Origin of the sequence: Nocardia yamanashiensis (assembly GCF_021183565.1) — a bacterium.
In the GTDB taxonomy this organism is placed as follows: domain Bacteria; phylum Actinomycetota; class Actinomycetes; order Mycobacteriales; family Mycobacteriaceae; genus Nocardia; species Nocardia yamanashiensis.
Map to the genome: position 1 here is coordinate 6223597 of NZ_CP089226.1, position 54995 is coordinate 6278591.

At 68.4% G+C, this 54995-nt stretch carries 57 protein-coding genes (2 of these 57 only partly in view); 24 read left to right on the forward strand and 33 right to left on the reverse strand.

The window, feature by feature from the left end; translation table 11 throughout:
• From LTV02_RS28725 to LTV02_RS28740, 4 genes are all read right to left on the reverse strand, one after another.
• Nucleotides 1-1078, reverse strand: the 5' portion of a protein-coding gene (locus LTV02_RS28725) for a hypothetical protein (protein ID WP_233034961.1). The gene continues 512 nt to the left of window position 1, outside the view; the window shows 1078 of its 1590 coding nt (coding positions 1-1078); it begins with the start codon at nucleotides 1076-1078; its stop codon lies off the left edge, out of view.
• 406 nt (nucleotides 1079-1484) lie between these two features.
• Nucleotides 1485-1946 carry a hypothetical protein gene (locus LTV02_RS28730; RefSeq protein WP_233034962.1) on the reverse strand — a complete coding sequence of 154 codons (462 nt, stop codon included), beginning with the start codon at nucleotides 1944-1946 and terminating at the stop codon, nucleotides 1485-1487.
• Between the two features lie 197 nt (nucleotides 1947-2143).
• Nucleotides 2144-3055 (reverse strand): SDR family oxidoreductase, encoded by a 912-nt coding sequence (locus LTV02_RS28735; RefSeq protein WP_233034963.1) that lies wholly within the window; start codon nucleotides 3053-3055, stop codon nucleotides 2144-2146.
• A gap of 320 nt (nucleotides 3056-3375) precedes the next feature.
• Entirely contained in the window at nucleotides 3376-4170 is a 795-nt protein-coding gene (locus LTV02_RS28740) for an SDR family oxidoreductase (RefSeq protein ID WP_408639268.1), read from the reverse strand.
• A 50-nt stretch (nucleotides 4171-4220) separates the two neighbouring features.
• On the opposite strand from LTV02_RS28740, the gene LTV02_RS28745 reads away from it, so the two are divergent.
• The 5 genes from LTV02_RS28745 (at nucleotide 4221) to LTV02_RS28765 (ending at nucleotide 8829) form a co-directional block, all read left to right on the forward strand.
• Nucleotides 4221-4985, forward strand: a complete 765-nt coding sequence (locus tag LTV02_RS28745; RefSeq protein WP_067718967.1) for an enoyl-CoA hydratase family protein — start codon at nucleotides 4221-4223, stop codon at nucleotides 4983-4985.
• Between the two features lie 5 nt (nucleotides 4986-4990).
• On the forward strand, nucleotides 4991-5866 hold the full coding sequence (locus LTV02_RS28750; RefSeq protein ID WP_233034964.1) for a CoA transferase subunit A: 876 nt from the start codon (nucleotides 4991-4993) through the stop codon (nucleotides 5864-5866).
• Nucleotides 5866-6624 carry a CoA-transferase subunit beta gene (locus tag LTV02_RS28755; RefSeq protein ID WP_233034965.1) on the forward strand — a complete coding sequence of 253 codons (759 nt, stop codon included), beginning with the start codon at nucleotides 5866-5868 and terminating at the stop codon, nucleotides 6622-6624. Before LTV02_RS28750 ends, LTV02_RS28755 begins: the two co-directional genes overlap by 1 nt.
• The gene (locus tag LTV02_RS28760; protein ID WP_233034966.1) at nucleotides 6621-7706 is read left to right on the forward strand and encodes an NAD(P)H-dependent flavin oxidoreductase; all 1086 of its coding nucleotides are present in this window, start codon (nucleotides 6621-6623) and stop codon (nucleotides 7704-7706) included. Before LTV02_RS28755 ends, LTV02_RS28760 begins: the two co-directional genes overlap by 4 nt.
• Before the next feature lie 256 nt (nucleotides 7707-7962).
• Nucleotides 7963-8829 (forward strand): metallophosphoesterase family protein, encoded by an 867-nt coding sequence (locus LTV02_RS28765; RefSeq protein ID WP_233034967.1) that lies wholly within the window; start codon nucleotides 7963-7965, stop codon nucleotides 8827-8829.
• 9 nt (nucleotides 8830-8838) lie between these two features.
• On the opposite strand, the gene LTV02_RS28770 is transcribed toward LTV02_RS28765, so the two are convergent.
• The 7 genes from LTV02_RS28770 to LTV02_RS28800 form a co-directional block, all read right to left on the reverse strand.
• A complete protein-coding gene (locus tag LTV02_RS28770; RefSeq protein ID WP_067718960.1) occupies nucleotides 8839-10227 on the reverse strand; it encodes a uracil-xanthine permease family protein in 1389 nt (462 codons plus the stop codon).
• A gap of 67 nt (nucleotides 10228-10294) precedes the next feature.
• Nucleotides 10295-12130: a multicopper oxidase family protein gene (locus LTV02_RS28775; protein WP_233034968.1), complete on the reverse strand. Its 1836-nt coding sequence runs from the start codon at nucleotides 12128-12130 to the stop codon at nucleotides 10295-10297.
• A gap of 104 nt (nucleotides 12131-12234) precedes the next feature.
• The gene (locus LTV02_RS28780; protein WP_067718953.1) at nucleotides 12235-13386 is read right to left on the reverse strand and encodes an acetyl-CoA C-acetyltransferase; all 1152 of its coding nucleotides are present in this window, start codon (nucleotides 13384-13386) and stop codon (nucleotides 12235-12237) included.
• A gap of 59 nt (nucleotides 13387-13445) precedes the next feature.
• On the reverse strand, nucleotides 13446-14054 hold the full coding sequence (locus tag LTV02_RS28785) for a TetR/AcrR family transcriptional regulator (protein WP_067718950.1): 609 nt from the start codon (nucleotides 14052-14054) through the stop codon (nucleotides 13446-13448).
• 48 nt (nucleotides 14055-14102) lie between these two features.
• Nucleotides 14103-14792: a hypothetical protein gene (locus LTV02_RS28790; RefSeq protein WP_233034969.1), complete on the reverse strand. Its 690-nt coding sequence runs from the start codon at nucleotides 14790-14792 to the stop codon at nucleotides 14103-14105.
• Between the two features lie 272 nt (nucleotides 14793-15064).
• Nucleotides 15065-15865 (reverse strand): SDR family oxidoreductase, encoded by an 801-nt coding sequence (locus tag LTV02_RS28795; RefSeq protein WP_233034970.1) that lies wholly within the window; start codon nucleotides 15863-15865, stop codon nucleotides 15065-15067.
• A 20-nt stretch (nucleotides 15866-15885) separates the two neighbouring features.
• Nucleotides 15886-17106: an acyl-CoA dehydrogenase family protein gene (locus LTV02_RS28800; RefSeq protein ID WP_233041736.1), complete on the reverse strand. Its 1221-nt coding sequence runs from the start codon at nucleotides 17104-17106 to the stop codon at nucleotides 15886-15888.
• A 70-nt stretch (nucleotides 17107-17176) separates the two neighbouring features.
• On the opposite strand from LTV02_RS28800, the gene LTV02_RS28805 reads away from it, so the two are divergent.
• The 7 genes from LTV02_RS28805 (at nucleotide 17177) to LTV02_RS28835 (ending at nucleotide 23828) form a co-directional block, all read left to right on the forward strand.
• Nucleotides 17177-18724, forward strand: coding sequence for a FadD3 family acyl-CoA ligase (locus LTV02_RS28805; protein ID WP_233034972.1), 1548 nt, complete (start codon nucleotides 17177-17179; stop codon nucleotides 18722-18724).
• Nucleotides 18721-19629 carry an enoyl-CoA hydratase gene (locus tag LTV02_RS28810; RefSeq protein WP_233034974.1) on the forward strand — a complete coding sequence of 303 codons (909 nt, stop codon included), beginning with the start codon at nucleotides 18721-18723 and terminating at the stop codon, nucleotides 19627-19629. The genes LTV02_RS28805 and LTV02_RS28810 overlap by 4 nt, the downstream gene beginning before the upstream one ends.
• Nucleotides 19630-20760: an acyl-CoA dehydrogenase family protein gene (locus LTV02_RS28815; protein ID WP_233034976.1), complete on the forward strand. Its 1131-nt coding sequence runs from the start codon at nucleotides 19630-19632 to the stop codon at nucleotides 20758-20760.
• A 10-nt stretch (nucleotides 20761-20770) separates the two neighbouring features.
• The gene (locus LTV02_RS28820; RefSeq protein WP_233034978.1) at nucleotides 20771-21820 is read left to right on the forward strand and encodes an acyl-CoA dehydrogenase family protein; all 1050 of its coding nucleotides are present in this window, start codon (nucleotides 20771-20773) and stop codon (nucleotides 21818-21820) included.
• A complete protein-coding gene (locus LTV02_RS28825; protein ID WP_233034980.1) occupies nucleotides 21817-22044 on the forward strand; it encodes a hypothetical protein in 228 nt (75 codons plus the stop codon). Before LTV02_RS28820 ends, LTV02_RS28825 begins: the two co-directional genes overlap by 4 nt.
• Complete coding sequence (locus LTV02_RS28830; protein WP_233034981.1) at nucleotides 22041-23084, forward strand: acyl-CoA dehydrogenase family protein; 1044 nt, start codon at nucleotides 22041-22043, stop codon at nucleotides 23082-23084. The genes LTV02_RS28825 and LTV02_RS28830 overlap by 4 nt, the downstream gene beginning before the upstream one ends.
• Nucleotides 23085-23198: 114 nt before the next feature.
• Nucleotides 23199-23828 carry a hypothetical protein gene (locus tag LTV02_RS28835; protein WP_233034982.1) on the forward strand — a complete coding sequence of 210 codons (630 nt, stop codon included), beginning with the start codon at nucleotides 23199-23201 and terminating at the stop codon, nucleotides 23826-23828.
• 1 nt (nucleotide 23829) lies between these two features.
• On the opposite strand, the gene LTV02_RS28840 is transcribed toward LTV02_RS28835, so the two are convergent.
• Nucleotides 23830-24732, reverse strand: coding sequence for a hypothetical protein (locus LTV02_RS28840; RefSeq protein ID WP_233034983.1), 903 nt, complete (start codon nucleotides 24730-24732; stop codon nucleotides 23830-23832).
• 10 nt (nucleotides 24733-24742) lie between these two features.
• On the reverse strand, nucleotides 24743-26140 hold the full coding sequence (locus tag LTV02_RS28845; RefSeq protein WP_233034984.1) for an amino acid permease: 1398 nt from the start codon (nucleotides 26138-26140) through the stop codon (nucleotides 24743-24745).
• Between the two features lie 163 nt (nucleotides 26141-26303).
• Here LTV02_RS28845 and LTV02_RS28850 point away from each other — a divergent pair, with 163 nt between their 5' ends.
• Nucleotides 26304-27059 (forward strand): DUF427 domain-containing protein, encoded by a 756-nt coding sequence (locus LTV02_RS28850; RefSeq protein WP_233034985.1) that lies wholly within the window; start codon nucleotides 26304-26306, stop codon nucleotides 27057-27059.
• 5 nt (nucleotides 27060-27064) lie between these two features.
• On the opposite strand, the gene LTV02_RS28855 is transcribed toward LTV02_RS28850, so the two are convergent.
• Both LTV02_RS28855 and LTV02_RS28860 read right to left on the reverse strand, forming a co-directional pair.
• Nucleotides 27065-27802 (reverse strand): SIR2 family NAD-dependent protein deacylase, encoded by a 738-nt coding sequence (locus tag LTV02_RS28855; RefSeq protein ID WP_233034986.1) that lies wholly within the window; start codon nucleotides 27800-27802, stop codon nucleotides 27065-27067.
• A 20-nt stretch (nucleotides 27803-27822) separates the two neighbouring features.
• Complete coding sequence (locus tag LTV02_RS28860) at nucleotides 27823-28737, reverse strand: AraC family transcriptional regulator (protein WP_233034987.1); 915 nt, start codon at nucleotides 28735-28737, stop codon at nucleotides 27823-27825.
• 133 nt (nucleotides 28738-28870) lie between these two features.
• Here LTV02_RS28860 and LTV02_RS28865 point away from each other — a divergent pair, with 133 nt between their 5' ends.
• Nucleotides 28871-29281, forward strand: a complete 411-nt coding sequence (locus LTV02_RS28865) for a cupin domain-containing protein (RefSeq protein ID WP_233034988.1) — start codon at nucleotides 28871-28873, stop codon at nucleotides 29279-29281.
• A gap of 13 nt (nucleotides 29282-29294) precedes the next feature.
• Here the strand turns inward: LTV02_RS28865 and LTV02_RS28870 are convergent, their stop codons facing one another.
• Both LTV02_RS28870 and LTV02_RS28875 read right to left on the reverse strand, forming a co-directional pair.
• Nucleotides 29295-29624: a hypothetical protein gene (locus tag LTV02_RS28870; protein ID WP_233034989.1), complete on the reverse strand. Its 330-nt coding sequence runs from the start codon at nucleotides 29622-29624 to the stop codon at nucleotides 29295-29297.
• Nucleotides 29624-30832 carry a Rieske 2Fe-2S domain-containing protein gene (locus LTV02_RS28875; RefSeq protein ID WP_067718908.1) on the reverse strand — a complete coding sequence of 403 codons (1209 nt, stop codon included), beginning with the start codon at nucleotides 30830-30832 and terminating at the stop codon, nucleotides 29624-29626. Before LTV02_RS28875 ends, LTV02_RS28870 begins: the two co-directional genes overlap by 1 nt.
• A 210-nt stretch (nucleotides 30833-31042) precedes the next feature.
• On the opposite strand from LTV02_RS28875, the gene hsaA reads away from it, so the two are divergent.
• The 5 genes from hsaA (at nucleotide 31043) to LTV02_RS28900 (ending at nucleotide 35320) form a co-directional block, all read left to right on the forward strand.
• Nucleotides 31043-32212, forward strand: coding sequence for a 3-hydroxy-9,10-secoandrosta-1,3,5(10)-triene-9,17-dione monooxygenase oxygenase subunit (gene hsaA / locus LTV02_RS28880; protein WP_233034990.1), 1170 nt, complete (start codon nucleotides 31043-31045; stop codon nucleotides 32210-32212).
• A 3-nt stretch (nucleotides 32213-32215) separates the two neighbouring features.
• Nucleotides 32216-33094, forward strand: coding sequence for a 4,5:9,10-diseco-3-hydroxy-5,9,17-trioxoandrosta-1(10),2-diene-4-oate hydrolase (gene hsaD / locus LTV02_RS28885; RefSeq protein ID WP_233034991.1), 879 nt, complete (start codon nucleotides 32216-32218; stop codon nucleotides 33092-33094).
• 2 nt (nucleotides 33095-33096) lie between these two features.
• Nucleotides 33097-33996 (forward strand): iron-dependent extradiol dioxygenase HsaC, encoded by a 900-nt coding sequence (hsaC, locus tag LTV02_RS28890; protein ID WP_067718901.1) that lies wholly within the window; start codon nucleotides 33097-33099, stop codon nucleotides 33994-33996.
• Nucleotides 33996-34601 carry a 3-hydroxy-9,10-secoandrosta-1,3,5(10)-triene-9,17-dione monooxygenase reductase subunit gene (gene hsaB, locus LTV02_RS28895; RefSeq protein ID WP_269821566.1) on the forward strand — a complete coding sequence of 202 codons (606 nt, stop codon included), beginning with the start codon at nucleotides 33996-33998 and terminating at the stop codon, nucleotides 34599-34601. The genes hsaC and hsaB overlap by 1 nt, the downstream gene beginning before the upstream one ends.
• A 251-nt stretch (nucleotides 34602-34852) precedes the next feature.
• Nucleotides 34853-35320 carry a hypothetical protein gene (locus LTV02_RS28900; protein WP_233034992.1) on the forward strand — a complete coding sequence of 156 codons (468 nt, stop codon included), beginning with the start codon at nucleotides 34853-34855 and terminating at the stop codon, nucleotides 35318-35320.
• A 179-nt stretch (nucleotides 35321-35499) separates the two neighbouring features.
• On the opposite strand, the gene LTV02_RS28905 is transcribed toward LTV02_RS28900, so the two are convergent.
• The 5 genes from LTV02_RS28905 to kstD form a co-directional block, all read right to left on the reverse strand.
• Nucleotides 35500-36432: an AraC family transcriptional regulator gene (locus LTV02_RS28905; RefSeq protein WP_233034993.1), complete on the reverse strand. Its 933-nt coding sequence runs from the start codon at nucleotides 36430-36432 to the stop codon at nucleotides 35500-35502.
• A 22-nt stretch (nucleotides 36433-36454) separates the two neighbouring features.
• Nucleotides 36455-37381 (reverse strand): NADP-dependent oxidoreductase, encoded by a 927-nt coding sequence (locus tag LTV02_RS28910; protein WP_233034994.1) that lies wholly within the window; start codon nucleotides 37379-37381, stop codon nucleotides 36455-36457.
• Nucleotides 37382-37521: 140 nt separating this feature from the next.
• Nucleotides 37522-37680, reverse strand: coding sequence for a hypothetical protein (locus LTV02_RS28915; protein WP_233034995.1), 159 nt, complete (start codon nucleotides 37678-37680; stop codon nucleotides 37522-37524).
• Between the two features lie 148 nt (nucleotides 37681-37828).
• Nucleotides 37829-38689 carry a MaoC/PaaZ C-terminal domain-containing protein gene (locus tag LTV02_RS28920; protein ID WP_233034996.1) on the reverse strand — a complete coding sequence of 287 codons (861 nt, stop codon included), beginning with the start codon at nucleotides 38687-38689 and terminating at the stop codon, nucleotides 37829-37831.
• A 326-nt stretch (nucleotides 38690-39015) separates the two neighbouring features.
• Entirely contained in the window at nucleotides 39016-40731 is a 1716-nt protein-coding gene (gene kstD, locus LTV02_RS28925; RefSeq protein WP_269821567.1) for a 3-oxosteroid 1-dehydrogenase, read from the reverse strand.
• A 143-nt stretch (nucleotides 40732-40874) separates the two neighbouring features.
• Here kstD and LTV02_RS28930 point away from each other — a divergent pair, with 143 nt between their 5' ends.
• Genes LTV02_RS28930 through dmpG form a run of 3 tightly spaced genes read left to right on the forward strand, consistent with a single transcriptional unit; the run spans nucleotide 40875 to nucleotide 43662 of the window.
• Entirely contained in the window at nucleotides 40875-41660 is a 786-nt protein-coding gene (locus LTV02_RS28930; RefSeq protein ID WP_233034998.1) for a 2-keto-4-pentenoate hydratase, read from the forward strand.
• Nucleotides 41661-41682: 22 nt separating this feature from the next.
• Nucleotides 41683-42591, forward strand: coding sequence for an acetaldehyde dehydrogenase (acetylating) (locus LTV02_RS28935; RefSeq protein ID WP_067718895.1), 909 nt, complete (start codon nucleotides 41683-41685; stop codon nucleotides 42589-42591).
• Between the two features lie 12 nt (nucleotides 42592-42603).
• Nucleotides 42604-43662 (forward strand): 4-hydroxy-2-oxovalerate aldolase, encoded by a 1059-nt coding sequence (gene dmpG, locus LTV02_RS28940; protein WP_067718898.1) that lies wholly within the window; start codon nucleotides 42604-42606, stop codon nucleotides 43660-43662.
• Between the two features lie 153 nt (nucleotides 43663-43815).
• Here the strand turns inward: dmpG and LTV02_RS28945 are convergent, their stop codons facing one another.
• Nucleotides 43816-44133 carry a DUF433 domain-containing protein gene (locus tag LTV02_RS28945; protein WP_233034999.1) on the reverse strand — a complete coding sequence of 106 codons (318 nt, stop codon included), beginning with the start codon at nucleotides 44131-44133 and terminating at the stop codon, nucleotides 43816-43818.
• Nucleotides 44134-44272: 139 nt separating this feature from the next.
• Between LTV02_RS28945 and LTV02_RS28950 the strand changes: the two genes are divergently transcribed.
• Entirely contained in the window at nucleotides 44273-44515 is a 243-nt protein-coding gene (locus LTV02_RS28950; RefSeq protein WP_067718872.1) for a glutaredoxin family protein, read from the forward strand.
• A 47-nt stretch (nucleotides 44516-44562) separates the two neighbouring features.
• Here the strand turns inward: LTV02_RS28950 and LTV02_RS28955 are convergent, their stop codons facing one another.
• Nucleotides 44563-45597 (reverse strand): AraC family transcriptional regulator, encoded by a 1035-nt coding sequence (locus LTV02_RS28955; RefSeq protein ID WP_233035000.1) that lies wholly within the window; start codon nucleotides 45595-45597, stop codon nucleotides 44563-44565.
• Between the two features lie 214 nt (nucleotides 45598-45811).
• Here LTV02_RS28955 and LTV02_RS28960 point away from each other — a divergent pair, with 214 nt between their 5' ends.
• Nucleotides 45812-46129: a hypothetical protein gene (locus LTV02_RS28960; RefSeq protein ID WP_157762486.1), complete on the forward strand. Its 318-nt coding sequence runs from the start codon at nucleotides 45812-45814 to the stop codon at nucleotides 46127-46129.
• A gap of 100 nt (nucleotides 46130-46229) precedes the next feature.
• Here LTV02_RS28960 and LTV02_RS28965 read toward each other — a convergent pair whose 3' ends face one another.
• From LTV02_RS28965 to zapE, 9 genes are all read right to left on the reverse strand, one after another.
• Nucleotides 46230-46775 (reverse strand): RNA 2'-phosphotransferase, encoded by a 546-nt coding sequence (locus LTV02_RS28965; RefSeq protein WP_233035001.1) that lies wholly within the window; start codon nucleotides 46773-46775, stop codon nucleotides 46230-46232.
• Between the two features lie 40 nt (nucleotides 46776-46815).
• Nucleotides 46816-47232 carry a hypothetical protein gene (locus tag LTV02_RS28970; RefSeq protein ID WP_233035002.1) on the reverse strand — a complete coding sequence of 139 codons (417 nt, stop codon included), beginning with the start codon at nucleotides 47230-47232 and terminating at the stop codon, nucleotides 46816-46818.
• Nucleotides 47229-48500: a DUF58 domain-containing protein gene (locus tag LTV02_RS28975; protein ID WP_233035003.1), complete on the reverse strand. Its 1272-nt coding sequence runs from the start codon at nucleotides 48498-48500 to the stop codon at nucleotides 47229-47231. Before LTV02_RS28975 ends, LTV02_RS28970 begins: the two co-directional genes overlap by 4 nt.
• Nucleotides 48501-48513: 13 nt before the next feature.
• Nucleotides 48514-49473: an AAA family ATPase gene (locus LTV02_RS28980; protein ID WP_067718855.1), complete on the reverse strand. Its 960-nt coding sequence runs from the start codon at nucleotides 49471-49473 to the stop codon at nucleotides 48514-48516.
• Between the two features lie 22 nt (nucleotides 49474-49495).
• Nucleotides 49496-49996, reverse strand: a complete 501-nt coding sequence (locus tag LTV02_RS28985; RefSeq protein WP_233035004.1) for a hypothetical protein — start codon at nucleotides 49994-49996, stop codon at nucleotides 49496-49498.
• Nucleotides 49997-50045: 49 nt separating this feature from the next.
• Nucleotides 50046-50969: a DUF4129 domain-containing protein gene (locus LTV02_RS28990; protein WP_233035005.1), complete on the reverse strand. Its 924-nt coding sequence runs from the start codon at nucleotides 50967-50969 to the stop codon at nucleotides 50046-50048.
• Between the two features lie 263 nt (nucleotides 50970-51232).
• Nucleotides 51233-52729 carry a UDP-glucose dehydrogenase family protein gene (locus tag LTV02_RS28995; protein ID WP_233035006.1) on the reverse strand — a complete coding sequence of 499 codons (1497 nt, stop codon included), beginning with the start codon at nucleotides 52727-52729 and terminating at the stop codon, nucleotides 51233-51235.
• Complete coding sequence (locus tag LTV02_RS29000; protein WP_408639269.1) at nucleotides 52729-53952, reverse strand: glycosyltransferase family 4 protein; 1224 nt, start codon at nucleotides 53950-53952, stop codon at nucleotides 52729-52731. Before LTV02_RS29000 ends, LTV02_RS28995 begins: the two co-directional genes overlap by 1 nt.
• 149 nt (nucleotides 53953-54101) lie before the next feature.
• Nucleotides 54102-54995, reverse strand: the 3' portion of a protein-coding gene (zapE, locus tag LTV02_RS29005; protein ID WP_233035007.1) for a cell division protein ZapE. Its footprint extends 57 nt past the window's final position; only the last 894 of its 951 coding nucleotides appear in the window; the start codon falls outside the window, past its right edge; the stop codon is at nucleotides 54102-54104.

Here is a 54995-nt window from a genome sequence, read left to right on the forward strand (position 1 = left end):
CGACGGCGGCCGAACCCGCGCCGGTCGAGCCGGTGGCGGCGGAACCGACGGCCGCGGAACCGGCCGTCGAACCCGCATCCGCGGAACCGGCGGCGGAACCCACTGCCGCCGAACCGATTCCGGCGGAACCGACGGCGGCCGAACCGGTGCAGAAGGCCAGCAGACCGGCCGATCCGGTGGCCGCCGAGCCCACGGCGGCCGAACCGACCGCGGCCGAACCGGTACCGAGCAGCGTGGCCAGCAGGCCGAGTCCGGAGCCGGTGGCCGCCGAACCCACGGCGGCAGAACCGGTTCCGAGCAGCAAGGGGAGGCCGACTCCGGCGGAGCCCACGGCCGAACCGGTGCCCGCGCCGGCGGAGCCGAGGGCCGAGCCGGTACCGGCCGCGGCGGAACCCACTGCGGCCGAGCCCGTTCCGACGGCCGCCGAGCCGAGGCCGAGGGTGGCGGAACCGGTACCGAGAACGGCGGAGCCGGTGCCCGCACCCGCCGAACCGACAGCGGCGGAACCGGTGCCGAGCAAGGCGCCGAGACCGGCCAGGCCGCCTACTCCGGCGGAGCCGACACCGGCAGAACCCACTCCGGCCGAACCCACACCGGCAGAACCGACACCGGCGGAGCCCACTCCAGCCGAACCGACTCCAGCGGAACCGACGGCGGCCGAACCCGCTCCAGCGGAACCGACGGCGGCCGAACCCGCTCCGGCGGATCCGGCTCCGGCCGAGCCGACGCCGAACAATATGGCCAGCAGATCCTGGGGTCCGGCAACGGGATTCACGCCGGGGGCGCCCGCACCGGTGGGGTTCACGGCGGCCGAACCCGCGCCGCCCGGGTTCGTGCCCGAAACGGTCGCGTCGGCGGGGTTTCCGCCGAGTCGGCCTGTGGCATCAGCGCCGGGCGCTACGACGGGTTGTGGCTGTTGCGACTGCGGGGATCGGGGCACCACGGGCTCCTGCCCGGCGGGCACCGGTTCGAGGTCGATCCCGTTGGGCTGCGCGAGCGCGGCAACCGGCCCGAGCAGCGCTGTACCGGCGACAGCTGCTATCGCTGCCACCAGGCGCATTGCACGACCAACGATCATGCGCCAGCCATCCCCTCATCGATACTGCGCAGTCGGCTTGTCGCCCGCACGCGGTCGGTGCGGGTCAGAGCACGCGGCCACCCCGATAGCCGGGCCTTTGCGGAACGCGGTCATCGTACAAGGGTGTACGAGGTCCCGCACAAGTCCCGAATGCTTTAGGGGCCGAGACAAACCGTACGCCTGCGCATCTCCCCATGTATCGAATATCCGCAAGCGGCCCAGGCCAATTGGGTTCACCGGGCGCTACGCGCGGGCCTCACAACGCGGGATTCGCACTTGTGAGGCGCGAGTGAACATGTGCAACAAGGGCAATTCAGACCTATAGGACAGCAAATCCCCTGCTCACCTCGGGTGAGCATGCGCTTCGGCCGACCAAGTGGTATGCATCACTTCGGGATACAGAGGGCTATGGCTGCGGCACCCGCGGCGCGATGGCATCGAGGAACGCCTCGGCGGTCGGGGCGGGCCCCGGACCCATATTGATGTGAGAGCCGTCACTCCATTGGCCGAGGGTCGTATACGGTTCGCCGCCGAGCGGATCCACCGAATACTCGAGGGTGTAGTACCGGCACTCCCCCGCCTCCGGCGGCACCACGAACGCCGCGAAGTACGCCTCCGGCGAGGCGGTCGGCTCCGGCAGCGTCACCAGCACGATGCGCGACCCGTCGCGCTCGATCAGCCGGCCGCTCAAACCCGTGGGCGCCAGCCGATCCGCCGCGGGCAGCGTCGAACCGAGGCCGTTCCACCAATCGGTGAGCGCCGCGGTCCAATTCTCCGGCGCCACCCGTTTCACCAGCTCCGCACCGCGCGACCGCGCCATGTGCGCCAACAACCGGTGCGCGAATTGGTAGTGCTGCGCCCGCGCCATCCGAAACCTCGTTCCACTCAGCCGATCAACTTCACCGCCGAACCTACCCCGGGCGGGGTGCCCCGCGCCGCATCCGGCAGGGCCGCCGGCCGGGCTGGGTACCGGTGCGGAAACAGGTGGTGAACAGCGGATTACCCGGCGCTGAAACACGAATCGCCGACACCCGGACGGGTGTCGGCGAGAGGTGGAAGCGGAACTCAGGCGCCGTAGACGGGCTCCGGGGTGACGGCCTTGGCCAGCAGGTCACGCACCACCGGGCCCAGTTCGGCCGGCTCCCAGCGAGCGCCGCGGTCGACCGAGACGCCGTGCCGCCAGCCGTCGGCCACCGTCACCTTGCCGCCCTCGACCTCGAACATGCGACCGGTGACGCCGGCCGAATCGGCGCTGCCCAGCCAGACCACCAGCGGGGAGACGTTCTCGGGGGCCATGGCGTCGAAGCCGTCCTCGGGAGCGGCCATCATGTCGGCGAAGACGGTCTCGGTCATGCGGGTGCGCGCGGCCGGGGCGATGGCATTGACGGTGATGCCGTAGCGGGCGAACTCGGCCGCCGCGGTCAGGGTCAGGCCCGCGATGCCGGACTTGGCGGCGGCGTAGTTGCCCTGGCCGACCGAACCCAGCAGGCCCGCACCGGAACTGGTATTGATGATGCGCGCCTCGGGGGTGCGGCCCGCCTTGGCCTCGTTGCGCCAGTACTCGGCGGCGTGCCGCATGGGGGCGAAATGACCCTTGAGGTGCACCTTGATGACGGCGTCCCACTCGTCCTCGCCGAGGTTGACCAGCATGCGGTCGCGGACGATACCGGCATTGTTGACCAGGATGTCCAGGCGGCCGAAGGCTTCCACGGCGGAGGCGATGAGGCGGCGCGCGCCCTCCCAGTCGGAGATGTCGTCGCCGTTCACGACGGCTTCGCCGCCGAGGGCCTTGATCTCCTCGACCACCTGGGCGGCCGGGGAATCCGGGCTGGGGGCGCCGTCGAGTTCGGCGCCGAGGTCGTTCACGACGACCTTCGCGCCGGCGGCGGCGAAAGCGAGGGCGTGCGCACGACCGATGCCGCGACCGGCACCGGTCACGATGGCGACGCGGCCTTCACAGATCTTGTTGTCAGTCATATGGATTACCTCGCTGGTGAGTGAAAGGGATTGTGGGGGCTACGCCCCCACACCCCCAGAGGGAAGGAACAGGGAGCGGTAAGAGCTGCGGGCCGCCCCACGAGGTTCGGGGAGCAGCCACGATCGGAGCCGACCGCTCCACGAGAGCCGGACAAGCCGCCACCGCCGGAGCCGACCGCTCCACGAGAGCCGGACAAGCCGCCACCGCCGGAGCCGACTGCCCCTCCAGACCCGGGCAAGCCACCTCGGCCGGAGCGGACCGCTCCACGGAGGCCGGGGAGAAGGGCGCGATTGGAGGTGGGGTTGCTCATGGGGCGGGGTCAGTGGCCGGAGACGGCGGGGACATCGGCGGTGGAAGCTTCCAGGAAGGCGGGTTTTTCGCCGCCGCCGTGTACCAGCAGGGAACCGCCGGTGATGTATTCGGCCAGGGGGGAGGCCAGGAAGGCGGCGGTGCGGCCGATGTCTTCGGGGGCGGCCATGCGCTGCATGGGGACGGTGCGGCTGACGGCGGCGATGCCGTCCTCGTCGCCGTAGTGCAGGTGGGAGGACTCGGTGTTGACCAGGCCGACGATGACGGAGTTCATCCGGACCTTGGGGGCCCATTCGACGGCGAGCGACGAAACCAGGCTGTCCACACCGGCTTTGGCGGCGCCGTAGGCGGCGGTGCCGGGCGACGGGCGATGGCCGGAGACGCTGGAGATCATCACGATCGAACCGCCGCGCTCCTGCTTCTGCATCACCTCGTTGGCGATCTGCGAAACCAGCAGGGGCGCCAGCAGATTCAGCTGCACGATCTTGGAGTGGAAGTTGGCGCTGGCGTCGGCGGCCAGGGCGAACGGGGCGCCGCCGGCATTGTTCACCACGGTGTCCAGCCGCCCGTACTTCGCCACGATCGCGTCGATCAGGCCGCGCACGGATTCCGGGTCCCGCACATCGCACGGCAGGAAGTCGATGCCCCGCCCGTTCGACTCGACCGGCACATCCGCCGGCCGGCGCGCGCAGGCGACCACGGTCGCGCCCGCATCCAGGAAAACGCGGGAGATACCGGCCCCGACGCCCCGGACGCCACCGGTGACCAGGACGACCGAGCCGGAGAGGTTCACTTCGATTGCCACCGTGCTAACCTACCAAGCACTTGCTTGTTTTGCCAACGATGGGACTTGCGATGGGGATCATCCGTCACACCGAAACCGAGGGCGTAGAAGTCGTCACTGTCGACTACCCGCCGGTCAACGCTCTGCCTTCCGACGGCTGGTTCGCCCTGGCCGACGCCGTCCGGGAGGCCGGGCGCAACCCGGAGACCCGGGTCGTGGTGCTGCGCGCCGAGGGACGCGGGTTCAACGCGGGTGTGGACATCAAGGAGATGAACGCCGACGTCGGGCACACCAAGCTGATCCGCGCCAACCACGGCTGCTTCGAGGCCTTCGCGGCCGTCTACGACTGCCAGGTGCCGGTCGTCACCGCCGTCAACGGCTTCTGCCTCGGCGGCGGCATCGGCCTGGTCGGCAACTCGGACGTGATCGTGGCCTCCGACGACGCCACCTTCGGCTTGCCCGAGGTGGACCGGGGCGCGCTGGGCGCCGCCACCCACCTCGCGCGCCTGGTGCCGCAGCATCTGATGCGGACCATGTTCTACACCGCGGGCACGCTGACCGCACAGCAGCTGCACCACTACGGTTCGGTGTTCAAGGTGGTGCCGCGCGCCGAACTCGACGCCGCCGCAATGGAAGTCGCCAAGAACATCGCCAACAAGGACGGCCGCGTGATTCGCGCCGCCAAGAAGGCGCTCAACGGCATCGACGTGCAGGACGTGCACCGGTCCTACCGCTTCGAGCAGGGCTTCACCATGGAGCTCAACCTCGCGGGCGTGGCCGACGAGATTCGCGCGCGCTTCGACGACGACATCGCGGCGCAGAAGAAGGGGAAGTAAAAGCCATGCGCGACAAGCGGATGACGCTCGACGAGATCGTCGGCGAACTGCGGAGCGGAATGACCATCGGACTCGGCGGCTGGGGTTCCCGGCGTAAGCCGATGGCGCTGGTGCGGGCCATTCTGCGTTCGGATATCAAGGATTTGACGGTCGTCACCTACGGCGGACCGGATCTGGGTCTGCTGTGCTCGGCGGGCAAGGTGCGAAAGGCCTACTACGGCTTCGTATCTCTCGATTCCGCGCCGTTCTACGACCCGTGGTTCGCCAAGGCGCGCACCGAGGGCGCGATCACCGTGCGCGAAATGGACGAAGGCATGGTGAAGTGCGGTCTGCAGGCCGCCGCCGCGCGCCTGCCGTTCCTGCCGATCCGCGCCGGATTGGGTTCGGCCGTAATCGATTTCTGGGAGGGCGAACTGCAGACCGTGCAGTCGCCGTACCCGACCGAGGGCAAGAACGAGACCCTGGTCGCCATGCCGGCGCTGGAGCTGGACGCCGCCTTCGTGCACCTGGATCTGGGCGACAAGCACGGCAATGCCGCCTACACCGGCGTCGATCCGTACTTCGACGACCTGTACGCTCTCGCCGCCGAGAAGCGCTACCTGTCGGTGGACAAGCTGGTCGAGACCGAGGAACTGGTGAAAGCCGTTCCGCAGCAGGCCATCATCCTCAATCGCATGATGGTCGACGGTGTGGTCGAGGCCCCCGGCGGCGCGCACTTCACCTTCTCCGGCTCCTACGGGCGCGACGAGAAGTTCCAGCGCCACTATGTCGAGGCCGCCAAGACGCCCGAGTCGTGGGCCGAGTTCAAGGCGCGCTACCTGGATGTGTCCGAGGACGAGTACCAGGCCGCCGTTCGCGCGTTCGCCGAGGAGCAGAAGTAATGAGCGAGACCACCACGATTACTCGGGCCGAGATCTGCGTTGTCGCGGCCGCCGAGATCTTCCGGGGCGCGGGCGAGATCATGGCCAGCCCCATGTCGACCGTCACCACCATCGGTGCGCGGCTGGCGCGCTTGACCTTCGAGCCGGATCTGCTGCTGTCCGACGGTGAGGCGCTGTTCTTCGCCGAGGTCCCGGCCATCGGCGGCAAGGCGCCCATCGAGGGCTGGATTCCGTTCTCCAAGGTGTTCGACGTGGTCGCCTCCGGGCGCCGGCACGTGGTGATGGGCGCGAACCAGCTGGACCGGTTCGGCAACCAGAACCTCTCGGCCTTCGGTCCTTTGCAGCAGCCGACCCGGCAGATGTTCGGTGTGCGCGGCGCGCCGGGCAACACCATCAACCACGCCACCAGCTACTTCGTGCCCAAGCACAACAAGCGGGTATTCGTGGACCAGGTCGATATCGTGTCCGGAATCGGTTATGACAAGGTCGATCCCGAGAACCCGGCCTACCGGTTCCACCACCTGCATCGCGTGGTGTCGAATCTGGGCGTCTTCGACTTCAACGGCCCGGATCACACCCTGCGCGCGCTGTCGCTGCACCCGGGCGTGAGCGCCGACGAGGTCGCCGAGAACACCTCCTTCGAGGTCGCCGGGCTGGCCGAGGCGGGCGAAACCCGTTTGCCCACCGAGGAAGAGCTCACCATCATCCGTACGGTGCTGGACCCCAAGGGCTTCCGGGAGAAGGAAGTGACGGCATGACCGCGCAGCGGCTGCGGACTCCGCTGACCGAGCTGGTCGGCATCGAGCATCCGATCGTGCAGACCGGTATGGGCTGGGTCGCCGGTCCGGGTCTGGTCGCGGCCACCGCCAATGCGGGCGGCCTCGGCATTCTGGCCTCGGCCACCATGAACCTCGACGAGCTCGAGGTGGCCATCGCCAAGACGAAGGCCAAGACGGACAAGCCTTTCGGCGTGAACATTCGCGCCGACCTGTCCGACGCCGAGGATCGCTGCGACATGATGATCCGCGAGGGCGTCAAGGTGGCCTCCTTCGCGCTGGCTCCCAAGAAGGAGCTCATCGCGAAGCTGAAGGACAACGGCGTGGTCGTCATGCCGTCCATCGGCGCGGCCAAGCACGCGGTGAAGGTGGCCTCCTGGGGCGCGGACGCGGTGATCGTGCAGGGCGGTGAAGGCGGCGGCCACACCGGCTCCGTCGCGACCACCCTGCTGCTGCCGAGTGTGCTGGACGCCGTGGACATTCCGGTGGTCGCCGGCGGCGGCTTCTTCGACGGCCGCGGCCTCGCCGCCGCGCTGTCCTACGGTGCGGCCGGCGTCGCCATGGGCACCCGCTTCCTGCTCACCCAGGACAGCTCGGTGCCGGATTCGGTGAAGCAGGAGTACCTGACCCGCGGGCTGCAGGACACCACCGTGTCGGTCAAGGTCGACGGCATGCCGCATCGCGTGCTGAACACCGAACTGGTGAACAAGCTCGAGCACTCCGGCCCGATCCGCGGGCTGTACACCGCCCTGGTCAGCGCCGCCAAGTTCAAGCACATGACCGGCATGAAGTGGACGACCATGGCCCGCGAGGGCCTGAACACCCGCAAGCACAAGGACCTCACCTGGTCCCAGGTGGTCATGGGCGCGAACACCGCCATGCTGCTCAAAGCCGGTCTGGTGGACGGCAATACGCAGGCGGGCGTGCTGGCCTCCGGTCAGGTGGCGGGCATCATCGACGATCTGCCGACCGTGCAGGAACTCGTCGACCGCATCATCGTCGACGCCGTGGCCCGCATCGACAGCCTGGCCTCCTTCAAGGTGACGGACTCCGCCACCGCCTGACCGACCTCTCATCCAGCGCCGCGGACCGTACGCCCCGCGGCGCCCCGGACTGCGCGTCCCGACACAATCGGCCGCGCAACCCAGCGGATCCGGCCGAACACCCGGATCCGTCTGCGCGACCGCCGAACCCCCGGTCGCGCACGAGCCGCCCCCGGATCCTCTCGCCCGGGGGCGGTTTTCGTGCGTTGGGCGCCCCGGGATCCGGCACGGGCTAATTGTGCGTGACGGGACGGCGGCGGGCTGCGACCATGTGGCCATGGGGAATGTCTTGATTGTCGGGGATATTCATGGGAACACCGCGCACGCGCTGCAACTGATCCAGGTCGCGACGCGGCAGGACTGCGCGCGGGTGTTCGCCGTGGGGGATTTCGGGGCCTGGGAGCACATGCACTCGGGGCGGCGCTACTTCGATGTGGTGAACAAGGCGGCCAAGCGGGCCGGGGTGACCGTGTACTTCCTGGACGGGAACCACGACAAGAGTTCGTTGCTGCACGAGCTGTACGGCGAACGCCGGGACGAGGAAGGGTTCCTGGTGTGCCGCAAGTTCCTGCGGTACGCGCCGCGGGGACACCGATGGACCTGGGAGGGAACCACTTTCGCGGCCTTCGGCGGGGCGCGCTCCACCGACAAGGGGTGGCGGCTGGCCCGGGAGGCGCGCAAGGAGGAGCAGGCCGCGCGGCACCGGCGCTACGGATCGGGGCGGAAGCCGATGACGGCGGGCACGCTGTGGTTTCCCGAGGAGGAGATGACCGACGACGAGCTCGACGAGCTGCTGATCGCCGACGCCTCCCCGGTGGATGTGCTGCTGTCCCATGACAAGCCGCGCGCCACCGAACCCAAGTTCAATCGCAAGAACAAGCCCGAGTGCTTCCCGAACCAGGACCGGATCCAGAAGGTCGTGGAGACGCTGCGGCCGGGCCTGCACGTACACGGGCACCTGCACTACCGGTACACCGAGATGCTGCCGTGCGGGGACGGGCGGTGGACGCGGGTGGAGGGGCTCGCGGCCGATCCGGAAGCCTCACAGCATCCGGCGTACGCGAGCGACCATTCGTGGACGGTGCTGGCGCTGCCCTATATCGCCGAGGCCGGCGAGCTGATGAGCGAACCGGCGGCGGGCTGAGTCACCGGATCACGGCTTGCCGCCGGCCTCGTCGTAGGAGGAGGTCCCCTCGTCCAGCAGGGGCTCCTCCCCCTTGAAGTGGGCGGGGGCGAAGACCCGCAGCACGTGGTAGCCGGTGATGACGACCAGCGTGCCCAGGGCGATGCCGCTCAGGGTGAAGTTGTCGGTGAACTTCATGCTGACATTGCCGATGCCGATGATCAGGCCGGCGGCCGCGGGCACCAGGTTCAGCGGATTGCGTAGGTCCACCTTGGCGTTCGTCCAGATCTGCGCGCCGAGCAGGCCGATCATGCCGTACAGGATGACGGTGATGCCGCCGAGCACGCCGCCCGGAATGGCCGCGACGATGGCGCCGAACTTGGGGCACAGGCCGAACAGCAGGGCGAAACCCGCTGCGGCCCAATAGGCGGCGGTCGAGTACACCCGGGTGGCCGCCATGACGCCGATGTTCTCGGAGTAGGTGGTGTTGGGCGGGCCGCCGACCGCGGTCGAGAGCATCGAACCCACACCGTCGGCCGCGATGGCGGTGCCCAGCTTGTCGTCCAGATTGCGCCCGGTCATCTCGCCGACGGCCTTGACGTGCCCGGCGTTCTCGGCGACCAGGGCGATCACCACGGGCAGGGCGACCAGCACGGCCGACCATTCGAACGAGGGCGCGTGCAGCTGCGGCAGGCCGATCCAGTCGGCCTGGCCCACCGCCGAAAGATCCAGTCGCCAATGGTCGGTCACCGCGCCGCTGCCGTCGGCCGAATGGATCTTGCCGAACACCCGGTCCAGCACCCACGACAGCCCATAGCCGAAGATCAGGCCGAGGAAGATCGCGATGCGCGCGAAGAATCCGCGCAGCGCGACCACGGCCAAACCGGTGAAGAGCATGACCAGTAAGGCCGTCCACTGATCCTGCGGCCAGTAGGTGGAGGCCGTCACCGGGGCCAGATTGAAGCCGATCAGCATGACCACCGCACCGGTGACCACCGGCGGCATGGCGGCGTGAATGATCCGCGCCCCGAACTTCTGCACCGCCAAACCGATCAGGAACAGCGCCGCGCCGACCGCCAGGCACGCGCCGGTAACCGTAGCGCTACTGCCGCCCTGGGCGCGGATCACCGCGGCCACCCCGACGAACGAGAGCGAGCACCCGAGGTAGCTCGGCACCCGGCCCTTGGTCGCGAGCAGGAACACGATGGTCGCGACGCCCGACATCATGATGGCCAGATTGGGGTCCAGCCCCATCAGCACCGGTGCCACGAAACTCGCCCCGAACATGGCGACCACGTGCTGGGCGCCCAGGCCGATGGTGCGCGGCCAGGTCAGCCGCTCGTCCGGCGTGACGACCACGCCGGGCGCGGGCGTGCGCCCGTCCCCGCCGTGCAGCTTCCAGCGGACACCCAGATCCATACCAGCCCGCTTTCTCATGAGTTCGGGAAACGATCCCGGACATCGTAGTTCGGGCAAACCTCCGGCGTCAGTCGGACATGACCCGGATGCGCTGCATCATGTCGTGGTCGGCGTGGTCGAGGTTGTGGCAGTGCCAGACGTAGCCGCGGATCTCGTCGTGCGCGCCGGCATGGGCTGCGCCGTGGGCGGATTCGGACGGGGAGATGGCTTCCGCGTCATGCGGGACGGTCAGGACGGCGTCCGGATCGAAGCCGAGTTCGGCGACGGACGGCCAGTGCACGACGACGCGGGTGATGGTGTCGGTCGGGCATTCGACCGTGTCCTTCCAGCCGTACTCCCACGGCGGCGGGAGCTGCTGCGGGGTGAAGGCGTACGCGTCCGCCGAAGGGGCCCAACGGGTTCCGTACGCGGGCGGATAGTTATTGGCCCAATACAGCGAGGTGAGGATGGGCTGGCGGCCCAGTACACGCATGCGGGCCAGGTGGATGTGGATCGGGTGATCGAAGGGGGTGGTGTTGACGATGTCCCACTGTTCGACGGTGCCGGCCCGGGCCATGTCGATGTCGTCGCTCAGGAAGGCGAGATTGTTCAGCGACATCAGGGTCGGGAAGACGGCGGCGCTGCGCGAATCGTCGTTGAGGCCGATCAGGGTCATGGTGCGGACCGGGCCGGGCGGATAGACCGGGTCCAGCAGGTCCGGGAGTCCGGGAGCGCCCCGGAGGCGGACTGGAACGACGGCGGGCGGGCCGTCGCCGCGGACCGAGAAACGCATGATGCGGCGCAGTTCGGGAGCCATGAACACGGTATTGCCCAGGTCGTTCTTGGCGGTATTGATCAGCTCCACCTCGGCGCCGTCGCCCAGGAAGCTGAAATCGACCAGCAGGTCGACTCTTTCGCCGGGACTGACCCGGATCGACGGGGTGGGCACCGGGGCGTCGAGCAGGCCCAGATCGCCGCCGATGGCGTAGAACGGCATGCCATTGTCGAACTCGAAAATGTATGGGCGGGAATTGGATCCGTTGAGCACCCGGAAGCGGTAGACGGTCCGGCGGACGGGCAGGAACGGCCACACCACGCCGTTCACACAGCACACGTCACCGAATTGCCCGGATTGGTTGTAGCCCTCCGGGATGTAGGTCGCGGTCATCGGCTGCACGCTGCCGTCGGCGTTGAAGGTGCGATCCTGCACGATGAGCGGGATCTCGAACTCACCGGCGGGCAGGCCCAATGGATTGTCGGCCGCGCCCGTGTCGAAATCGTCTCGTACGTAATACATTCCGGCGAGCCCGGCTTGAATGTTCAGCCGGGTGATCCCCATGGCGTGATCGTGATACCAGAGCGTGGCGGCTTCCTGCCGATTGCCGAATTCGAAGTGCGCCCGGCCGCCGTTGCGGTAGCCGATGAGCGGATGACCGTCCGAGTCCGGGGCGTTCTCGCCGCCGTGCAGGTGCACGGTGAATCGCGGATCGGTGCGATCCAGCTCGGTGACGCCGTGCATGGTGAGATCGACGTGCGCGGCCAGCGGGTGCGCACCGAGCTCGTTGCGGAAGCTGAGGTGCGCCGACCGCCCCTGCCGCGCTTCGAGATTCGGGCCCAGCACCGACCGGCCGAAACCCCAGGCCCGGGTCTCCGGCAGGTCGCGGTGATATTTGTGCATCCCCGCCAGGGCCGCCAATTCCCCTGCCGCGGCCCGGGTTTCGATAATGGGCAGCTCGTCCACGAAGGGCGCCAGCACCGGCGAGTGATAGTTCAGCGGCGTGATCGGCGGCGGGTTGATCGGCGGCACCGGCAGCGGGAACGGCGGCAGCGGGGAGGGATCGGCGAAGGCTTTCGCGCCGACGCCGAGCCCGAGAGCGGCGAGGGCCCCCAGCAGGAACCCCCGTCTCGGCAGGTTCTCGCCCATGATCTTGCTGATTCTCCACGCGGAATCAGCGGCGGCCGGGGGCTCTCGCTTTTTCGTTATACAAATGGTCCATTGACCTGAAATAGCCTCAGGTCAGCGGGAACTCAGCCCAGGCGCTCGATAATGGTCACGTTCGCGGTGCCGCCGCCCTCACAGATGGTGAGCAGGCCGTAGCGGCCGTTGACCCGCTCCAGCTCGTTGAGCAGCGAGGCGAACAGCTTGGCGCCGGTCGCGCCCAGCGGGTGGCCGAGCGCGATGGCGCCGCCGTTGCGGTTGACCTTCTCCGGGTCCGCGCCGGTTTCCTTCAGCCAGGCCAGCACGACCGAGGCGAAGGCCTCGTTGATCTCGATGACGTCGATGTCGTCGATGGTCAGGCCGGTCTTCTCCAGCGCCCACTTGGTGGCCGGGATCGGCGCGGTGAGCATGTAGATCGGGTCCGCGCCGCGCGCGCTCACGTGGTGGATGCGAGCGCGCGGGGTCAGGCCGTATTCGGCGACCGCCCAGTCCGAGGCGAGCAGGGTGGCCGACGCGCCGTCGGAGATCTGCGAGGCCAGCGCCGCGGTGATGCTGCTGCCCGGGGCCAGCGGCTGCAGGCCGGCCATCTTCTCCAGGGTGGTCTCGCGCGGGCCCTCGTCGATCCAGAAATCGCCCACCGGGACGATCTCGTTGTCGAACTTGCCCTCCACGATGGCCTTGCGAGCGCGCTCGTGCGAACGCAGCGCCCACTCCTCCATATCGCGGCGCGAGATGCCCCACTTCTCGGCGATCATGTGGGCCGAATTGAACTGCGTCACTTCGCCGGTGCCGTAGCGGTGGTCCCAGCCGTGCGCGCCGACGAACGGCGAGTCGAAGCCGTACTGCTGGCCCGCCAGCATGGCCGCCGAGATCGGGATGGCGCTCATGTTCTGCACGCCGCCCGCCACCACGATCTCATTGGTGCCGGCCATGATGGCCTGCGCCGCGAAGCCGATCGCCTGCTGCGAGGAACCGCACTGCCGGTCCACGGTCACGCCGGGGACGTGCTCCGGGTAGCCGGCCGCCAGCCAGGCGGTGCGGGCGATATTGCCGGCCTGCGGGCCGATGGTGTCGCAGCAGCCGAACACCACGTCCTCGACGAACTGCGGGTCGAGCTTGTTGCGGCCCATCAGACCGTTCAATGCCGCCGCGCCCAGATCGGCCGGGTGCACGCTCGCGAGCGAACCGCCGCGCTTGCCGACGGCGGTGCGCACGGAGTCGATCACGTACGCCTCCCGCATGGGCGCGTACTGGCGGCGGGACGGTGCAGACATTCTGAACTCCTACTGCTGGGCTGGAACTATGCGCGCGCGGCCGGGGCGGTGAGCCCGTCGAGCACGATGGTGAGGTACTGCTTGGCGAGGGCGTCGACGGTGATCCGGCCGCCGGGCTGATACCAGCGCACCGACACCCAGACGGTGTCGCGCAGGAACCGGTAGGCCAGTTCGATATCCATCTCGGGGCGGAAGCTGCCGTCCTCGACGCCGTTGGCGAGCACCTGGTGCCAGAGTTCGCGGAACTCCTTGTTGTACTCGTCGATGTAGCCGAATCGCGGTGTGCCGCTGAGGCGTTTGGCCTCGGCCTGGTAGATGGCGACGGCGGCGTGGAATTGATCGAACGATTCGTAGGACGCGATCACCAGGGCTTCGAGGATGTCGCGGGCGGGCAGGCCCGAGCCGACGATCTCGCGGTAGCGGCCGAAGAGGTCGTCGAGGAAGCCGCGCAGAATCTCGTCCACCATGGCTTCTTTGGAATCGAAGTGGTGGTAGAGCGACCCGGATAGAATCCCGGCGGCGTCGGCAATGTCACGAACCGTGGTCGCGCGCAGTCCCCGCTCGGCGAAGAGGTTGGCGGCAAGACCGAGCAGCTCGTTACGACGTGCTGATTTCGTCGGGTCTGGTGAGGTCACTCCGCCAATATACAACCAAGCATTTGCTTGGTCCACCGAGGTTCCCGTTCAGCGCACGGAATATCGCAAGGGCGACGACACCGACAGGTCCGCTAGCAGGCGGTCGCAGATGATGATCGGGGAGACGCCGGCGCGGGCCATGCGGGCCACCAGGGCCAGTCTGCGTTCCGGGCTGTCCCATTCGACGGTGAGGGGGTCGCGGCCGGGACCGGCGTCGACGGTTGCCATGACGCGGGGCGGGCCGCCGTCGTCGTTGGGTTCCTCGATTATTTTCAGGACCATCCCGCGTTGCCAGGCCCGATATGTCTCCATATCGGCGCCGACGACCAATTTGTCGGTGGCATCGCACAATCCCTTGGCGATGTTGTCGGCGAAGGTGAGACGGTCGGCGTGCTGACGCTGGCTGGCGCGGACGACTTCCAGGAGATCCGCCCGTACTTCACACAACAGCGCCGTGCGTTTGCGACGGCGCCGTTGCGCATCGGAGTCGGAATACCCGACCGCCCGGGACAGGCCCAGGCGGCGCGCCCGGTCGCGATCGCGGATCATGTCCTCGCGCAAGGCCGCGCGCGGATCGCGGGCGACATCGCTCTCGTCGACCACGTGCTGTTCCAGGATCTGCGCGGCCCGCATGGCGGTGGCGCGTTCGGAGTCGTGCTCCAGTAGCTCCGCACCCAGGGTGAGCGCGGCCAGCACGGCATTGTCGAGTCTTCGGCGCGCGAGCACGACCTCGCGCACGAGCTCGAGTTCGAATTCCTCGTGGCCTTGTTCGGGGGTTGATTGTTGACGGCGATCCGGACCCATGGGTCGTGCCCTTCGACTATGCGGAACCGGCCTAACCCAGAATGGCACAACGCCCCGCACGCCGCGCCACCCAATTTTTATTCGGTCGGAAATAGGCACTGCCGCGCCCCCTGGGGAACGCGGCAGTGAGAAAACCTGCGACCGGACGACACAGCTTTTCGCTTTGCCCGAACGCACTAATTCAGTTGTGCGAGTGCAATTTCGATTCAGGCGCGCTGGCTCGAAATCGACACCACCTCACCGGTGAGGTAGGTGGTGTAGTCGCTCGCCAGCATGGCGATGGTCGCGGCGACCTCCCACGGCTCGGCGGCACGGCCGAACGCCTCGCCGGCGGCCAGGCGATCGAGGAGATCGGCGGAGGTGACCTTGTCCAGGAAGGCGTGACGGGCGATGGACGGGGCCACCGCGTTGATGCGCACGCCGTACTCGGCGGCCTCGACGGCGGAGCAGCGGGTGAGCGCCATGACGCCGGCCTTGGCGGCGGCGTAATGGGCCTGGCCGTGCTGGGCGCGCCAGCCGAGCACGGAGGCGTTGTTGACGATCACGCCGCCGTGACCCGCCTCGCGGAAGTACTTCAGCACCGCGCGGGTGGCGCGGAAGGTGCCGTTGAGGGTGATGTCAAGGACCTTGTCCCACTGCTCGTCGGTCATGTCGACCACGGGCACCTCGCCGCCGAGACCGGCATTGTTGACCATGATGTCGATGCGGCCCAGCGCGGCCACGGCCCCGGCGATCAGCGCGTCGACCTGCTCGGTGGAGCTGACGTCGCACGGCACGGAAGCGATTCGGCGGTCCGGGAATTCGGCCTTCAGCGCCTCTTCGGTCTCCTTGAGCCGGCGCTCGTGCCAGTCGGAGACCACGACGTCCGCGCCCTCGGAGAGCAGGCGGCGCGCGGTGGCCGAACCGATGCCGGTACCGGCGGCGGCGGTGACAACCGCGGCCTTGCCGGCCAGCAGGTTGTGGCCACCGACGATTTCGGGGGCGATGGACAGATCAGCTGCGTTCATTGGTCGTTCGCTCCGCTCACTCACGGTCGAGCCTCTCGGGGAAGTCCGAGCACGCGCTCGGAGATGATGTTGCGCTGCACTTCGTTGGAGCCGCCGTAGATGGTGTCGGCCCGGCTGAAGAGGAACAGCCGCTGCCAGGCATTGAGATCGTCGTCCTTGGCGTCGGCGATGAGCCCCGGCGCGCCCAGCACGTCCATGGCCAGCTCGCCCAGATCGCGATGCCAGTTGGCCCACAGCAGCTTGGTGACCGAGGCCTGCCCCGCGGCGGTGCGGGCATCGACCGATGCGCCGTCGTGGCCGGACTCCAGGGTGCGCAGCACGTGGGCGCGCAGCACGCGCAGACCCACCCAGGCCCGGTCCAGGCGGGCGGCGATGATCGGATCGTCGATGGAACCGTTCTCGCGGGCGACCACTTCCAGATCGGCCAATTCGCGCGCGTAGCGGATCTGCTGGCCGACGGTGGAGATGCCGCGCTCGAAGGTGAGCGTGCCCATGGCGACCTTCCAGCCGTCGCCGGGCTGCCCCACCACCAGATCGGCGGAGGTGCGGGCGTCGGAGAAGAACACCTCGTTGAATTCCGCGGTGCCGGTGAGCTGGATGATGGGCCGCACCTCGACACCCGGCTGCTTCATGGGAACCAGCAGGTAGGACAGGCCGTGGTGACGGCTGGAGCCCTTCTCGGTGCGAGCCACCACGAAGCACCAGTCGGACAGGTGCGCGAGCGAGGTCCAGACCTTCTGGCCGTTGATGACCCACTCGTCGCCCTCGAGCTGGGCGGAGGTGGTGACGGCGGCCAGGTCCGAGCCCGCGCCCGGTTCGGAGTAGCCCTGGCACCAGAGTTCGGTGACATTGCGGATGCCGGGCAGGAACCGCCGCTTCTGCTCTTCGGTGCCGAAGGCGATGACGGTCGGGCCGAGCAGTTCCTCACCCAGGTGCGAAACCCGGCTCGGCGCATCGGCCTTGGCGTATTCCTCGTGGAAGATGACCTGCTGGCGCAGGGTGGCGTCGCGGCCGCCCCACTCCTTGGGCCAGCCCAGGCAGGTCAGTCCGGCGGCGGCCAGGGCGCGGTCCCATTCGAGACGCTCCTCGAATGCCTCGTGTTCGCGCCCGGGACCACCCAGACCGCGCAGCTCGCGGAACTGGCCGTTCAGGTTCTCGGCCAGCCATTCCCGCACTTCCGTGCGGAACTCGGCGTCCTCGCGGGCCTCAGTCCCGGTGGCCGGTTCGGGGGTCTGGATCATGCTCACGTCGGTAGAGTAACCTACCAAGCACTTGCTTTGTTAGACCCATTCCCGGACGGCAGGAACTCCCGTGACATCTCCTCCGCAGACCACACCGCTCGCCCTGCACGCGGCCGCCGCCACCTACGGTGAGGCGCCCGCTGTCGGCGATGGTGCTGTCCGTCTGAGCTGGTCGCAACTGCTGGACTCGGTCCGTGAGACCGCGCGTGCGCTCATAGCGCGCGGTATTCAGCGGGGCGACCGCATCGGCATCTGGGCGCCCAACACCCACCACTGGGTGACCGCGGTGCTCGCCACGCATTACGTCGGTGCGGCCATCGTTCCGCTGAACACGCGCTATGTGGCGGACGAGGCGGCGGATGTGCTGTCGCGGGTGGACGCCAAGGCGCTGTTCATCGCGGGCACCTTCCTGGGACGCGACCGGCTGAGCGAACTGCGGGCCGCCGCACCGGAACTCGGCATCGAGACGGTCGTCGTGATCCCGTCCGAGACCGAGGAGCCGGTGGCCGACGCCATCGTGTGGTCGGAGCTGGCCAAGCTCGCTGAGGCGGTCAGCCTGGAAGACGTTGTGGCGCGGGCCGAATCGGTGCGGCCGGACGATCTGTCCGACATCCTCTTCACCTCCGGCACCACCGGGCGCAGCAAAGGCACCTTGATCGCGCACCGGCAGGCGCTGGCGGGCGCGCGGGCCTGGGCCGAGTGCGCGACGCTGAACCAGAGCGACCGGTACCTGGTGGTGCCGCCGTTCTTCCACAACTTCGGTTACAAGGCAGGCATTCTCGCGTGCCTGGTGACCGGTGCGAGCGTGATCCCGCAAGCCACCTTCGACGTGCCGGAGACCATGCGACTGGTGCACGACGAGGGCATCACCGTGCTGACCGGGCCGCCGACCATCTATCAGACGATCCTCGAGCATCCGGCGCGCCACGATGCCGATCTGTCGTCGCTGCGGGTCGCGGTCACCGGTGCGGCCACCGTGCCGGTCGTGCTCATCGAAAGAATGCGCAGCGAACTGCGATTCGATGTGGTGCTGACCGCGTACGGGCTGTCGGAGTCCGGTGGTTTCGGCACCATGTGCCGCCCGGAGGACGACGCGGAGACCATCGCCAATACCTGCGGGCGGGCCATCGGCGACTTCGAGATCAAACTGGCCGACAATGGCGAGCTGCTGATCCGCGGGTCGCAGGTGATGCTGGGCTACCTCGACGATCCGCAGGCCACCGCGGACACCATCGACAAGGACGGCTGGCTGCACACCGGCGATGTCGCGATCATCGACGAGCGCGGGTATCTGAAGATCACCGACCGGCTCAAGGACATGTACATCTCCGGCGGGTTCAATGTGTACCCCGCCGAGGTGGAGCAGGCCCTGGCCCGCCTGGAGGGCGTGGCCGAGACCGCCGTCATCGGTATCGAGGACGAGCGCATGGGCGAGGTCGGCAAGGCGTTCGTGGTGCGCAAGCCCGGCTCGGCGCTGACCACCGAAGACGTGGTGGCGCATGCCAAGACGCTGCTCGCCAACTTCAAGGTGCCGCGCTTCGTGGAGTTCCGCGACGCGCTGCCCTACAGCGCCGCCGGGAAGGTGCTCAAGCGGCAACTACGTGAGGAGAAGGCGTGAGCCAGGAACTGGGACCCGTTCCCGATGAGGGCGAGGTCGTCCTCTACGAGAAGCGGGGGCCGATAGCGGTCGTCACCCTGAACCGCCCGGACTACCGCAACGCGCAGAACTCGGTCATGACCTATGCGCTCGACGCCGCTTTCACGCGCGCCGTCGAAGACGCCGAGGTCAAGGTGATCGTGCTCGCCGGGGCCGGAAAGCATTTCAGCGCCGGGCACGATATCGGGACGCCGGGACGCGATCACCACATCTCCTACGAGAACAAGGCCGTCATGTGGTGGGACCACGTGGACCGGCCGGGCGGCGATCAGCGGTTCGCCCGCGAGTCCGAGGTGTACCTGGGCATGTGCCGGCGCTGGCGGGAGATCCCCAAGCCGACCATCGCCATGGTGCAGGGCGCGTGCATCGCGGGTGCGCTCATGCTGGCCTGGTCCTGCGACATGATCGTGGCGTCCGAGGATGCGTTCTTCTCCGATCCGGTTGTGCGCATGGGCATTCCGGGCGTCGAGTACTTCGCGCACCCGTGGGTACTGGGGCCGCGCCGCGCCAAGGAGATCCTTTTCACCGGTGAACGCTTCACCGCCGCACAGGCTTACGAGTGGGGCATGGTGAACCGCGTTGTGCCGCGCGAGGAACTGGAATCGCACACCATCGCGCTCGCCGAGAAGATCTCGGAGATGCCGCAATTCGGGCTGGCGCTCACCAAGAAGGCCGTCAACCAGTGCGAGGACCTGATGGGTATGCGCGCCGGCATGGATTCCGTGTTCGGGCTGCACCATTTCGCGCACGCCCACAATGCCGAAATCGGCTCCGGCTCGCTCGGCGGCATGGACGCCAAGTCGATGAAGGCGGCCGCGGTGAGCCGGGAATCAGATGCCGCTACCGAGAGGAACGGGGCCAAGTAAGTGGATCTCGAATTCGACGCCAAGACCGAGGAATTCCGCCGCGAGGTGCGGGAATTCCTGGCCGCCAACGTGCCCGCCGAACCGCTGCCGTCCATGGACACCGAGGAGGGGTTCGAGGCGCACCGGGCGTGGGAGGCCAAGCTGGCCGAGGCCCGGCTGTCCTGTGTGGCCTGGCCCGCCGAATACGGCGGCCGGGACGCCTCGCTGACCGAATGGGTCATCTTCGAGGAGGAGTACTACGCGGCGGGTGCGCCGGGTCGCGTCTCCCAGAACGGCATCTTCCTGCTCGCGCCGACCCTGTTCGAGCACGCCACCCCGGAGCAGCTGGCCCGGTTCCTGCCGAGAATGGCTCGCGCCGACGACATCTGGGCGCAGGCGTGGTCCGAGCCGGAGGCCGGGTCCGATCTGGCCGGTATCCGCTCCACCGCCAAGCGCACCGAGGGCGGCTGGCTGCTCAACGGGCAGAAGACCTGGAGCTCGCGGGCCTCGTTCGCGGACTGGGGTTTCGGGCTGTTCCGCAGTGATCCGGAGGCCGAACGGCATCGCGGGCTCACCTACGTGATGTTCCCGCTGACCGCGGAAGGCGTGACCGTGCGCCCGATTCCGCAGCTGGACGGCGAGCCGGGCTTCGCGGAGATCTTCCTCGACAATGTTTTCGTGCCGGACTCCGATGTGATCGGCGAGGCCAACAACGGCTGGAAGGTCGCCATGGCGACCTCCAGCAACGAGCGCGGGCTCTCGCTGCGCTCCCCCGGCCGGTTCAACGCCACCGTCGTGAAGCTGATCGAGCTGTGGAAGTCGGCGGCCGCCGACACCGATACCGCCATCGGCGATCGCGTGGTGGACGCCTGGGTCGGGGCGGAGGCGTACCGGCTGAACACCTGGGCCACCGTCACCCGGCTGGCCGAGGGCGGTCAGCTGGGCGCGGAATCCTCGGTCAACAAGGTGTTCTGGTCCGAACTGGACATCGCCATGCACGAAACCGCGCTGGACCTGCACGGGGCCGCCGCCGAACAGGAATCCGCCTGGACCGACGGCTTCCTGTTCTCGCTCGCGGGCCCGATCTACGCGGGCACCAACGAGATTCAGCGCAATATCATCGCCGAACGCCTGCTCGGCCTGCCGCGGTAAGGGAGACGACATGCGATTCGCATTGACCGCAGAACAGCACGACTTCGCCGCCAGCCTGCGCAAGATGGGCGAGGCCGCCAAGACCCCGGGCGTCGTCCGGGCTTGGGGCGCAGGCGATTCCGCCGCCGGGCGCGCGCTCATCGGCCAGCTGGCCGAGGCGGGCGCGCTGGGCCTGACCGTCACCGAGGAGAACGGCGGCTTCGGCGCCGGTCCGGTGGAGCTCATCGTGGCCTTCACCGAGATCGGCCGCGCCGCCGTGCCGGGCCCGCTGGTGGAGACCGCCGCCGCGATTCCCGCACTGCTGCAAGCCCTTCCGGACGGTGCGCTCGCGGCCGAATGGCTGCCCGCCTTCGCCGAGGGGGCCAAGCTCGGCACGCTCGCGCTGAGCACCGCCGCGGGCGTGATCGGTTCCGCCGCTTCGGCGTCCGGGGACCGCGTGGCGCTCGACGCCGACCTGGCCGATCTGGTCCTGGTCGCCGACGGTGACAAGCTCTCCGCCGCGACCGCCGGTGACCTGGTGAAGTCGGTGGACGCGGCCCGTCGCCTGTTCACCGTCACCCCCGGCGAGACCCTGGCCGAGGGCGCGGACGTCGCCGCGGCGATCGAAACCGCCTTCGACACCGCCGCGCTCGCCGCCGCCGCGCAGCTGCTCGGCGCGGGCCGCTCGCTGCTCGACATCAGCGTCGAATACGTGAAGCAGCGCCAGCAGTTCGGCACCCCGATCGGCCGCTACCAGTCGATCAAGCACCATCTGGCCAATGTCTCCATCGCCCTGGAGATGGCCCAGCCGCTGCTCTACCGCGCCGCCCTCACCCTCGAAGGCGACGCCGACGTGCAGACCCGCGCCCGCGACATCTCCGCCGCCAAGCTGGCCTGCGGCGAAGCGGCGTACCAGGCGGCCCGTATCGCCCTCCAGGTGCACGGCGCCATCGGCTACACCGCCGAGTGCGATCTGTCCCTGTGGCTGACCAAGGTCACCGCGCTGCGTTCGGCCTGGGGTACCCCGGCCGAACACCGCGCCCGCATCGCCGCCGCCCTGCGCGCGGGCAACGTGGCATGAGCATCTCGGCGGCCGGGGCGACCCGCAGGCTCGAACGCTCCTGCGCCGAGGGCGGATTCGCGTCACTAGCCGGATGGGCGGCGCGCACTCTCGTCCGCGCCGACGGTCCGACCGGCCGCCCGGAGGCACCCAGCGCGGCGCACGACCCGCGGCGCGCCGCAGAGGACTACACCGCGCCGGCTTCGGCCGCGCACCATTTCGATACGACGGGAGCGAATGCGTGAGCATCACGGCCGAACAGCAGGAACTCGCCACCACTGTGCGCGCGGTGCTGGCCAAGCACGGGGACAGCGCGGCTATGCGGCGTGGGCTGGAGGGCGAACGCGGGTACGACGAGCAGCTGTGGACGTTGCTGTGCGAGCAGGTCGGGGTTGCGGCGCTGGCCGTTCCGGAGGAATTCGGGGGCGTGGGCGTCGGGCTGACCGAGTCGCTGCTGGTGGTGGAGGAGCTCGGGCGGACGCTCGCGGCTCCGCCGATGCTGGGGTCGGCCGTGCTGGGCGTGCAGGCGCTGCTGCTGGCCGGGAATGCCGAGGCCAATGCGCGGCTGCTGCCGGAGGTGGCGGAGGGGGCTCGTACCCTGGCGCTGTGCTGGGCCGGGGTACGGGGATGGGAGTCGTTCGGCGTTGCCGTCGACGGCGAAACCCTCTCGGGCTCCGCCCATTACGTTGTCGACGGCGCGCACGCGGACACGCTGCTGGTGCTCACCGACTCCGGGCTGTTCGAGGTGGACGGCGAGGCCGCGGGCGTCACCCGCACCATCGTGGTCACCCAGGATCCGACCCGTCGCCTGGCGCGCATCGACTTCGAGAACGTCACCGGCCGGGCGCTCGGCGCGCTCGATGTCACCCGTTTGCGCGAGATCGCCTGGGCCGCAGTGGTGGCCGAGCAGCTCGGGGCGGCCGAGCAGTGCCTGGACATGACCGTCGAGTACTCGAAGTCGCGGGTGCAGTTCGGGCGGCCGATCGGCAGCTTCCAGGCGTTGAAGCACCGGATGGCCGATATGTACGTGCTGGTGGAGTCCACGCGTTCCATTGCCTACCTGGCTATTTCGGGTCTGGCCGCGGGGCATGTGGATCCGATCGATATCGCGTCGGCGCGGCTGCACGCCATCGACACCTTCAACGCCGTGGTGTCGGAGACGGTGCAGATGCACGGCGGCATCGCCATCACCTGGGAGCACGACGCGCACCTGTTCTTCAAGCGCGCACACGCCGACGCACAGCTGTTCGGCACCCCGGCGCGTCCGCTGGCCCGCCCGGCCTGACGCGACGATCCATCGGAACGGGAGCCCGGCACGACGCCGGGCTCCCGTTTCTCATTGCCGGGCAACGACCTTGCTCATACCCTGGGAAACATCGTGACCTGGGGAGGGCGGGCTATGAGCACTGCTGGCGAGGAGATACGCAAACTGGTCACGCGCGCCCAGAGCTTCACCTCCTCCGGCGAACACGACCGCGCCGCCGCCCAATGGCAGGAGGTCATGGCGATCGTGCTGAAAGCCAATGCGCTCGAACCGAATCGGGACTACGTGCGCGCGCAGTTCGCCTATACCCGGGCCCGCACCGAACGCGCCGGGGAGGCCGTCGGCGCGGAAACCTGGCGCGATCTGATGACCATGGCCGAACGGGTGCTGGGCCCGAACGATCGCGAAACGCTGTGGATCCGGCTGCGCGAGGCCGAATGGCGGCGCAAGCGAGCCACGTCCAAGGCCACCGCCCGCACCGCCAAATCGGCGATCACCACGCTGCTCGCGGACTGCCGCGCCGAACTCGGCCTGCACGACGCCGTGACCGTTCGCGCCGCCAAACTGGAGGCCGAGGTCGACCGGGATATCGCCCGGCTGCCCCGTTCCCCCGCGCTGCGCCCGGCCCTCATCGCCACCGGTGCCCTGGCCGGCGCCGGCGCGTTCGTGGTCCTCGGACTGATCTCGCCGGCGCTGCTGGCCGGCGTCATGACCATGATCGGCATTGTCGGCCTGATCGTGCTGCTGGCCGAGTACCACCGCTGATTCAGGCCGAATGCCTCGCGATGTGGTCGCGGTACACCTGGTACGCCGGTTTCGGGGTGTAGTCGTCGCGCATGAGCCCGAAGCGGTGGAAAAGGCCCGGCTTCGCCGTGTCGGCGTCGCGTAGCGAGAAGTGGTGGTACGCACCGAGATCGTGCTGGGCCACCACTTCGAGGATGCCCGCCAGCACCTCGGCCTGCCGGGCTTCGGAGCGTTCCGGGCCGGTGGGCCAGCCGTTCTCGGTCAGATGCAGTGGAATGTCCACGGACAGTCCGGCATTGGCGAGCAGATCGCGATGCATGCCGAGCAGCCAGGACAGCGCGGCGGCGGGGTCCTCGGCGGGCATGAACACGTCCGGGAAGGCGTCGAGCCCGACGTAGTCCAGTGCCGCCACGAACCCCGGCCCGCCCTCGGTGACCAGGTCCTGAACGAAGCTCGCGGCGGGGCCGAAGAGCGGCGTGGTGTTGAAGCCGATACGGAAACCCTGTCCCGAGAACGCCTGCACGCCTTCGATAATGGCGCGCCGGACATTCGGGTAGTCGCCGTCCAGGGTGGCATTGCCCACCACATTGGGCTCCTCGGTGATCTGCAGCGTGGCGATGCGATCCCCGTAGTCCCGCACCAGATGCGACAGGAAGCACAGATACCCCGGCACGTCACCGGACCGGGACTGGAACTGCGCGACCAGGTCGAGTTTGCGGCCCGCCGTGGCGTAACGCCCGAAATCGGCCGGGTTGCAGAAGGATTCCTCGCCCGCGTCCTTGAACGCGGTGTAGACCCGCACCACCGTCACGCCGAGATCGTCGAGCGCGGCCTCGACGGCGGCCGGATCGTCCGGTTTCCCGGTCGCCAAGCCGCCGGCGTCGTCACCGCTGACACCGCCTGGATAGATGCCGAAGTCGGTCATCCTTCCCAGATTAGTGGTGCAGCACCTCGACCTCGCGGACCGGGGGCTTGCGTCCGAACCGCTTGCGCAGCGGGTAGATCGCGGCCACGAACAGCAGGCTGACGGTGGAGGCGATGAGCTGATTGCGCTGGTCCGGATTGCGCGCCATGGCGATGAAGACCGCGCAGATGGCGATGATGACCGCCCAGCTCAGGTACGGGTAACCCCACATGCGATAGGTGAGCGCGGACGGGTCCTCGCGCCGCAGCCGGGCGCGCAGGCGCAGCTGGGAGGCCATGATCGCGACGTAGACGAAGGCCAGCACCACGCCGATGGAGTTCACCAGGAAGGTGAAGACCTGATCCGGGGAGACGTAGGAGGCGATGACCGCGCCCCAGGCCGCCACGGTGCCGAGCAGCACCGCCCGGGCGGGCACGCCGCGCTTGTTGACCTTGACCAGCCCGGCCGGGGCATCGCCGTCGCGGGTCAGCACGTAGAGCATGCGCGAGGACACGTAGATGGCCGAGTTCAGCACCGACAGCACCGCGGTGAGGATCACGACCTGCATGATGGTGCCCGCCGCCGGCACGCCCATCCGGTCCAGGGCGCTCACGAACGGGCTCTTCAGCACCTGGGCGTCGTTCCACGGCAGGATGGTCACCACCAGGAAGATCGAGGCCACGTAGAACAGGCCGACCCGCCACAGCACATTGTTGGTGGCGCGGGCCACGGCCTGGCCGGGCTCCTTGGATTCGGCGGCCGCGACCGTCACGATCTCGGTGCCGCCGAAGGCGAACATGACCACCACGATGGCCGAGAAGATGCCCGCGATGCCATTGGGCGCGAAGCCGCCGTGCCCGGTCAGATTGTGGAAGCCGCTCTCCGCGTCCGGCCACAGCCCGAACACCCAGGCCAGTCCGAGCGCCAGGAAGATGACGATGGCGACGACCTTGATCGAGGCGAACCAGAACTCGAACTCGCCGAAGGACCGCACCGACACCAGATTGACCGCGGTCATGACGATCAGCAGCGCCGCCGACAGCACCCACTGCGGCAGGTCGATCCAGCTGGACAGGATGGCCGCCCCGGCCACGGCTTCCGCGCCGACCAGGATGACGTAGAGGTACCAGTACAGCCAGCCGATGGTGAAGCCGGCGAACGGGCCGAGCGCCATGCGGGAGTATTCGGCGAGCGAGCCGGCGACCGGGCGGGCCACCACCATTTCGCCGAGGGCGCGCATGACGCAAAGCACCAGCAATCCGGCGGCGGCATAGGACAGAATGGCCGCCGGGCCCGCGGTGCCGATCACCGAACCGGAGCCGACGAACAGCCCCGCGCCGATCGCGCCGCCGATGGCCAGCATCGTCATATGACGCCGTCGCAGTCCGGTCCGCAGTCCCTGCTGCTCGACGGTGCCGGTTTCCGACATCTGACCACCTTCAGGTTTGTTGCTCGAGTGTTGCCAGACCACCCTATCCAGGCAGGTCAGCGGGCAGAAATCGCAGGTGCGCATGAGTGCCGCGCACAGCGGCGCGGCGATGCGAATTCCGTTCCCGGACTGCCCCTTTCCGGCCGGAGTACCGTCGGGAGGTATGACCGAATCGAATCCCGGTTTCCAGGCTCGGGTCGAACCGAGCGCCAAACGGGTACGCGTCTACCTGGGCGGTCACCTGGCCGCCGACTCGCTCGCGCCCCGGCTGGTGTGGGAGCACCCGTACTACCCGACCTACTACCTGCCCGCCGATGACGTGCGCGCCAAGCTCGAACCGACCGGTCGCCCGCACGACTCGGCGGTCTTCGGCCCGGGACTCGAATTCGACGTGGTGGTCGGCGACGTGGTCGCCCAGGGCGCGGCCGTGCGCTACCTCGACTCCGCGGTCGAGCCGGTGCGTGATCTGGTGCGCCTGAAGTTCGACGCCATGGACCAGTGGTTCGAGGAGGACGAGCCCATCTACGTGCATCCGCGCGATCCCTACAGCCGGGTCGACATCCTGGGTTCGTCCCGGCACATCCGGGTGGAGCTGAACGGGCAGACCCTGGCGGATTCGCACGCCCCGCGCATCCTGTTCGAGACCGGGCTGCCCGCGCGCTACTACCTGCCGCTCACCGATGTCCGGCTGGACCTGCTGACCGCCTCGGACACCGAGACGCAATGCCCGTACAAGGGCACCGCCGAATACTGGAACGTCCGCCTCGGCGAGGACGAGTTCCCGGATCTGGTGTGGATCTACCGCACCCCGCTGCCGGAGAGCCAGAAGGTCGCGGGCCTGGCCTGTTTCTACAACGAGAAGGTCGACATCTACATCGACGGCGAACTGCAGGACCGCCCGCAGTCCCCGTTCAGCTGAATCCGCTACTCGCCCAGCAGTTCCGACACCAGTCGCGGCAGCGCCTCGCCGATCGGATCCCGGACCACCTCGGCGGCGTACACGTCGTACGGGGTGGGCTCGGCATTGATCACGATCAGGTCCGCGCCGGCGTCCACCGCCACCGCGCACATCGAGGCCGCCGGTTCCACCTGCAGCGACGAGCCGACGGCAATGAAGATCTCGCTGGTTTCGGCGATATCCACCGCGGCCCGAATGGATTCGGGCACCAGCTGCTGGCCGAACATGATCACCCCGGCCTTCAGGATGCCGCCGCAGTCCGGGCAGTCCGGATCGGGCTCGCCGGCGGCCACCCGCGCCAGCGTGGTCTCCATCGAGGTGGTGAATTCGCAGTCGATGCAGACCACTTCGAACATATTGCCGTGGATCTCCACCACCCCGTCCGAGCCGGCCCGCTGATGCAGCCGGTCGATGTTCTGGGTGATGATGCCGACCTGCCGCCCCGCCGCGGCCAGCCGCACCAGCGCCTGATGCGCGGCGTTCGGCACCGCGCGCCAGGCCGGATTATCGCGGCGCGCCAGCCAGGCCCGCCGCCGGAGTTCCGGATCGGCCACGTAGTTCTGATAGGTGGAAAGCAGTTCCGCGATGGGATCTTCGGTCCACACCCCGCGCGGCCCGCGGAAATCCGGGATGCCGGAATCGGTGGAGATGCCCGCTCCGGTGAGCACTCCGATCGGACCTTTGCGCGCACGCCAATCCGTCATTCGCCCCAGCCTAGTGCGATTCACACCGCGATGACCGCAGGTTTTTCCTCCGCCCGCCGGTATTGCCCTGGGGCCAGCCCGTATTCGCGCTTGAACGCCTTGGCGAACGCGAATTCGGACTGGTAGCCGACCTTGCGGGCGATGCTCGCCAGTGGCGTATCGCTCTCCCGCAGCAGGCGGGCGGCCGTGAGCATGCGCCAGCGGGTCACGTACGACAGCGGCGGCTCCCCCACCGTGGCGGTGAACCGCCGGGCCAGGGTGGCGCGCGAAACCCCCGCCACGACACTGAGTTCCGGCACGGTCCAGGCCCGGTCCGGCGCATCGTGAATGGCCCGCAGGGTGACCGCGACGGCCGGATCGGTGAACACGCCCGCCCAGCCGGACTGGGTTTCGGCCTGCTCGTCGAACCAGGCGCGCAGCAGGAACAGCAGCATGGTGTCGAGCAGCGCGGGAATGGCGGCGTCGGCGCCCGGTCGCGGTTCGGCGATCTCCCCCGCCAGCAGGTCCACGGCGGCGCGCAGGGCCGGATGCCGCCCGGGCCGGGCCGGCAGATGAATGAACTCGGGTAGTTCGTCCAGCAATGGGTGACTGCGCTGCCGCCCGAGTTCATAAGCCCCGCACACCAGTACGGTCCGCGCGCCCGGTCCGACGATCTCGCGCGGCTCGCCCGGCCGCGCCACCTCGGTGATCGGCGTGCCGAGCTGATCGACGATGTCGTGGTGCGCGCCGCGCGGCATGAACAGCACGTCGCCGGCCCCGAGCGCGATGGGCTCACCGTCGGGCGGCAATACCCAGCACGAACCTTGCAGCACCACATGGAAACTCGCCCCCGGCACCCGCGGATAACTCCGCCCCCACGGTGCGTGACGCACGAACATCCCCGACGCGGGGTCGCCGGTGCGAATAGCCGCTATGGTCTCGCTCAAGATGTCCACATGCCGAACCTACCACTCTCTCAATGAGAGCATCAGGCATTGTTTCACCAGAAGAATCTACCGGAACACTCATCTTTCCCGAGAATCACGCACCGAGCGGCATCGGGCGGCGCGCCGGTCTACGTTCGGAGGAATGAGCGATGAGAGGCCCGCGCTGGCCGCCGCATTGGATCTGCGTCCGCATCCGGAGGGCGGGTGGTATCGGGAAACCTGGCGCAACGGAGTGGAATTCGAGCCGAAGGGCTATGACGGGCCGCGCGCGAGTGCGACGGCGATCTACTTCCTGCTGCTGCCGGGTGAGGCGTCCGCACCGCATACGGTGAAATCGGACGAGATCTGGTTGTGGCACGGGGGTGGTCCGCTGTTGCTGGACATCGGGGGTGAGGAGGTCGTCCTCGGGCCCGATGTCGAGCGCGGGCAGCGGCCCCAGGCGGTGGTTCCCGGTGGGGTGAGCCAGGCCGCCCGCCCGGCGGGCGACGAGCACGTGCTGGTGAGTTGTGTCGTCGCACCGGGATTCGACTTCGCCGACTTCCGATTCGGGTGAATCGGAGCCGCGGCTAATCGTCTATTTCGAGCAGACCCTCGGCCAGCGCGTGGTCGATGGTCTTCTCCAGATTCGGGCAGGAGTCGGGCTTGCCGAAGGTCGGCCCGGCTTCGGCCATCTTGGCGAACACCGGGCAGTGCTCGGCCGGATCGACCGTCCACTGCACGGTGCGCTGCTGATTGCTGTGCTTGCGCACCAGCACCTGGGTGCCGCAGGTCAGACAGGCCAGCGGCGTCAGGCCCGCCTCCAGGTAGTGGGCCTTGTCCAGGACCGTCTGGGCGCGCACCTGCTCCCGCTGTTCCGGACGGTCCGCGAAGTCCGGTGCTTTGGCCCAGTTGGTCATCAAGCGTTCGCCTCCTCCGATGCGCCGGCTTCCTCCGCCTCGCGCTTCTTCCGAAGATTCTCCTCGACCTCCGCGGTCCAGGATTCCACGGCCTTGGAGGTGTCGATCTCGAATTCGAAGCGCTGGGTGGAGCGCGGGTCGATATCGGCGACGTCCACGTAGAACTGCTCGTACCACCGGCGCAGCTGGTAGACCGGGCCGTCCTCTTCGGTCAGCAGCGGATTGTCGATCTTGGACTTGTGCTTCCAGATCTCGACGTCCTGCAGGAAGCCCTCGGACACGCCGACCGTCATCTTCTCCGCGAAGGACGCGGCCTGCTCCTCGGGAAGGCCCTTCGGCTTCTCCAGCGAGACGCCCCACTGCAGCACGAACGCGTCCTGCGAGACCGGGTAGTGGCAGTTGATGAGGACCGTCTTGACCTCGTAGCCGCTGTAGATATTGAGCAGCGGGTTGATCATGTACGACGGGCCGAAGTACGACGCCTCCGACTTGAGCAGTACATCGATGCCCATCTTGGCGGCATTGCCCATATCCGGGCGGGCCTTGGTCTCGAGGTACTGGGTGGCGACGTGGCCCTCGAGCACGTTCTTGAAGTACGTCGGGAAGGCGTAGTGGATGTAGAAGAAGTGCGCCATGTCCACGACGTTGTCGATGATCTCGCGGCAGTTGGAGCCTTCGATCAGCATCGAGTGCCAGGTCCAGTCGGTCCAGCCGTCGTTGAGCTCTTCCGAACCGCTGCCGTCGGCATTGGTGAACGGTCCCTCGATGTAGGGGATGGTCACCTCGTCCGGCGGCGGATTGCCCTCGTGGTCGTGCCAGACGAAGAGCTGGCCGTTGCGCTCCAAGGTGATCCAGGACCGGGTGCGCGCCAGCGGGGGCACGCGGCGCGCGTACGGAATGCCGGTGCACTTGCCGTCGCCGCCCCAGCGCCAGTCGTGGAACGGGCACGCGATGGAGTCGCCCTTGACCTCGCCCATGGACAGGTCGCCGCCCAGGTGGCGGCAGTAGGAGTCGAGCACCTTCAGCTCGTCTTTACTGTTCTTGAAAACGACCAGCTTGGTGCCGAAGATGTTGACCGAGTGCGGCTTTCCGTCGCGGAAGGTCTTCGCGAGTCCAAGGCAGTGCCAGCCCCGGGCAAATCGCGTGGGCATGGCGCCCACATCGATCTCACGGACCTTTCCGCGGGGCCCCTGCGGGGTTGTAGCCATCGTTCTCCTCCTCTGGAAGTACTAGAACACGTTACAAAATTGCTCGGCCTTACGCCAGCGATACGCCTAACTACCAGGATGGGGCCGCTCTGAGCTGCGAATGAACAGCGTTCTCGACAGGAATAAGAACGTGTTCTACTCTCAGGGGCAAACGTGAACCGCTTCCCGATCTATCGGGAAGACACGCACCAGGCAGGAGCATCTGGCGAGATGACGCAAGAAGTAGTCGACCGGGTCGAGGCGCTGCTGCCCACCCTCCGCGAACGTGCCCAAGAAGCCGAAGACCTGCGCCGCCTTCCCGAGGAGACGGTCAAGGATCTGCAGGAGACCGGGTTCTTCAAACTGCTGCAGCCGCGCCAGTGGGGCGGGTACGCCGCCGATCCGGTCGTCTTCTACGACACCGTCCGCAAGATCGCGAGCGCGTGCGGTTCCACCGGCTGGGTCTCCGGCATCATCGGCGTCCACAACTGGCACCTGGCGCTGTTCGATCAGCGTGCGCAGGAAGAGGTCTGGGGCGAGGACACCGACGTCCGCATCTCCTCGTCGTACGCGCCCATGGGCGCCGGCGTGGTGACCGAGGACGGCGACGGCTACACCGTCAACGGCAAGTGGGCCTGGTCCTCCGGTTCCGATCACGCCACCTGGGTGGTCGTGGGCGGCCCGGTCATCAAGAACGGCAAGCCGGTCGACTTCGGCTCGTTCCTCATCCCGCGCACCGAATACAAGATCGACGACGTGTGGAACGTGGTCGGCCTGCGCGGCACCGGCTCCAACACCATTGTCGTGGAGAACGTCTTCGTGCCCCGGCACCGCTTCCTCAGCTTCCGCGCCATGAGCGAGCTGAGCGCGCCCGGCCTGGAGCAGAACACCGACCCGGTGTACAAGATGCCGTGGGGCACCATCCATCCCACCACCATCTCCACCCCGATCGTGGGCATGGCCTACGGCGCGCTGGAGGCGCACGTGGAGCACCAGGGCAAGCGCGTGCGCGCCGCCTACGCCGGCGAGAACGCCAAGGACGATCCGTTCGGCAAGGTCCGGATCGCCGAGGCCGCCAGCGATATCGACGCCGCCTGGCGGCAGCTGTCGGGCAATGTCGCCGACGAATACGCCCTGCTGGTCGCGGGCAAGGACGTGCCGTTCGACGTGCGCGCCGCCGCCCGCCGCGACCAGGTGCGCGCCACCGGCCGCGCCATCGCCTCCATCGACCGGCTGTTCGAGGCCGCCGGCGCCACCGCGCTCGCCAACGGCACTCCGCTGCAGCGCTTCTGGCGGGACGCGCACGCCGGCCGCGTGCACGCCGCCAACGATGCCGAACGCGCCTACGTCATGTACGGCAGCCACGCGTTCGGTCTCCCGATCACCGACACGATGGTGTAAACCATGACCGCAGTGGAAGAAATCACCTACGAGTCCACCTCGCGGTTCGCCCAGGTGCGACCGGACCTGAAGCTGCACTACCACGAGGCGGGCGTCGGCAACGGCCCCACCATCGTGCTGCTGCACGGCGGCGGTCCGGGTGCGTCCTCCTGGTCGAACTTCGCCAAGAACATTCCGGTGCTGGCCGAGGAATTCCATGTGCTGGCCGTCGACCAGCCCGGGTTCGGGCAGTCCGACAAGCCGACCGAGCACCCGCAGTACTTCGTGCACAGCTCCTCGGCGCTGAAGGATCTGCTCGATCACCTCGGCATCACCGAACGCGTGCACCTGCTGGGCAATTCGCTCGGCGGCGGCGCGGCCACCCGCTTCGCGCTGGACTACCCGGATCGTGCGGGCAAGCTGGTGCTGATGGGTCCCGGCGGGTTGTCCACCAACCTGTTCGCGCCGGACCCCACCGAGGGCGTGAAGCTGTTGTCCAAGTTCAACTTCGAACCCACGAAGGAGAACCTGGAGGCGTTCCTGCGGATCATGGTGTTCGATCAGTCGCTGATCACGCCGGAACTGGTCGAGGAGCGCTTCGCCTCGGCGTCGCAGCCGGAGTCGCTGGCCGCCACCCGCGCCATGGGCAAATCGTTCGCGGGCGCGGACTTCGCCAAGGGCATGATCTGGCGGGACGCGTTCAAGCTGCGGCAGCCGGTGCTGATGATCTGGGGCCGCGAAGATCGGGTGAACCCGATCGACGGCGCGCTCGTAGCCTTGAAGATGGTCCCGCGCGTGCAGCTGCACGTGTTCGGCGGCTGCGGGCACTGGGCGCAGTTGGAGAAGTTCGACGAATTCAACCGCCTGGCAACCGACTTCCTGCTCGGCGTCAAGGAGAAGTGACGATGGGGATCAAGGCCCTCGGCTATATGCGCATCGAGGCCACCGATATGGCGGCCTGGCGCGAGTACGGCCTGAAGGTGCTCGGCATGATGGAGGGCTCGGGCAACAATCCCGACGCGCTCTACCTGCGGATGGACGATTTCGCTGCCCGCCTGGTGATCGTGCCCGGCGAGAAGGACCGGCTGCTGGTCTCCGGCTGGGAGGTCACCGACGCGCCTGCGCTGCAGGACCTTCGGGACACCCTGTCCAAGGCGGGCGTCTCCTTCGTCGAGGGCACCAAGGAGGAGAAGCTCGAGCGTCGCGTCGAGGGCCTGATCCGTTTCGAGGATCCCTCCGGCAATACGCTCGAGGCGTTCCACGGTGCGCAGTACCTGGGCCGGCGCTTCGTCAGCCCGTACGGCCACAAGTTCGTGACCGCCGAACAGGGGCTCGGGCACGTCGTGCTCACCTGCACCGATGATGCTGCGGCACAAGCCTTCTACCAGGACGTGCTCGGCTTCCGCCTGCGCGACTCCATGCGCCTGCCCCCGCAGATGGTGGGGCGTCCCGCCGACGGCGATCCGGCCTGGCTGCGCTTCTACGGCTGCAATCCGCGCCATCACGCGCTGGCGTTCCTGCCGCTGCCCAATCCGACCGGCATCGTGCATCTCATGGTCGAGGTGGAGAACTCCGACGACGTCGGCCTCTGCCTGGATCGCGCCAATCGCAAGAAGGTCAAGATGTCGGCCACCCTGGGTCGCCACATCAACGACAAGATGCTCTCCTTCTACATGAAGACGCCGGGCGGGTTCGATATCGAATTCGGTTGCGAGGGGCTCGAAGTCGAGGACGAGTCCTGGATCGCGCGCGAATCCACGGCCGTCAGCCTGTGGGGCCACGACTTCACCGTCGGATTCAAGTAATGAGCGACAGGGTGGACATGACCACTGACGAATACCCCGCCATCGACGGGCGGCAGTTCCGGAACGTGCTGGGCAGCTTCTGCACCGGCATCACCGTGATCACCACCTTCGACGACGACGCCGAGGGCGGCCCCGCCCCCATCGGCTTCGCCTGCCAGTCCTTCGCCGCCCTGTCCCTCGACCCGCCGCTGGTCCTCTTCTGCCCCACCAAGGCCTCCCGCTCCTGGGCGGCCATCGAGAAGTCCGGCATGTTCTGCGTCAATATCCTCGCCGAGGAACAGCAGCCCGTCTGCGCCCGCTTCGGCTCCCGCGAGCCCGACAAGTTCGCCGGAGTGCCTTGGCACGCATCCGATCTGCGACTCCCGGTCCTGGACGGCGCGCTGGCCACGATCCAGTGCAAAGTGGACAGCGTGCTGGACGGCGGCGATCACTACATCGTGATCGGCCGCGTCCTGGCCCTGTCGGAGTCCACCGGCTCCGACAGGCCACTCCTCTTCTACCGCGGTCAATACACCGCCATCGAACCCGAGAAGTCCACCCCCGCCCCCTGGCGAGCCGACCTCGAACACTTCCTCACCACGACCACCCTCGACACCTGGTTGTGAATCGGAACCTCTGACCCGAAGGGCGTCCGCGACATTCGCGGACGCCCTTCGCGGTTCTCAATGCCGGTACTTCCGCTTGTCGGCCAAGACATCGAGATCCACAGCTCCCGCGTCAACCGCCCTCCGCAGCTGCTCGAGAGCATTCGCACGGCGTCGCCGCGCGAGCAGGCGGCGAATCACATCGGCGATCGATCTCACCACAACCCCCATGAGTACCGAACTAGTTTCGAAGTCTTAGGTAGCAGAGGCTAATGGCGACTCGGACGTTCCCCTTTTCCACGCTGATCAATAAGCAGACCAGCGTGTTCCCCGCTTTGGACGACGCCGACGTCATTCTCGAACGACGGGATGCCGAGAACCTCGTCCTCATGCGCTCCGAGCGTTTCGATGCAATGGTGAAGGGGCTGAGCCTGGCAGCTCGCTCGCTCGCGATCATCGCCAAGGCCAATCGCGCGTTGGCCGAGGAGGTGTTCGCCGAGGAACTCCCCTGGTTGATCTGGCTGCCCGCGAACGCACGCCCCGAATGCGTACAGGAACTCCTTGATCATCTCCTCGCTGGCGCGGAAACCGGCTTGCTGCTGCCTTTTTCGCGCGCCCTGCGAGAATGGCAGTCCACTGCCGAGGTGTATTCCGACCCCGAGCTGACTCGCCGCCTACGCGGACCGTTCGACACGGCCGAGGCCGTCGATGTCGAACGTCAGGGTGGCGCAGATGGCTGACCGGCCTTCGCCTGGATCTTGCCGAAGTCGTGGTCGACGGCGTCGAAATGGAGCAGTGGCAGTTCGAAGTCACTGCAGGCGGCCGTATTTGGTACGCCATCGACGACGAGCGGCACACCGCATGGATAACTCTGGCCGGCACGGCACATCCCCGCCGGACCGACAGGCGGGGATGACGATCAAGCGGCAGCCCGGGCCTGGCGGCGGTATTGGCCGGGAGCTTGGCCGTATTCGCGTTTGAAGGCTTTGCCGAAGGCGAATTCGGAGCTGTAACCGGCTCGAGCGGCGACCTTTTCGATGGGGAGGTCGTCTTCACGGAGGAGGCGGGCGGCGGTGGTGAGGCGCCAGCGGGTGAGGTAGGCGAGTGGGGGTTCGCCGACCATGGTGGTGAATTTGCGGGCGAAGGCGGCTCGGGAGAGGCCGGCGTGATCGGCCAGGGATTGGACGGTCCAGGCGGCGCCCGGGTCGGTGTGCATGGCTTCGAGGGCGGGGGCTACCGCCGGATCACGCAGGGCCGCAGCCCATCCCACCGCTTCGGACTGGGGCCGGTCTTCTATCCAGGCGCGCAGGATGTAGAGCAGGAGGGCATCGATGAGGGCGGGGACGATGCCGTGGGAGCCGATGCGAGGGTTGTCGAGTTCGGCGGCCAGGAGCTGGATGGCGGCGTGCAGTTCGGGGTGGCGGCCGGGGCGGGCGGGGAGGTGGATGACCTCGGGGAGCTGCCGGAGCAGCGGGTGGGGGCGCTGGCCGTCGAGGTGGTAGTTGCCGCAGAGCAGGGCGGTCGTCGGCGCGCCGGGAGCGCCCAGCCGGACCGCTCCCACCGGTGGGCAGCGGTCGTATTGGTCGGGGCGCGGGACTTCGGCCGGGGTGTCGGGATGGTCGGCGAGCACATGACCGGCCCCGTGCCGCAGGAAGATCACATCGCCCTGATTGAGCGGGATCGGGTCGGATCCGGCGGCTGGAAAGAACCAGCAGTTGCCGTGCAGCACGACGTGGAAGCCCGCGCCGAGGACGTCCGGCAGGCGCATGGCCCAGGGGGCCCGGCCTTCGGTGCGCACCGAACTGGGTGCGGCGGTGCGCATCGAGGCCAGGGCCTCGCTGAGGACGTCCATGCCGATCTCCTTGTGGCAGTGGTCAGTTGACGGTGAGGACTACCTTGCCGATGGTCTGCCCCGAGGCGACCAGATCGTGCGCCTTGCCGGCCTCTTCCAAAGGCAGCGTGTTCGCGACGGTGGGCCGCAGCTTGCCCGCGTCGACGAGTTCGGAGATTGCTTCCAGCGCAGCGTAATCCGGCTCGACCGAGACACCGGCGAAGCGACGGCCCGCAGCGTTCACGGCGGCGGCCACCTCCGGCTTCATGTGCTCCAGAATGCTCACCAGCACCCCGCCCGGCTTCAGCACCTTCAGATTGTTCTCGGCGTCGGCCACCGAATCGAAGACGATATCGACGTCCCGCACCACCTCGGTGAAATCGACTGCCTGATAATCGATCACCTCGTCCGCGCCGAGACTCTTCACGTAATCGTGCTTGGCGGCACTCGCCAGCGCGATGACATAGGCGCCGCGCGCCTTGGCGATCTGCACGGCCAGATGCCCGACACCGCCCGCAGCACGATGGATCAGCACCCGGTCGCCTTCCTTCACCCCGGCCCGATCCACCAGCCCCTGCCAAGCGGTGAGCACCGCCAGCGGCAGCGCGGCAGCCTCGACATGACTGAGCGACTTCGGCTTTCGAGCGACCTGACGGGACGGCGTAGCGACGTACTCCGCGTAACCCGTTGCGGCACGCGGGAAGAACGGCATCCCGTACACCTCGTCCCCCACCTCATACCGCGCACCGGGCCCGACTTCCTCGACCACCCCCGAGATATCCCACCCCACCCCGAACGGCGGCTGCCCGAGCAACGGGAACGCCCCGGACCGAACCGCCACATCCACCGGATTGACCGCACTGGCACGCACCCGCACCAGCACCTCCCCGGACAGCAGCTGCGGCTTCTCGACCTCCGCCACCTCCAGCACCTCGGGCCCGCCGAACGACTTCTGAATCACCGCACGCATCGTCTTCTCCTCCTGAACGCTCCGTCGCCGGCCCCTCTGTCGAACCGAACAACGACAACATTAAGCAGCATCAGCAAGACGATGAATAGCCTACAGTCTCCCGTTTTTATCCATCCGTATACCTACGAAGACTGGAAGTATCACCCCAGCGGCAAGCACGCAGTACCGGTATTGACGCCGGCCCCGACGCTGACGGACAGCGTGCCCTCCGATACCGGGGTGTAGTTCCCCCCGACGTACTTGGCGCGCAGAACGTGAACCCCGGTGACGGACGGCGTCCAATCGACCTTCGAAGTCATCCAGGGCCCCTGCCCATTCGCGACCGGTGTCAGCCGCGGCCGTACCCGCGGTCGCAACGGTGATGCCGGTGGCCGCCGTGAGGCACGCGGGAAACGCCGCTGGGCCGCAACCGGAATCGGCTGCGGCCCAGCGAGTTTGCGAATCGGATCAGGCGTAGGTGAGGACCACGTCGGCCAGGACCGGGGCGTCGTCGCGTTCTACGGCGGTGACGGCGATGAGGAGTTCGCCGTTCTGCTGCCAGATGCGGGAGCGGAGGGTTTCGCCGGGGTAGAGGACGCCGGCGAAGCGGGTGCGGATGCCCTTGACGCGGGAGGTGTCGGAGGCGAGCACCGTGTCGGTGGCGGCCTTGCAGACCAGGCCGTAGGTGCCGAGGCCGTGCATGATCGGGTTGGGGAAGCCGGCGTTGCGAGCGAATTCGGGGTCGGAGTGCAGGGGGTTGCGGTCGCCGCACATGCGGTAGAGCAGGGCCTGCTGGGGGAGCGTGGGGGTCAGGACCTCGAAATCCGGTGCGCGGTCGGGGAGTTCGGCCTTGGAGCTGGGGCCGCGGTCGCCGCCGAAGCCGCCCTCGCCCTTGGCGAAGATGGAAGAGCGTGCGGTCCACAGGAGTTCGCCGTCGGAGCTGGTGGCGGTGTGCTCCTGCCAGATGACGGCGGCCGAGCCCTTGTCCCAGATCTCGGAGATGCGGCGCTCGAAGGTGGCCTTGCCGGAGGCGGGAATCGGGCGGTGCACCACGATCTCCTGGCTGCCGTGCACGACCTTGGCCAGGTCGATGTCGATGCCGGGGAACTGCACCTTGGGCGGTTCGGTCTCGTGGAAGAAGGGGGCGACGGTGGCGAAGGTGGGCAGCACCTGCGGTTCGCGGTCGTCGAGGTACCGCAGTTCGGCCGGGTCGGTCCAGCGCGCGCCCGCGCCCAGCGCCAGGTGGTAGTGCTGCACATCGGTTGGCGTCCAGCTGAATTCCACGGAGGGCAGCTGCGCGCCGAGCGCGATGTTCGGATCGATGGCCATGAAGTCTCCTCGTGATCGGTGGGCGCGAACCCACCGCGCTGAAATCCGGGTCCGATGGTGCGGCGCGCACTCGGTTCCGATGGTGCGGCGTGGCGCGCGGCCCGCGCAAGCAGCGCGTCCGCTCGGCGGGACACGGTCCGCGCCCCCGGGATAGCCACGCGGGCGGTGGGAACAGGGGATCCCACCGCCCCCGTGCAGTGTGATTATTCAGTTGTGCGGATCCGCGCCACCGGGTGAGAGCTCCGATGGCGCGGGGTGGGTTGGGCGCGGGTTCCGACGTGACCCGGACTCGCGCCCAACCCGATCCTGAACCGGGTTGGGACGGTTCAGGACGCCTTTTCCGAGGCCACCGGCGCACCGTTCTTCGCCTTGGCGGCGATATCGAGCGCGGACAGGTAGCCGAAGGTGATCGCGGGGCCGATGGTCGCGCCGGGCCCGGCATAGGTGTGGCCCATCACCGGCGCGGAATTGTTGCCCGCCGCGTACAGGCCCTCGATGACCGACCCGTCGGCGCGCAGCACGCGGCCGTCGTTGTCGGTGACCAGGCCGCCCTTGGTGCCGAGATCGCCGGGCACCATCTTGACCGCGTAGAACGGCCCCACCTCGAGCTTGTTCAGGCACGGATTCGGCTTGATGGTCGGGTCGCCGTAGTACCGGTCGTAGGCGCTGTCGCCGCGCTTGTAGTCGAGGTCCTTGCCGGTCTCGGCGAACCCGTTGAAGCGCTCGATGGTGGCGGCCAGGTTATCGGCCGGCACACCGATCTTCTCGGCCAGCTCGGCCACGGTGGGGGCGACGACGATCAGGTCGTTTTCCATCCAGCGGGACGGAATCCGCTGGCCAGGCTGCAAACCGGCGAAGATGTAGCGACTCCGGTAGCGATTATCGAAAACCAGCCAGCACGGCACGTTCTCGCCCGGACCTTCACCCTGCCCGTATTCGCCGCCGTACATGGTGTGCACAGCTTCGACGTAAGGAGCGGACTCATTACCGAATCGCGCACCTGCGTTGTTGATCATGATGCTGCCGGGCAGATTGCGCTCCGCCAGCGCGAACCACGGCTTGCCCTCGCCCTTGAAGGTGGTGGGCCCCCACCAGGCGTCCTCCATGAAGTCGATATCGGCGCCGACCGCGATACCGGCCTGGATGCCGTCGCCCTCATTGGCCTTGGCGCCGGTGGTCCACTCGGTGGTGATGGGCTCCCGCTGGTACTTGTGCCGCATCTCCGCGTTGTGCTCGAACCCGCCCGCGGCCAGCACCACGCCGTACTTGGCGTTGAACCGCACGGCCTCGCCGTCCTGGGTGGCCTCCACGCCGGTGACCACGCCGTTCTCCACGACCAGTCCGGTGAGCGGGGTGTTCAGCAGCACGGGCACGTTCGCGTCCATGAGCCCCTTGCGCAGGCCCGCGATGATGGCCTGGCCCATGCCGACCAGGGCCTTGCCGGTGACCTTGCCCCACGCCCAGCGCGTGCCGACCCGCAGCACGCGGGCCATGCCGACGGGGTGGCGGCGAATCAGGTTGAGCTTCTTGAAGTCCGCCTGCATGACGACCACGTTCAGCGGCGCCTTGGAGTAGGGCGGCTCCAGCTTGAAGCGCTCGTCGCCGAGGATCTTGGTGTTGAACGGCTTGGGCTCGCAGCTGCGGCCGTCCGCCTTGCCGCCCGGTGCCTCCGGGTAGTAGTCGGAGTAGCCCGGCACCCAGGTCATCTTCAGCGGCGAGTTCTCCAGGACGAAGTCGAACGCCTCGGCCCCGCGATCGAGGTAGGTGTCGATCTTCTCCTTGGGCACCACGTCGCCGATGATGCTGTACAGGTAGGTGCGCGCCTCGTCGAGGTCGTCGCCCTTGCCCGCGGCCTTGAGCACTTTGTTTCCGGGAATCCAGACGCCACCACCCGAGCGCGCGGTAGAACCGCCGTAATGAGCGGCCTTTTCGATGAGCACCGTGCGGAGACCGCGGTGCGCGGCGGTGAGGGCGGCGGTCATTCCGGCGGCACCGCTGCCGACCACCACCACGTCGTAATCCCGATCAGTCATGTAGAACACGTTATAGAATCAATCCTGGTTTGGTCTATGTTGGTCTGGCAGATGGGACTGCTGAAGCGATGTTCTTCACAAAAACTCGTTTCAGTTTCTAGTCTCGTAAGGTCTTGGCCACCGGCCGGTACCCCCGATGGAAGGAACACAGCGTGCTGACCGACGCGCTACGGAAGGAACTGGCGGAAGAGCTCGCCGTCGCAGAGCGGGATCGCGTGGCCCTCGACCCATTGGTCGCGCGGCATCCCGACATCGACGTGGTCGATGCCTACGAGATCCAGCTGATCAATATGCGCCGGCGGTTCGCGGGCGGAGCAAAAGTCGTAGGCCACAAGGTGGGGCTCTCGTCCAAGGCCATGCAGCAGATGATGGGCGTCGACGAACCGGACTACGGGCATCTGCTCGCGGAAATGGAAGTCTACGAAGACGTTCCGGTCGATACGTCCAAGTACCTGTACCCGCGCGTCGAGGTCGAGGTCGGCTTCATTCTGGGCGCGGATCTGCCGGGCGAGGACTGCACCGAAGAAGACGTGCTGAAAGCGACTGTGGCGTACGCGCCTTCGATCGAGTTGATCGATACCCGCATCAAGGACTGGAAGATCGGCCTGTGCGACACCATCGCCGATAACGCCTCCTCCGCCGGGTTCGTCCTCGGCAAGGAGCGCGTCGCGCCGGATCAGTTGGATATCAAGGCGATCGACGCCGTGCTGACTCGCAATGGCGAGCGCATCGCCGAGGGCCGCTCCGACGCCGTGCTCGGCGATCCCACGATTGCCGTGGCGTGGCTGGCCCGCAAGGTCGCTTCCTTCGGCGTGCGGCTCAAGGCGGGCGACATCATCCTGCCCGGATCCTGCACCCGCGCCATCGACGCCCGTCCGGGTGACGAGTTCATCGCCGAGTTCACCGGGCTCGGCTCCGTCCACCTGTCTTTCAGCTGAGCTCACCGAGTAGGAGAAAGCCGTGACCGCAAGCAAAGTCACCGCCGCGATCGTCGGGTCCGGCAATATCAGTACCGATCTGCTGTACAAGCTGCTGCGTTCGGACAAGATCGAACCGCGCTGGATGATCGGTATCGATCCGGACTCCGAGGGCCTCAAGCGCGCCCGCGGCCTGGGCCTGGAAACCTCCGCGGAGGGCGCCGATTGGCTGCTGGCGCTGGACGAGAAGCCGGATCTGCTGTTCGAGGCGACCTCGGCGTACGTGCACCGGGCGTATGCGCCCAAGTACGCGGAGGCGGGTATCCGCGCCGTCGACCTCACCCCCGCCGCTGTCGGCCCGGCCGTCATCCCGCCGGTGAACCTGGATTCGCTGTCCGACGCTCCGAACGTCAACATGATCACCTGTGGTGGTCAGGCGACGATCCCGATGGTAGCTGCCGTGTCGCGCGTCGTCCCGGTGGAGTACGCCGAGATCGTGGCTTCGGTGTCCTCGGAGTCGGCCGGGCCCGGAACCCGCGCCAATATCGACGAATTCACCAAGACCACCTCCAAAGGCGTCGAGACCATCGGTGGGGCGAAGCGCGGCAAGGCCATCATCATCCTGAACCCGGCCGAGCCGCCGATGATCATGCGCGACACCATCTTCTGCGCCATCCCCGAGGATGCCGATCACGATGCCATCGCCGACTCCATCTACCGCATGGAGAAGTCGATCCAGGAGTACGTGCCCGGCTACCGCCTGCTCAACGAGCCGCAGTTCGACGCGCCGTCGGTGATTTCCGGTGGCATGGCGAAGGTTTCGATCTTCGTCGAGGTCGAGGGCGCGGGCGACTTCCTGCCGCCGTACGCGGGCAACCTCGACATCATGACGGCCGCCGCCACCAAGGTCGGCGACGTGATGGCGTCCCAGATCCTCTCGACTCGGGTGTAAGGAGTTCCGACAGTGAGCAATCCGAACGTTCTCAAGAAGTTCTCGGCGGATCTCGACATCCGCGTCACCGACACCAGCCTGCGTGACGGTTCGCACCACAAGCGCCACCAGTTCACGGTGGACGAGGTGCGCAATGTGGTTGCGGCCCTGGACGCTTCCGGCGTGCCGGTTCTGGAGGTCACCCACGGTGACGGCCTGGGCGGTTCCTCGTTCAACTACGGGTTCTCGAAAACCCCGGAGCAGGAACTGATCAAGGTCGCGGCCGAGACCGCCAAGCAGGCCAAGATCGCCTTCCTGATGCTGCCCGGCGTGGGCGTCAAGGAAGACATCAAGATCTCGCAGGACAATGGCGCGAGCATCTGCCGCATCGCCACCCACTGCACCGAGGCCGACGTCTCCATCCAGCACTTCGGGCTCGCCCGGGACCTGGGCCTGGAGACCGTGGGCTTCCTGATGATGGCGCACTCCACCACCCCGGAGAAGCTGGCCAAGCAGGCCCGCATCATGGCCGACGCGGGCTGCCAGTGCGTATACGTCGTCGACTCCGCGGGCGCCCTTGTGCTGGAACAGGTCTCGGACCGCGTCTCGGCGCTGGTCGCCGAACTCGGCGATGACGCCCAGGTCGGCTTCCACGGCCACGAGAACCTCGGCCTGGCCGTGGCCAACTCGGTCTACGCCGTGCGCGCCGGCGCCACCCAGATCGACGGTTCGGCCCGCCGCTTCGGCGCGGGCGCGGGCAACCTGCCCGTCGAAGCCTTCATCGGCGTCTGCGACAAGCTCGACATCAAGACCGGCGTCGACTTCTTCGCCGTCACCGACGCCGCGGAAGACGTTGTCCGCCCGACCATGCCGTCGGAGTGCCTGCTGGACCGCCAGGCCCTCATGATGGGCTACGCGGGCGTCTACTCGTCCTTCCTGCGCCACGCCGAACGCCAGGCCGAGCGCTACGGCGTCTCCGCCGCCGAAATGCTCGTCCGCGCCGGCCAGCGCAAGCTTGTCGGCGGCCAGGAGGACCAGCTCATCGACATCGCCCTCGAACTCCAGCGGGAGCAGCAGACCGTCACCGCCTGAGCTCGGAGGGACAACCAACTCTGGGGGTGACAAAGGCTGGGCCGCGACCGATTTCGGTCGCGGCCCAGTCGCGTTTCCGGACACGCCCCTCACTCCGGCCGCAGCGCTGCCCTCACTGCGGCCGGACGAATGCACCCACGTGCGGGTCAGCTGTCATCCAACGGCTTCGGCCGACTGGTCGCGGATGTCGGAGTGGTGGCGGCGGGTGTGAAAGCCAGCCAGGTGCATGCCGGTGTGGTGGACGGGCGGGATCGCGCCGCGGCGGTGGTCGGTGGGCGGCAGGGCCGCGTATTCGAGGGCGGCGGCGATGTCCTCGGGTTCGAGGGTGGGATGGTCGGCGAGGATCTCGGCGGCGGAAATGCCCGCGGCCAGCAGGTCGAGGAGGAGGTCTACGGGGTAGGCGCGGCGGCGGAGGACCGGCAGGCCGTGGCAGATGTCGGGGTCGCGGGTGATGCGGTCCAGGTGGGGCATACCGGCAACGCTACGAGGTGAACGTGGTTGGGGAATGTGGGGTTTTTGGCGGGCGTCTGTGGATCGCGGGATCTGTCGGGCAAACCGGACACTCGGCGCCGTGATCAGCGGAAATCCGGGGTGTGGCAGAGTCGGGCGAATGGACGAGAACGTGCGGATGTACGGGGCGGACTGGTGTGGCGATTGCCGTCGTGCGAAGACCTGGCTGCGGGAGCAGGGCGTGGCGTTCACCGAGATCGACGTGGAGCACGACGAGGCGGCGCGGAACGAGGCGATCCGGCTGGCGGGCGGGCGGAAGAACATTCCGGTGATCGTGGTGCCGAGCGGTGCGGTGCTGGTGGAGCCGACGAATGCGGACCTGGCGGCGGCGCTCGGGCGCTGATGCCGCGGCTCTCCCCCGGTCATTCCGGCAAGGGTGTGGCCCGGTCGTCAGTTGCGGGCTGAGATGCGGCCGCGGTTCGCGCGGGCGAACTGGCCCGGGGACTGGCCTTTCCACGAGCGGAAGGCGGAGGTGAAGGCGGACACGCTGGCGTAGCCGAGACGGGTCGCGGCCTGTTCCACGGTCATTCCGGTGACGAGGAGTTCCTCGGCGAGCAAACCGACTGTCTCGGTTGCCAGTTCGCGGAAGGTGGTGCCCTCGTCGGCGAGGCGGCGGCGCAGCGTGCGGACGCTGACGTCGAGATCGGCCGCGACGCGGGATTGGTCGGCGACGCCGCCATTGCTGATCAAGAGCTGGCGCACGCGACCGGCCAGGCCCTGCCGGCGTTTCCGGCGCTGCACCAGGTCGGCACATTGCTGTTCGTAGAAGCGCGCGGTGGCCGAATTCGATTGCGGCAGCGGCATTTCCTGGAAGCTCAACGGGCCGGTCACCACCGAGCGGGGCGCGTTGAAGACCACCTCCTCGACGCCGAGCATGGCGCCGAACATCTCGTAGACCGGATGCGGCGGAAACGCCACCGCCACCCGGGACAGCGGCGTGCGCACCGGCAGCACGTCCTGCTGGATGGTCCAGATGGCCGCCACGTCGCGTTCCACGGCGAAGCGGCGCAGCTCGGGCGGGACGGCGCTGTCGTCGCGGACGATGGAGGCCTCCGCGCCGTCGATGACGAGGGTGTGGCGCGCCACGGTGAAGGTGAGATCGGCGTAGCGCAGCGCCAGATCGACCGCCTCGCGCACGGTGGGGCAGCTCATGAGCGCGAAGCCGAGCACGCCCAGACTGGGTGGGTGACAGAGCAATCCGGCCATCAGTCCCATGCCGGGTTCGTCGCCGACTCCGGTCACCACATTGCGCATCAGGGCCAGTTCCTGCCCCATGGTGATCTCGGCGGTGGAGTCCAGTAGGTCCGATTCGCGAATTCCGGTCCGGCGCAGCATGTCCGCCTGCTCCAGGCCGCGACCGAGGGCGAACTCGACCAGCAGTGCCGCACTGGTGATGGAGCGCAACTGGCCTTGCCCGTCGGTCACCGGGAAATCGTCGCAAACTTTCGGCGTGCTCGAGGCGAAACCAGCAGGTAAGTTGATGGAAGGGGCCGAAATTCACCTGTTTCTGACCGATTCGGTACTGGCACAAGTAACACCGAAAGCCGTACGGTGAATATCTAGCGAACCATTACCACCGATTGACGACGGAGAAGGTGAGCCAATGGCCGGTTGGCAAGTGTTCACGGCCACTCTCGCAATGCTGACGGTCACCGCTGCGGTGTTCCTCAGCTTGCATCACTACCCACATCGCATCCCGGACGACAGATTGTCGGTCGACCGCATCAGGGAGCGAATCAACAACGAGCACAACATTTCCCCCGATCCGGTGATCGTTTCCTCGGCGTGGTCCCATGTGGCGCCGGATCATCCGCTCGGCGTACAGGAGGCGCATCGGACCATGCAACAGCATCGCCGCTGCGTGGTGGCGGAGTGTGCGCGCAAGGCCGCGGCCTTCAAGGCGCTCATCGACGCCGGGCGAATCAAACCGACCAGAATGCCACCTGCCCTCCAATAGCGGATTCCCGCACCGGAAGCGGGTTTCGGGGGCTCGGGCCCCGAAACCGGGCGAATGCCCGGACCTTTGGTCCGGGCATTCCGGCCATTTCAGGCATTCGTTACCAGCCCTTCAGGTAGGCGGGCGGCACCGCGTCCACCAGCCACACCCCGTTCGTGCTCACCCGGAACTCGTGACCGTCGCGGTACATCCCCGCCGCGTCCACGGTCAGCACCACCGGCTTACCGCGCCGAGCGCCCACGCGCGTCGCGGTCTCGGTATCGGCCGAGAGGTGAACGGCGTGCCGGGCCATGGGTTTCAGGCCCTCGGCGAAGATCGCGGGCAGCACGGCGGCCACGGTGCCGTGATACAGCACGTCCGGCGGCACGGTGACCGCGTACTCCAGCTCGACCGCCACGGTGTGCCCCTGGCTGGCCCGGATCCGGGTGCGGCTGCCGTCGAACTCGAAGCGCCGCTTGTTGTTCCGCGCCACCACCTCGTCCAGTTCGGCGGGCGTGACGCGATGCCCGTGGCGGCGCAGCGCGGCCAGCAGCTCGCTCACCGGCACCCACCCGGCGGCGTCCAGGGCGATGCCGATCTCCTCCGGCGCGTGCCGCAGATGCCGCGACAACCGTTTCGAGGTGCGCACCAGCTGCTTCTCGTCCATGCGCACAGTGAACCAGCACCACTCCCCCGGCCGGAAGAGATTATTCGGCCAGCCCGCGAATCACCAACGCGTACAGCAGGATCACCACGATCGGCGCGGCGACCGGAATCCAGGCCAGCCCGGCGGGCAGCAGGGTGGCCGCTCCGGCGGCGACGGTGAAGACCAGCGCGCCCGCCACCGAGGGAATCGTGGTGGGCACCACGCCGACGGGCGCCGAAACGGTGGCCGTGTTCAGCAGGTAGGTGGTCGCGACCAGGCCGATGGATCCGGCCACCAGCGCGCCGGTGTCCACCACCGCCAGCACGCCCAGCGCGACCAGCACCGACCCCACCGCGGCCACCCGCCAGCGCCAGCCCAGCACGGCCAGCAGCAGCACCGGCAGCGCCGCCCAGGCTTGCACCAGACCGACGGCCAGGGCGAGCAGCAGACCGGCGAGCACGGCCAGGAATCTGGTCATCGGCGCACCCGCACCGTCCGCCGGTGCTCGGGCACCAGCCGCATGGCCTGATCCAGCCGGGTGTCCTCCGGCCAGGAGACGATATCCACGCCGACGGTCCCCATATCGCGATACATGGACGCCCGCTCCAGCTGCCACATGCGGGCGAGCGTCGGATCGAGCTCGTGGAACGGCGGCCCGCGCAGCACGTCCACCACCACGACCACGTGCCCGCGCTTGCGCAGATCGATGAGCGAGAGCGCGAACTGGGTGTCGAGCAGCGTCGAGAACGCGACCACCACCGCCCCGATCGGCACCGCGGCGTGCGGGGCGAGGGTGCCGGAGGTTTCGATGTGCTCGTCGCCGACGTCGAGCACGGTGTCCACGATGCGATAGAACTGCCGCCGGCCGATATCGGGGCGCAGCCAGCGCGGCGAACGGCCCAGGCACACCACGGCCGTGCGGTCGCCGGATTGCAGCGCGGACTGCGTCACCTGCGCCGCGCCGCGCACCGAGCGTTCCAGCGCCTCGGTGGCCGGGCCGGGCGCCTGCATCGAAGTGTCCACCAGCACAACCACATCCGCGGCGCGATTGGTGAACCGCTCGGTCACGAACAGCCGGCCGCGGCGGGCGCTGACCGCCCAGTTCACGGTGCGCAGCTGATCGCCCGGGGCGTAGGCGCGCACATCGGCGAACTCCACGCCGGGCCCGTGCCGCCGGGTCAGGTGCGCCCCGATGCGTTCGGGAAGTTCGGTGCGCGGCAGTCGAGTTCGCTGTGGGTCGGCGATCGGGTACACGTACACCTCACCGGCGGGCAGGCGTACCGAGGCCACCGCCAGCCCCGCCGGGCTCAATGCCGTCACCCGCAAGGGAATCGGGTAGCGGCCCCAGCGGTCCGCCGTCAGCGACAGCCGCAAGCCCGCGGGCGCCGATCCCGAATCCACCGCCTCCTCGACGCGTAAATCCATGCCGGGCACCGTTTCCCGATGCAATCGCAGCAGTGCGTGCCCGCTGTCCACGTACGCGGCGGCATTCAGTTCCACCTCTTCGGTCTCGAAGCAGCGCAGCACGCCCGCGCCGTCGACCTGAATCCTGGTGCGGGACATCTGCAACGGCGCGGTGGCCAGCACGCCCAGCATGGGCGCGCCGAACACCACCAGCTGCCATTGGCCCAGCGCCACGGCCAGCACCAGCGCCACGCCCGCGCATGCGGCCAGCATGAACACCAAAGGCGCGGGCCGCCAGCGCAGTTCGGTCTCGGCGGCGGTGGTGGTATCGCGATGCCTCATGCGCGCCTGCGACTCACGCGGTGGCGCGCGGCACCGGCAGGCGGCGCAGCAGTTCGGAGATCACATCCTCGCCGCGAATGCGGCGCACCCACATTTCCGGTCGCAGCGTGATGCGGTGCGCCATGGCCGGAACGGCCAGCGCCTTCACATCTTCCGGCACCACGTAGTCGCGGCCGTTGAGCAGCGCGCGGGCGCGGGCCATCTGCACCAGGTCGAGTTCGGCGCGCGGGCTGGCGCCCACCTCGACCTGGGGATGGCCGCGGGTGGCGGCGGCCAGCGAGACCACGTAGCCGACCACGTCCGGGTGCACGGTCACGAATTCCACGCTCTGGCGCATCTCCAGCAGGCCGTCGGCGTCGACCACCTGGCCGATCTGCGCCGGGACCGAACCGCGTTCCAGCCGGCGCCGGATCATGTTCATCTCATCGGATTCCGAGAGGTAGCCCAGGCGCAGCTGCATGGCGAAGCGGTCCAGCTGTGCTTCCGGCAGCGGATAGGTGCCCTCGTACTCGATGGGGTTGTCGGTGGCGAAGACGATGAAAGGGTCGGGCAGCGGGAAGGTTTCGCCGTCGATGGACACCTGGCCCTCGGCCATCGCTTCCAGCAGCGCGGCCTGCGTCTTGGGCGGGGTGCGGTTGACCTCGTCGGCCAGCAGCATATTCGTGAACACCGGGCCGCGGCGGAAACTGAAACGGCCGGAATGCATGTCGTAGATGGTGGAGCCGATCAGATCGGCGGGCAGCAGGTCCGGGGTGAACTGCACCCGGGTGAAGTTCAGGCCCAGCGCCGCGGCGAACGACCGCGCGATCAGCGTCTTGCCCAGACCGGGCAGGTCCTCGATCAGGATGTGCCCGCCGGACAGCACCGCGATCATGATGAGCTGCAGTTCGTCCCGCTTGCCCACCACCACGCGGCCTACCTCGCGGAGCACCGCGTCGGTGCGCTTGACGGTCACGTCCATCGGTGAAGTCATTTTTCAAGTCCCGGTGTCGAAGTCACATGGTCTGGAGGCGGCGCAGGATCTCGTCCAGCGCCGCTCGCCCGGGCGCGCGGTTGACGGTATCGCGCAGTGCCGAATTCGCCGGATCCACCCAGCGCCATAATTCCGGCCCGAACTGCAGTTGCCCGGCGATCTCGAGCGCCCGCCGGTTCTTGGCCATGCGATGGCCGCTGGTGAGCTCGAATTCCTTGGCCAGCAGGGGCCGTAGGTGCCGGTCCCAGTCGGCGCGGGTGCCCTCGGAGCGGTCGGCGAGCATGGTGGCGCGGGCCTGCCAGCGGGTCAGCATCTCGGCCGGGCCGTTGTCGATCTCGTTGTCGGCGGGCGGGATCTCCAGCCGCCGTGCGCGTTCCACCAGCGACCAGATCAGCAGCGCCAGCGCGCCCGCCACCGGAATGGCGGCCACCGCCAGCAGGCTGTCGCGCCGATTGCCGAAGGCCAGCAGTTCGAAGAACCCGGCCAGCACCAGCGCGCCCGCCACGATCGCGACCCGATTCATCGCCGGACCTCCGTCCGGTCGTTCGAAAGGCACTGTGCGCCAGTAGTGTTCATACCGCCTGCCGTTGCAGGTCGGCCAATACGATGCGGAGCAGCTGCTCGGCCCGCATGCGCTGCCATTCCAGCATGGCGTGCGGGCTGAACCGCGCCTCTTCGAACAGCGCCACCAGCTCGCGCGCCGAGGCGTCATGCAGGAAGCCGCGGTCGAAGGCGCGCGCCAGCACTTCCGACGGGGTGTCGGAGATCAGCGGGGCCACCTCCCGCGCCGTCGCCAGGCCGCTCTCCATGGCCACATAGCAGGCGATGATGGCGGTGCGCGGGTCCTGGCCGGGCGCGATCATGGCCGCCAGGCCCATGGCCGCCACCTTGGCCAGCGAGACCGCTTCCTTGGGGGACGGCGGCGCGTGCGGGGTCCGGGCCAGTGGCACCCGGCGGCTCGAGCCGAGCGCGACCACCACCAGTCCGGCCATGGCGACCAGCACCAGTACGCCCGCGCCGATCGCGACCAGCAGCAGGGCGGTGCCGCTGAGCGCGGGCGCGTTCAGCGGATCGGACGGCGGCGGAAGCGGTTCCGTCGTCTCGAGCACCGCTCCGCTCGGCGCGGTGGTGGGCGTGGTCGCCGACGGTTCGTCACGGCCCGGCCCCACCAGGTACACCGACAGGAACGCGGTGACCAGCAAAGCCACGGCCGCCAATCCGATGATCACCAGCAATCCGACCGCACCCATCCGGACCGATCGCTTGTCCGGATCGCGATCGGGTTCCGGCATGGACAACGGCAGCCGATGCTGACTGTTGATCACCCCCGCCGCCAGGATCACGATCGATACCAGCAGCAGCACCGGCATCAGCGCGATGGTCACCGCCGACGGCGGATGCGGCGTGGACGGCCCCCCGGTCCCCGGAATATGCCCGCGCAGAGCGACGACGGCCAGCACCAGCAGCGCGATCAACCCGATCGCGCGCGTAGCCACCGTCCCCACCCCAGTCACATTCACCCCCAACCGGAGTCCAGCAGAAAATCAGGCACATAGTTACATGCCAAGCGGTCCGTCGGGCCGGATTCAGAAACACCGAAGTCATACGGTTCCGGCATGACTCGCCGCCGCCCGCGACGGCAACCGTTCAGCCGACAAACGCAGGTGTGCGAGTGACCGCCGGGCGAACGCCTCGGGGATACGACGACGGACCCGGCGGCGCGCGCTGCTCGCGGGCCACCGGGTCCGGTCGGGAAAGCTCAGGCGCTGCGGCGCACGCGGGCGCGGAGGCGGGTGAAGGGCGACGCGACGAGCGCGGGGTCCGGTTCGGGGACCGGGCGGACCGGAGTGCGAGCCGGGTAAGCCGCCGGCGCCGTGGATTCGATTGCGGAAGTGCGGGGTTCGACCAGGCGGCCGAGCGCCCGGAAGTCCCAGCCGGCCGCCAGCCAGGCATGGGGATCGAGGGTGTTGCGGGCGTCGAGGATCACCCGGCCGCGGGCCACCGTGCGGAGGAAGACCGGGTCCAGGTCCCGGAATTCGCTCCATTCGGTGAGGTGCAGGACGATGTCCGCTTCGTGCAGGGCGGCGGCGGGGGTGGCGGCGTAGGTGAGTTGCGGGGCCACGGCCCGGGCGGTTTCGGTGGCGGCGGGGTCGAAGACCGCCACCTCGAGACCGGCGGTGTGCAGTCGGGTGGCGACGTCGAGGGCCGGGGAGTCGCGGACGTCGTCGGAGAGCGGCTTGAAGGCCGCGCCGAGGATGCCCACCCGCGCCACGGGACCTGATCCGTCGGACGCGATGCCGTTCGCGGGCAGAGATCCGTTGGCGCGCAGGATGTTCAAGGTCTGGCCGACCACGCGGTCGCGGCGGCGCAGGTTCACGGCGTCGATGTCGCGGAGGAAGGCCACGGAGTCGCCGGCGCCGAGTTCATCCGCGCGGGCGATCAGGGCGCGGATGTCCTTGGGCAGACAGCCGCCGCCGTAACCCAGTCCGGCGCCGAGGAATTTACGCCCGATGCGGTCGTCGTGGCCGAGCGCGTCGGCCAGCTGGGTGACATCGGCCCCGGTCAGTTCGCACAGTTCCGCCATCGCGTTGATGAACGAAATCTTCGTGGCGAGAAAGGCATTGGCCGAGACCTTGATGAGCTCGGCGGTGGGCAGGTTGGTCACCACCACCGGCGCCCCGGCCGCGATCGGCGTCGAATACACCTGGCGCAGCGCCCATTCCGCGTCCGGGCTGGTGACGCCGAAGACGAGCCGGTTCGGGTGCAGGGTGTCGAAGACGGCGTGCCCCTCGCGCAGGAATTCCGGATTCCACGCCAGCTCGACCGAAATGCCTTCCGGCGCCAGCTCGGCGATGCGGGCGGTGAGCGCCTCGGCGGTGCCCACCGGGACGGTGGACTTGCCGACGATGAGCGTATTGCGGGTCAGATGCGGCACCAAGCCGTCCAGCGCCGAATGCAGCTGCGACAGATCGGCCGCCCCGTTCACGCCGGGCGGCGTTCCCACGCACAGGAAGTGGATGTCGGCGAAGCGCGCGGCCTCGGTGAGCGAGGTGCCGAAGCGCAATCGGCCGCCGGCCACGTGCCCGGCGAGCAGTTCCGGCAGCCCGGGCTCGTGGAACGGCACCCGTCCCGCCGACAGCGCGGCCGCCTTGGCCGGATTGTTGTCCACGCCGAGCACTTCGAAACCCAGCTCGGCCATGCCCGCGGCATGGGTGGCGCCGAGGTATCCGGTGCCGATGACAGAGATGCGGAGCATCAGGAGGCCTCTTTCTTGCGCGGGAGCACACCCGAACCCGGGTGCAGCCGCTCCGCGATCACCTCGCGGTAGTGGCGGACGAGCAGATCGTTGACGGCCGCCCAGGAGCGGGATTGGACACTGCGCTGCGCGGTGGCGGCGGTCTGCTCACGCAGCTCGGCATCCTCGACCAGGCGGCGCACCAGCGTCACCATGGCCTCGGCATCGCCCGGGGGATAAAGGAATCCGGCGCCGGGCGCGACCACGTCGATCGGCCCGCCGGAGCGGGGCGCGACCACGGGCACCCCGGAGGCGAGGGCCTCCTGCGCCGCCTGGCAATAGGTTTCGTGCCGGCCGGTGTGCACGAACACGTCGAGCGAGGCGTAGGCCGCGCCCAGTTCCGCGCCGTGCAGCACGCCGAGGAACGCCGCATCGGGGAGCAGTTTGCGCAGTCGCTTCTCCTCCGGCCCGCCGCCGACGACGACCAGCCGGACGCCCGGCACCTCCCGCAGGTGGGCCAGCAGTTCGAGTTCCTTCTCGGGGGCGAGGCGGCCGATATAACCGACCAGCGCTTCACCGTTGGGCGCCAAGCGCTTTCGCAGTTCCTCCGACCGCTGGAAAGGCCCGAACTGCTGCAGGTCCACCCCGCGCGGCCAGCGCGCCAGCCCGGGCACGCCCATCAGCTCCAGCTGCCGCAGGCTCGCGGTGGAGGGCGCCAGGGTGCGATCGACCTGTAAATGAATGCGCCGGGTGAGCGCGGCCATGGTCCGCACCCCACCCGGCAGGTCGTAGCGCTCCGCGAAACCGACTAGGTCGGTCTGATAGATGGCCACGGTCGGAACATCCAGTTCCCCGGCCACTCTCGCGGCCTGATAGCCCAGGGTCGCGGGCGAGGCGATGTGCACGACATCCGGCCGGAACTCCCGCATGATCTTGCGGAGTCGCCGCCGGGTCTCCAGCCCGATCCGGAAGTCCCGGTAGAACGGCAGCCGTGCGCCGCGCACCACGTGCACCCGGAAGCCGGCGTACCGGGCGGGCCCGGTGGGGGCCATCAGCTCGGCTTCGTGCCCCTTGGCGGCGAGATGGTCCAGCACCCGCCGCACCGAATTGGTGACGCCATTGACCTGGGGGAGAAAGGATTCGGCGACGACGAGCACCCGCAATCGGGTGCCGGGGACGCTCGCATCACGCGGCCCGGAACCCCGTGCCCACTCGGGTTCGCTCGCCTGCTCGAGGTTTCGCATCGGTTCCCCTCCGGTTCGGTGCTACCTCCTCCCTGCACGGTAGAAAGCGGCCAGCAACACCCGACCGCGTCCGCGTGGACGGCAAATGAACCTCGAGAGTCGATCAAGTCGGCGCGTTCACGCCCCGGTCGCCCGCCGGACGCCCGGAGCTATCCGACCCGCTCGGCGCGCAGCGTCCGCAGTTCCCCGAGCCGGCTCAGCGTGCGGTACAGATCCGGCACCCGCCGCACCTGTTCGCCCAGCTCGTCCAGGCCGCGGTCGGCCCAGATCGACAGCGGCAGGTCCGCGTCGTAGAGCACGTCCACGAGGTTCACGAAACGCATGACCCAATCCGGGGGCACCGTGGTGAGGTCCGGGACGCCGCACACGGTCCACACCTTGTATTCCGCCGCGAGTTCCAGGAAGTCGGCCGCCGACACCGGGATGCCGCAGATCTCCGCGAAATCGACGGTGATCGCCCCGTTCCCGGCCGCGCGGGCGTGCATGAGCCGGTGCGCCACCGGCACTTCGGCGGTTCCGGTGACCGGGCACGCGCCGACCACGTACTCCCCCGCCGCGAATCCGGTGTGCCGGCCGTGGATCTTGCGGTAATCCTGCGGGCCGTCCACCGCCAGCACGTCCAGGTGCGCGACGATCTCGGCGATGGCGGGCTCGAACATGGGGTGGAACAAGGGGTTCGGCAGCAGCTGCTCCGGCGGATAGTTCGAGGTCACCACGAGCGTGATGTGCCGGGCGAAGAGCCGGTCCAGCAGCCGCTCCACCAGCCGCGCGTCCCCGGCGTCGTGCACGTGGAACTCGTCGAAGCAGAGCAGTTCGGCATCGCCGAGCAGGGCGTCGGCCGAGGCGTCGATGGAGCCGTATTCGTGCACGCCCGCGTTCAACCGGGCGAAGAAGCTGTGGAAGTGGAAGCGCCGCTTGTGCTTCGACGGCACCGACGCGAAGAACCGGTCCATCAGCATGGTCTTGCCGCGCCCCGGGCCGCCGTACAGGTACAGCCCGCGCGGCCGCCGCCACCGCTTGCCCACCCGGGCCGCGATCTCGGC

What these genes read in the sequence shown, in the direction of transcription:
- LTV02_RS28730 (WP_233034962.1), bottom strand. Translation starts at nt 1,946, where the DNA reads ATGGCGCGGGCGCAGCACTACCAATTCGCGCACCGGTTGTTGGCGCAC.
- LTV02_RS28735 (WP_233034963.1), bottom strand. Translation starts at nt 3,055, where the DNA reads ATGACTGACAACAAGATCTGTGAAGGCCGCGTCGCCATCGTGACCGGT.
- LTV02_RS28745 (WP_067718967.1), top strand. Translation starts at nt 4,221, where the DNA reads ATGGGGATCATCCGTCACACCGAAACCGAGGGCGTAGAAGTCGTCACT.
- LTV02_RS28750 (WP_233034964.1), top strand. Translation starts at nt 4,991, where the DNA reads ATGCGCGACAAGCGGATGACGCTCGACGAGATCGTCGGCGAACTGCGG.
- LTV02_RS28755 (WP_233034965.1), top strand. Translation starts at nt 5,866, where the DNA reads ATGAGCGAGACCACCACGATTACTCGGGCCGAGATCTGCGTTGTCGCG.
- LTV02_RS28760 (WP_233034966.1), top strand. Translation starts at nt 6,621, where the DNA reads ATGACCGCGCAGCGGCTGCGGACTCCGCTGACCGAGCTGGTCGGCATC.
- LTV02_RS28765 (WP_233034967.1), top strand. Translation starts at nt 7,963, where the DNA reads ATGGGGAATGTCTTGATTGTCGGGGATATTCATGGGAACACCGCGCAC.
- LTV02_RS28770 (WP_067718960.1), bottom strand. Translation starts at nt 10,227, where the DNA reads ATGGATCTGGGTGTCCGCTGGAAGCTGCACGGCGGGGACGGGCGCACG.
- LTV02_RS28775 (WP_233034968.1), bottom strand. Translation starts at nt 12,130, where the DNA reads ATGGGCGAGAACCTGCCGAGACGGGGGTTCCTGCTGGGGGCCCTCGCC.
- LTV02_RS28780 (WP_067718953.1), bottom strand. Translation starts at nt 13,386, where the DNA reads ATGCGGGAGGCGTACGTGATCGACTCCGTGCGCACCGCCGTCGGCAAG.
- LTV02_RS28795 (WP_233034970.1), bottom strand. Translation starts at nt 15,865, where the DNA reads ATGAACGCAGCTGATCTGTCCATCGCCCCCGAAATCGTCGGTGGCCAC.
- LTV02_RS28800 (WP_233041736.1), bottom strand. Translation starts at nt 17,106, where the DNA reads ATGATCCAGACCCCCGAACCGGCCACCGGGACTGAGGCCCGCGAGGAC.
- LTV02_RS28820 (WP_233034978.1), top strand. Translation starts at nt 20,771, where the DNA reads ATGCGATTCGCATTGACCGCAGAACAGCACGACTTCGCCGCCAGCCTG.
- LTV02_RS28825 (WP_233034980.1), top strand. Translation starts at nt 21,817, where the DNA reads ATGAGCATCTCGGCGGCCGGGGCGACCCGCAGGCTCGAACGCTCCTGC.
- LTV02_RS28835 (WP_233034982.1), top strand. Translation starts at nt 23,199, where the DNA reads ATGAGCACTGCTGGCGAGGAGATACGCAAACTGGTCACGCGCGCCCAG.
- LTV02_RS28840 (WP_233034983.1), bottom strand. Translation starts at nt 24,732, where the DNA reads ATGACCGACTTCGGCATCTATCCAGGCGGTGTCAGCGGTGACGACGCC.
- LTV02_RS28845 (WP_233034984.1), bottom strand. Translation starts at nt 26,140, where the DNA reads ATGTCGGAAACCGGCACCGTCGAGCAGCAGGGACTGCGGACCGGACTG.
- LTV02_RS28850 (WP_233034985.1), top strand. Translation starts at nt 26,304, where the DNA reads ATGACCGAATCGAATCCCGGTTTCCAGGCTCGGGTCGAACCGAGCGCC.
- LTV02_RS28855 (WP_233034986.1), bottom strand. Translation starts at nt 27,802, where the DNA reads ATGACGGATTGGCGTGCGCGCAAAGGTCCGATCGGAGTGCTCACCGGA.
- LTV02_RS28865 (WP_233034988.1), top strand. Translation starts at nt 28,871, where the DNA reads ATGAGCGATGAGAGGCCCGCGCTGGCCGCCGCATTGGATCTGCGTCCG.
- LTV02_RS28870 (WP_233034989.1), bottom strand. Translation starts at nt 29,624, where the DNA reads ATGACCAACTGGGCCAAAGCACCGGACTTCGCGGACCGTCCGGAACAG.
- LTV02_RS28875 (WP_067718908.1), bottom strand. Translation starts at nt 30,832, where the DNA reads ATGGCTACAACCCCGCAGGGGCCCCGCGGAAAGGTCCGTGAGATCGAT.
- hsaA (WP_233034990.1), top strand. Translation starts at nt 31,043, where the DNA reads ATGACGCAAGAAGTAGTCGACCGGGTCGAGGCGCTGCTGCCCACCCTC.
- hsaD (WP_233034991.1), top strand. Translation starts at nt 32,216, where the DNA reads ATGACCGCAGTGGAAGAAATCACCTACGAGTCCACCTCGCGGTTCGCC.
- hsaC (WP_067718901.1), top strand. Translation starts at nt 33,097, where the DNA reads ATGGGGATCAAGGCCCTCGGCTATATGCGCATCGAGGCCACCGATATG.
- hsaB (WP_269821566.1), top strand. Translation starts at nt 33,996, where the DNA reads ATGAGCGACAGGGTGGACATGACCACTGACGAATACCCCGCCATCGAC.
- LTV02_RS28900 (WP_233034992.1), top strand. Translation starts at nt 34,853, where the DNA reads ATGGCGACTCGGACGTTCCCCTTTTCCACGCTGATCAATAAGCAGACC.
- LTV02_RS28905 (WP_233034993.1), bottom strand. Translation starts at nt 36,432, where the DNA reads ATGGACGTCCTCAGCGAGGCCCTGGCCTCGATGCGCACCGCCGCACCC.
- LTV02_RS28910 (WP_233034994.1), bottom strand. Translation starts at nt 37,381, where the DNA reads ATGCGTGCGGTGATTCAGAAGTCGTTCGGCGGGCCCGAGGTGCTGGAG.
- LTV02_RS28915 (WP_233034995.1), bottom strand. Translation starts at nt 37,680, where the DNA reads ATGACTTCGAAGGTCGATTGGACGCCGTCCGTCACCGGGGTTCACGTT.
- LTV02_RS28920 (WP_233034996.1), bottom strand. Translation starts at nt 38,689, where the DNA reads ATGGCCATCGATCCGAACATCGCGCTCGGCGCGCAGCTGCCCTCCGTG.
- LTV02_RS28945 (WP_233034999.1), bottom strand. Translation starts at nt 44,133, where the DNA reads ATGCCCCACCTGGACCGCATCACCCGCGACCCCGACATCTGCCACGGC.
- LTV02_RS28950 (WP_067718872.1), top strand. Translation starts at nt 44,273, where the DNA reads ATGGACGAGAACGTGCGGATGTACGGGGCGGACTGGTGTGGCGATTGC.
- LTV02_RS28960 (WP_157762486.1), top strand. Translation starts at nt 45,812, where the DNA reads ATGCTGACGGTCACCGCTGCGGTGTTCCTCAGCTTGCATCACTACCCA.
- LTV02_RS28965 (WP_233035001.1), bottom strand. Translation starts at nt 46,775, where the DNA reads ATGGACGAGAAGCAGCTGGTGCGCACCTCGAAACGGTTGTCGCGGCAT.
- LTV02_RS28970 (WP_233035002.1), bottom strand. Translation starts at nt 47,232, where the DNA reads ATGACCAGATTCCTGGCCGTGCTCGCCGGTCTGCTGCTCGCCCTGGCC.
- LTV02_RS28975 (WP_233035003.1), bottom strand. Translation starts at nt 48,500, where the DNA reads ATGAGGCATCGCGATACCACCACCGCCGCCGAGACCGAACTGCGCTGG.
- LTV02_RS28980 (WP_067718855.1), bottom strand. Translation starts at nt 49,473, where the DNA reads ATGACTTCACCGATGGACGTGACCGTCAAGCGCACCGACGCGGTGCTC.
- LTV02_RS28985 (WP_233035004.1), bottom strand. Translation starts at nt 49,996, where the DNA reads ATGAATCGGGTCGCGATCGTGGCGGGCGCGCTGGTGCTGGCCGGGTTC.
- LTV02_RS28995 (WP_233035006.1), bottom strand. Translation starts at nt 52,729, where the DNA reads ATGCTCCGCATCTCTGTCATCGGCACCGGATACCTCGGCGCCACCCAT.
- LTV02_RS29000 (WP_408639269.1), bottom strand. Translation starts at nt 53,952, where the DNA reads ATGCGAAACCTCGAGCAGGCGAGCGAACCCGAGTGGGCACGGGGTTCC.